Source organism: Shewanella sp. SG41-3, assembly GCF_014164545.1.
In the GTDB taxonomy this organism is placed as follows: Bacteria; Pseudomonadota; Gammaproteobacteria; order Enterobacterales; family Shewanellaceae; genus Shewanella; species Shewanella vesiculosa.
In genome coordinates this window covers 507969-565639 of the sequence record NZ_JACJFJ010000003.1, presented here as the reverse complement: position 1 = coordinate 565639, position 57671 = coordinate 507969, and the positions used below count along the sequence as shown (strand labels likewise).

Annotated in this window: 42 protein-coding genes (2 of these 42 cut by a window edge); 34 read left to right on the top strand and 8 right to left on the bottom strand. The window is 42.3% G+C overall.

Features of this window, described 5'->3' with window-relative positions:
- From aceE to H5164_RS08415, 5 genes are all read left to right on the top strand, one after another.
- Window positions 1-940, top strand: partial view of a pyruvate dehydrogenase (acetyl-transferring), homodimeric type gene (aceE, locus tag H5164_RS08435; protein ID WP_182723559.1) — the 3' portion only. The gene continues 1727 nt to the left of window position 1, outside the view; the window shows 940 of its 2667 coding nt (coding positions 1728-2667); its start codon lies off the left edge, out of view; the stop codon is at window positions 938-940.
- Window positions 941-951: 11 nt separating this feature from the next.
- Window positions 952-2949 carry a dihydrolipoyllysine-residue acetyltransferase gene (aceF, locus tag H5164_RS08430; RefSeq protein ID WP_182755597.1) on the top strand — a complete coding sequence of 666 codons (1998 nt, stop codon included), beginning with the start codon at window positions 952-954 and terminating at the stop codon, window positions 2947-2949.
- A 200-nt stretch (window positions 2950-3149) separates the two neighbouring features.
- Complete coding sequence (gene lpdA / locus H5164_RS08425; RefSeq protein ID WP_124015345.1) at window positions 3150-4583, top strand: dihydrolipoyl dehydrogenase; 1434 nt, start codon at window positions 3150-3152, stop codon at window positions 4581-4583.
- A gap of 327 nt (window positions 4584-4910) precedes the next feature.
- On the top strand, window positions 4911-9374 hold the full coding sequence (locus tag H5164_RS08420) for an EAL domain-containing protein (protein WP_182755595.1): 4464 nt from the start codon (window positions 4911-4913) through the stop codon (window positions 9372-9374).
- Between the two features lie 107 nt (window positions 9375-9481).
- Window positions 9482-11746 (top strand): patatin-like phospholipase family protein, encoded by a 2265-nt coding sequence (locus H5164_RS08415; RefSeq protein WP_182755593.1) that lies wholly within the window; start codon window positions 9482-9484, stop codon window positions 11744-11746.
- Window positions 11747-11882: 136 nt separating this feature from the next.
- Here H5164_RS08415 and hxpB read toward each other — a convergent pair whose 3' ends face one another.
- A complete protein-coding gene (hxpB, locus tag H5164_RS08410; RefSeq protein ID WP_310736178.1) occupies window positions 11883-12575 on the bottom strand; it encodes a hexitol phosphatase HxpB in 693 nt (230 codons plus the stop codon).
- 402 nt (window positions 12576-12977) lie between these two features.
- On the opposite strand from hxpB, the gene acnB reads away from it, so the two are divergent.
- Window positions 12978-15575: a bifunctional aconitate hydratase 2/2-methylisocitrate dehydratase gene (gene acnB, locus H5164_RS08405; RefSeq protein ID WP_124015341.1), complete on the top strand. Its 2598-nt coding sequence runs from the start codon at window positions 12978-12980 to the stop codon at window positions 15573-15575.
- A gap of 126 nt (window positions 15576-15701) precedes the next feature.
- Here acnB and H5164_RS08400 read toward each other — a convergent pair whose 3' ends face one another.
- The 7 genes from H5164_RS08400 to priA all read right to left on the bottom strand — a co-directional run bounded on the left by H5164_RS08400 (window position 15702) and on the right by priA (window position 24976).
- A complete protein-coding gene (locus H5164_RS08400) occupies window positions 15702-16328 on the bottom strand; it encodes a DUF5677 domain-containing protein (protein WP_182755589.1) in 627 nt (208 codons plus the stop codon).
- 1320 nt (window positions 16329-17648) lie between these two features.
- Window positions 17649-18035, bottom strand: a complete 387-nt coding sequence (locus H5164_RS08395) for a gamma-butyrobetaine hydroxylase-like domain-containing protein (RefSeq protein ID WP_124015340.1) — start codon at window positions 18033-18035, stop codon at window positions 17649-17651.
- Window positions 18036-18207: 172 nt separating this feature from the next.
- On the bottom strand, window positions 18208-19533 hold the full coding sequence (hslU, locus tag H5164_RS08390) for an HslU--HslV peptidase ATPase subunit (RefSeq protein WP_124015339.1): 1326 nt from the start codon (window positions 19531-19533) through the stop codon (window positions 18208-18210).
- A 25-nt stretch (window positions 19534-19558) separates the two neighbouring features.
- Complete coding sequence (gene hslV, locus H5164_RS08385; protein WP_124015338.1) at window positions 19559-20083, bottom strand: ATP-dependent protease subunit HslV; 525 nt, start codon at window positions 20081-20083, stop codon at window positions 19559-19561.
- A gap of 169 nt (window positions 20084-20252) precedes the next feature.
- Window positions 20253-20855 (bottom strand): SPOR domain-containing protein, encoded by a 603-nt coding sequence (locus H5164_RS08380; RefSeq protein ID WP_165870051.1) that lies wholly within the window; start codon window positions 20853-20855, stop codon window positions 20253-20255.
- Window positions 20855-22600: an arginine--tRNA ligase gene (argS, locus tag H5164_RS08375; protein WP_182755587.1), complete on the bottom strand. Its 1746-nt coding sequence runs from the start codon at window positions 22598-22600 to the stop codon at window positions 20855-20857. Before argS ends, H5164_RS08380 begins: the two co-directional genes overlap by 1 nt.
- Before the next feature lie 180 nt (window positions 22601-22780).
- Entirely contained in the window at window positions 22781-24976 is a 2196-nt protein-coding gene (gene priA / locus H5164_RS08370) for a primosomal protein N' (RefSeq protein WP_182755585.1), read from the bottom strand.
- Between the two features lie 81 nt (window positions 24977-25057).
- Here priA and H5164_RS08365 point away from each other — a divergent pair, with 81 nt between their 5' ends.
- The 28 genes from H5164_RS08365 to H5164_RS08230 all read left to right on the top strand — a co-directional run.
- The gene (locus tag H5164_RS08365; RefSeq protein ID WP_182755583.1) at window positions 25058-25849 is read left to right on the top strand and encodes a FimV/HubP family polar landmark protein; all 792 of its coding nucleotides are present in this window, start codon (window positions 25058-25060) and stop codon (window positions 25847-25849) included.
- Window positions 25850-26138: 289 nt separating this feature from the next.
- A complete protein-coding gene (locus tag H5164_RS08360) occupies window positions 26139-27389 on the top strand; it encodes a FimV/HubP family polar landmark protein (RefSeq protein ID WP_182755581.1) in 1251 nt (416 codons plus the stop codon).
- Window positions 27390-27527: 138 nt separating this feature from the next.
- Window positions 27528-27740 carry a 50S ribosomal protein L31 gene (rpmE, locus tag H5164_RS08355; protein WP_011639173.1) on the top strand — a complete coding sequence of 71 codons (213 nt, stop codon included), beginning with the start codon at window positions 27528-27530 and terminating at the stop codon, window positions 27738-27740.
- 466 nt (window positions 27741-28206) lie between these two features.
- Window positions 28207-29454: a malic enzyme-like NAD(P)-binding protein gene (locus tag H5164_RS08350; RefSeq protein ID WP_124015332.1), complete on the top strand. Its 1248-nt coding sequence runs from the start codon at window positions 28207-28209 to the stop codon at window positions 29452-29454.
- A gap of 202 nt (window positions 29455-29656) precedes the next feature.
- The gene (csrD, locus tag H5164_RS08345) at window positions 29657-31567 is read left to right on the top strand and encodes an RNase E specificity factor CsrD (protein ID WP_182755579.1); all 1911 of its coding nucleotides are present in this window, start codon (window positions 29657-29659) and stop codon (window positions 31565-31567) included.
- A gap of 318 nt (window positions 31568-31885) precedes the next feature.
- Entirely contained in the window at window positions 31886-32767 is an 882-nt protein-coding gene (locus H5164_RS08340) for a biogenesis protein MshI (protein ID WP_259396771.1), read from the top strand.
- Entirely contained in the window at window positions 32764-33384 is a 621-nt protein-coding gene (locus H5164_RS08335; protein ID WP_182755574.1) for a fimbrial assembly protein, read from the top strand. The genes H5164_RS08340 and H5164_RS08335 overlap by 4 nt, the downstream gene beginning before the upstream one ends.
- Complete coding sequence (locus tag H5164_RS08330; protein WP_182698942.1) at window positions 33381-34037, top strand: MSHA biogenesis protein MshJ; 657 nt, start codon at window positions 33381-33383, stop codon at window positions 34035-34037. The genes H5164_RS08335 and H5164_RS08330 overlap by 4 nt, the downstream gene beginning before the upstream one ends.
- A complete protein-coding gene (locus H5164_RS08325) occupies window positions 34018-34344 on the top strand; it encodes an MSHA biogenesis protein MshK (RefSeq protein ID WP_404717048.1) in 327 nt (108 codons plus the stop codon). Before H5164_RS08330 ends, H5164_RS08325 begins: the two co-directional genes overlap by 20 nt.
- A 13-nt stretch (window positions 34345-34357) precedes the next feature.
- Entirely contained in the window at window positions 34358-36040 is a 1683-nt protein-coding gene (gene mshL / locus H5164_RS08320) for a pilus (MSHA type) biogenesis protein MshL (RefSeq protein WP_182755572.1), read from the top strand.
- A gap of 47 nt (window positions 36041-36087) precedes the next feature.
- Window positions 36088-37032: an ExeA family protein gene (locus tag H5164_RS08315; RefSeq protein WP_182755570.1), complete on the top strand. Its 945-nt coding sequence runs from the start codon at window positions 36088-36090 to the stop codon at window positions 37030-37032.
- A complete protein-coding gene (locus tag H5164_RS08310; RefSeq protein WP_182755568.1) occupies window positions 37029-38402 on the top strand; it encodes a lipopolysaccharide assembly protein LapB in 1374 nt (457 codons plus the stop codon). The genes H5164_RS08315 and H5164_RS08310 overlap by 4 nt, the downstream gene beginning before the upstream one ends.
- A complete protein-coding gene (locus tag H5164_RS08305) occupies window positions 38399-40159 on the top strand; it encodes a GspE/PulE family protein (protein ID WP_124015323.1) in 1761 nt (586 codons plus the stop codon). Before H5164_RS08310 ends, H5164_RS08305 begins: the two co-directional genes overlap by 4 nt.
- Before the next feature lie 2 nt (window positions 40160-40161).
- The gene (locus H5164_RS08300; RefSeq protein WP_124015322.1) at window positions 40162-41376 is read left to right on the top strand and encodes a type II secretion system F family protein; all 1215 of its coding nucleotides are present in this window, start codon (window positions 40162-40164) and stop codon (window positions 41374-41376) included.
- 32 nt (window positions 41377-41408) lie between these two features.
- Window positions 41409-41999, top strand: coding sequence for a hypothetical protein (locus tag H5164_RS08295; RefSeq protein ID WP_124015321.1), 591 nt, complete (start codon window positions 41409-41411; stop codon window positions 41997-41999).
- Between the two features lie 109 nt (window positions 42000-42108).
- Window positions 42109-42714, top strand: a complete 606-nt coding sequence (locus H5164_RS08290) for a prepilin-type N-terminal cleavage/methylation domain-containing protein (protein ID WP_182755566.1) — start codon at window positions 42109-42111, stop codon at window positions 42712-42714.
- A 39-nt stretch (window positions 42715-42753) separates the two neighbouring features.
- Window positions 42754-43260, top strand: a complete 507-nt coding sequence (locus H5164_RS08285) for a prepilin-type N-terminal cleavage/methylation domain-containing protein (protein WP_182755564.1) — start codon at window positions 42754-42756, stop codon at window positions 43258-43260.
- 235 nt (window positions 43261-43495) lie between these two features.
- The gene (locus H5164_RS08280) at window positions 43496-43975 is read left to right on the top strand and encodes a type II secretion system protein (RefSeq protein ID WP_182755562.1); all 480 of its coding nucleotides are present in this window, start codon (window positions 43496-43498) and stop codon (window positions 43973-43975) included.
- Window positions 43965-44528 (top strand): type II secretion system protein, encoded by a 564-nt coding sequence (locus tag H5164_RS08275; protein ID WP_182755560.1) that lies wholly within the window; start codon window positions 43965-43967, stop codon window positions 44526-44528. The genes H5164_RS08280 and H5164_RS08275 overlap by 11 nt, the downstream gene beginning before the upstream one ends.
- Window positions 44528-45355 carry a PilW family protein gene (locus H5164_RS08270; RefSeq protein ID WP_182755558.1) on the top strand — a complete coding sequence of 276 codons (828 nt, stop codon included), beginning with the start codon at window positions 44528-44530 and terminating at the stop codon, window positions 45353-45355. The genes H5164_RS08275 and H5164_RS08270 overlap by 1 nt, the downstream gene beginning before the upstream one ends.
- On the top strand, window positions 45345-45800 hold the full coding sequence (locus tag H5164_RS08265) for an MSHA biogenesis protein MshP (RefSeq protein WP_182723538.1): 456 nt from the start codon (window positions 45345-45347) through the stop codon (window positions 45798-45800). The genes H5164_RS08270 and H5164_RS08265 overlap by 11 nt, the downstream gene beginning before the upstream one ends.
- A complete protein-coding gene (locus tag H5164_RS08260) occupies window positions 45790-50427 on the top strand; it encodes a DUF6701 domain-containing protein (RefSeq protein WP_220492670.1) in 4638 nt (1545 codons plus the stop codon). The genes H5164_RS08265 and H5164_RS08260 overlap by 11 nt, the downstream gene beginning before the upstream one ends.
- 192 nt (window positions 50428-50619) lie before the next feature.
- Window positions 50620-51669, top strand: coding sequence for a rod shape-determining protein (locus tag H5164_RS08255; RefSeq protein WP_011639153.1), 1050 nt, complete (start codon window positions 50620-50622; stop codon window positions 51667-51669).
- Window positions 51670-51732: 63 nt separating this feature from the next.
- A complete protein-coding gene (gene mreC / locus H5164_RS08250; protein WP_124015313.1) occupies window positions 51733-52728 on the top strand; it encodes a rod shape-determining protein MreC in 996 nt (331 codons plus the stop codon).
- Window positions 52725-53216 (top strand): rod shape-determining protein MreD, encoded by a 492-nt coding sequence (gene mreD / locus H5164_RS08245; RefSeq protein ID WP_124015312.1) that lies wholly within the window; start codon window positions 52725-52727, stop codon window positions 53214-53216. The genes mreC and mreD overlap by 4 nt, the downstream gene beginning before the upstream one ends.
- A 55-nt stretch (window positions 53217-53271) precedes the next feature.
- On the top strand, window positions 53272-53859 hold the full coding sequence (locus H5164_RS08240) for a nucleoside triphosphate pyrophosphatase (protein ID WP_182755556.1): 588 nt from the start codon (window positions 53272-53274) through the stop codon (window positions 53857-53859).
- Window positions 53860-53940: 81 nt separating this feature from the next.
- A complete protein-coding gene (gene rng / locus H5164_RS08235; RefSeq protein WP_124015310.1) occupies window positions 53941-55431 on the top strand; it encodes a ribonuclease G in 1491 nt (496 codons plus the stop codon).
- Window positions 55431-57671, top strand: the 5' portion of a protein-coding gene (locus H5164_RS08230) for a YhdP family protein (protein WP_182755554.1). It continues 2040 nt past the right edge of the window; only the first 2241 of its 4281 coding nucleotides appear in the window; its start codon is at window positions 55431-55433; its stop codon lies off the right edge, out of view. The genes rng and H5164_RS08230 overlap by 1 nt, the downstream gene beginning before the upstream one ends.

Here is a 57671-nt window from a genome sequence, read left to right as displayed (position 1 = left end):
GTCATCTTGGGTATCAGCTGCAACCAGCTACTCAGTAAACGACATGCCAACGATTCCGTTCTACATCTACTACTCTATGTTTGGTTTCCAACGTATTGGTGACATGGCATGGGCTGCTGGCGACATGCGCGCTCGTGGTTTCTTAGTCGGTGGTACTTCTGGCCGTACAACCTTGAATGGTGAAGGTTTACAGCATCAAGATGGCCACAGCCATGTATTGGCGAACACTATTCCAAACTGTATTTCTTACGATCCAACTTACGGTTATGAAATTGCCGTGGTAGTACAAGATGGTATTCGTCGTATGTATGGCGAAAATCAAGAAGATATCTTCTATTACCTAACCACAATGAACGAAAACTATGTTCAGCCAGAAATGCCAGCCGGTGCCGAAGAAGGTATTGTTAAAGGTATTTATAAGCTGGAGTCTGTTGCCGGTAGTGGTAAAGGTAAAGTACAGCTAATGGGTTGTGGCACCATTTTAGAAGAAGTTCGTAAAGCGGCTAAAGCCCTTGCGAAAGACTTTGGTGTTAGTGCTGATGTGTTCAGTGTGACGAGCTTTAACGAGCTAACGCGCGACGGCCAAACGGTTGAACGTTGGAATATGCTTCACCCAACAGCAAAACCTAAGCAAGCGTACATCAGCCAAATATTATCTGCAGATGCACCAGCCATTGCTGCTACCGATTACATGAAGATTTACGGCGAGCAATTACGTGCTTTTGTACCAACTGATTATAAAGTACTAGGTACTGATGGTTTTGGTCGCAGCGACAGCCGTGCAAACTTACGTCATCACTTTGAAGTTGATGCTAAGTTCATCGTTATTGCGGCGCTGAAGTCACTTGTTGAGCGTAATGAAATGCCTGTTGATGTGCTGACTAAAGCCATCGCTGAATATGGCATTGATGCTGACAAGATCAATCCACAGTTCGCGTAAGGGGATACAAAATGGCTGATTTAAAGGAAGTTTTGGTTCCTAATATCGATACTGATGCAGTGCAGGTTATTGAAATTTGTGCCGCAGTGGGTGATTTTCTTGAAAAAGAAGCATCAATCATTACAGTTGAAAGCGATAAGGCAACCATGGACATTCCAGCACCTTTTGCTGGTACCTTGGCAGAGTTAAAAATTGCTGTCGGTGATACCGTGTCTGAAGGCACGTTAATCGCGATGATGAGCGCAGCCGATGCTGCGCCTGCTAAAGAAGAAGCCGCTGCGCCAGCGCCAAAAGCTGAAGCGCCGGTGGCTCAAGCTGCAGCACCTGCAACAGTGACGCCAGTTGCTGCGTCAAGTGCTGGCAGTGCAGAAGTGATTGAAGTTAACGTACCTGATATTGGTGGCGACACAGATGTGTCTGTTATCGAAGTATTAGTTGCTGTTGGCGATAGCATTGATGTTGATACTGGGTTGATTACCTTAGAAACTGATAAAGCCACCATGGACGTACCTTCGCCAAAAGCGGGTGTAGTTAAAGAGATTAAAGTGGCCGTTGGCGACAAGGTATCTGAAGGTTCATTGGTGATTATGTTAGAAGTTGCTGGCTCTGCTTCTGCAGCAGCACCTTCAGCACCGGCACCACAAGCTGCTGCACCAGTTGAGCAAGCGGCTCCAGCACAAGCAGCAACTTCTGCTACGACAACTCAGGTACAAGAAATTCATGTTCCTGACATTGGCGATGCTAGTGATGTGGATATTATTGAAGTGCTAGTGTCTGTGGGTGATGACATCACTGCTGATCAAGGCTTAATTACCCTTGAAACAGATAAAGCGACCATGGAAGTGCCTGCACCTTTTGCCGGTAAATTAGTGTCGTTAACCGTTAAAGTGGGCGATAAAGTATCTCAAGGTAGCTTAATTGCCACTATTGAAACGACTAGCTCTGCGCCAGCAGCACAAGCAGCTCCAGCTCCTGCTGAGTCTGCACCTGCTGCATCAGCACCAGCACCCATGGCTGCAAGCCGCCCATCAACTCCACCTGTGCCACATCATCCGAGTGCAAGCGTGACAGCATCAACGGGTGTTGTGCATGCTTCACCTGCGGTACGTCGCTTAGCGCGTGAGTTTGGTGTAGATTTAACTAAGGTGTCTGGTACTGGTCGTAAAGCACGTATTTTGAAAGAAGACGTGCAAGCGTTTGTGAAATACGAGTTGTCACGCCCTAAAGCTACAGCATCAACATCTGTTTCGGGTGGTGCTGGTGGCTTAAACGTGATTGCTGCGCCTAAGGTTGATTTCAGTAAGTTTGGTGAAGTGGAAGAAATACCACTAAGCCGTATCCAGAAAATCTCTGGTCCTAACTTACATCGCAATTGGGTTACGATTCCACATGTTACTCAGTTTGATGAAGCTGATATCACTGATATGGAAGCATTCCGTAAGCAACAGAATGACCTTGCTGCGAAGAAAAAAGCTGATTATAAGATCACGCCATTAGTGTTCATGATGAAAGCGGTTGCCAAAGCATTAGCTGAGTTCCCTGTGTTTAACTCAAGCTTAAGTAGTGATGGTGAGTCACTTATTCAGAAGAAATACTTCCACATTGGTGTTGCCGTTGATACTCCGAACGGCTTAATGGTTCCTGTTGTTCGTGATGTTGATAAGAAAGGCATTGTTGAATTGTCGCGTGAATTAACCGACATTTCTATCCGTGCGCGTGACGGCAAGTTGAAGTCTGCTGATATGCAAGGTAGCTGTTTTACCATTTCAAGTTTAGGTGGCATTGGCGGTACGGCATTTACGCCGATTGTTAACTATCCAGACGTGGCCATTTTAGGTGTATCAAAATCTGAAATTAAACCAAAGTGGAATGGAAAAGAGTTTGAACCTAAATTAATGTTGCCTTTATCGCTTTCATACGACCATCGTGTTATTGATGGTGCTATGGCTGCACGCTTTAGTGTCACCTTGTCTGCGATACTTTCAGACATTCGTACATTGATTTTATAAGCATAAAGGTCGCTCATATGAGCGACCTTTTTATTGTGATCGGTTTCAAACAAATTGATTTGAGTATAAAATGCGCCCATCCCAATTTTTTAGTTCGCAATTGAAAGGAAATTGGACGTGAAACGTAAGTTTCAAGCTGGCGACATCGACATTTGGGCCGATCCGTCTTTCACACGGAATGAACAAGATTAGAGGAAATCATGAGTAACGAAATCAAAACTCAAGTAGTCGTACTAGGAGCAGGCCCAGCAGGTTATTCTGCGGCGTTTCGTGCTGCTGACTTAGGCTTAGACACCATAATTGTTGAGCGTTTCAGTACCCTTGGTGGTGTGTGTCTAAACGTTGGTTGTATTCCTTCAAAAGCACTATTGCACGTAGCAAAAGTCATTGAAGAAGCCAAAATTGTTGCTGACCATGGTGTGGTTTTTGGTGAGCCAAAGATTGATTTAGACAAATTACGTAGCTTTAAAAATAAAGTCATTAGCCAATTAACAGGCGGTTTAGGCGGAATGTCTAAAATGCGTAAAGTTGATGTGGTTAATGGTTTTGGTAAATTTACCGGCCCTAACAGCTTAGAAGTGACTGCTGAAGATGGTACTGTGACTGTTGTTCAGTTTGAACAAGCCATTATTGCAGCGGGTTCACGTCCAATTAAATTACCGTTTATTCCACATGAAGACCCACGTATTTGGGACTCAACTGACGCACTTGAACTGAAAGAAGTGCCTGGTAAGTTGCTTGTTATGGGTGGTGGTATTATTGGTCTAGAAATGGGTACTGTGTATTCATCTTTAGGCAGCGAAATTGACGTGGTTGAAATGTTCGATCAAGTTATTCCTGCTGCAGATAAAGACGTAGTTCGCGTTTTCACTAAGCAAATTAAGAAGAAGTTTAACCTTATTCTTGAAACTAAAGTGACCGCAGTTGACGCGAAAGATGATGGTATCTACGTGACAATGGAAGGCAAGAATGCGCCGACAGAACCTGTACGTTACGATGCTGTTTTAGTCGCAATTGGTCGTTCACCTAATGGTAAGTCTTTAGCTGCTGAAAAAGCAGGTGTGAATGTTGATGAACGTGGCTTTATTAACGTTGATAAGCAGTTACGTACTAACGTACCGCATATTTATGCTATCGGCGATATCGTTGGTCAACCTATGTTGGCTCATAAAGGTGTGCATGAAGGTCATGTTGCTGCGGAAGTGATTTCGGGCATGAAGCACTACTTCGACCCTAAAGTGATCCCATCAATTGCTTATACTAATCCTGAAGTAGCATGGGTCGGTCTAACTGAGAAAGAAGCGAAAGAGCAAGGTATTGCTTACGAAACTGCGACTTTCCCTTGGGCTGCAAGTGGCCGTGCAATCGCTTCAGATTGCAGTGAAGGTATGACTAAGCTAATTTTCGACAAAGAGACTCATCGCGTGATCGGTGGTGCTATTGTTGGATCTAACGGCGGTGAATTATTAGGTGAAATTGGCCTAGCAATTGAAATGGGTTGTGATGCTGAAGATATCGCATTAACGATTCATGCTCACCCAACATTGCATGAGTCTGTAGGCTTAGCAGCTGAAATGTATGAAGGTTCAATTACTGACTTACCTAACCCTAAAGCGGTTAAGAAAAAGAAGTAATCTAAACTGATACTGAACAGCACAAGGCACTCCTCTTTAGGGGTGCTTTTTTTTACCTGTAATTTGATTTTTTAAGCTAGCATTAGCGGAGCATATTACTTTTTTTAAACATATAATTATAAAAAAGTAATATTGTTTATAAAGCGTTGTCAAAATGTGTTAAAAATAATGCATAGATGTACATGTCATTATTTCCTCTCAATGTAGAAAGTTATACTGTTTCTTTTATCTACAGCGTGACTAAACAAGAATATCAGTTTGTATCGGTTTAGGGGACGCTATAACGATGAGTATCAATATTATCTTTTTGAGGTATAGGCTTAATTTATGATCAGAGCGGTAATTTTTGGGGCTGTTAGTCTGATTCTGTGTTCGTTAGCCGCTGCATCTGTGAGTGCCGCAGATATTGTTCAGCGAGTCTTTAATGCGCAAGATGGTTTAGCTAATGCCACGATTCAAGATATTAGCTTTGACCATTATGGATTTGTTTGGCTGGCGACTCAGCAAGGTCTGTACCGGGTGAGTAACAGTAAAGTTCGACGCATCGATAAAGTCGGTTTTGATTCAGTTCTGGATGACGAGTTCATTTCTACTGTGGTTAACTCTGGTCAAGATCATTTACTGGTTGGCACCAATTCATCGTTATATTTATACAGTATTTTAGATAATCACTTTAGTTTGATCCTTAGGCCTGAAGATAATGATGCAACCAATATCAATAACAGTATTCACGTTGCGGCCACTCAGCGTCAGCTTGATGGGCGCTTACTCATATTGGCCTTTTCAGGGCAGGTTTATTATTTTGATGACATCACTCAGCAACTTTCCTTATCCCCAAGCCATACATTAGATCGCAATTTGCCTTGGCGAAATGCGCTTGAGTTACATAATACTAATTATTTGTTTTCGACTAATCATGAGGTACAGCTTCATCATGCCGATGGGACTTTCATTGGGCAATTTCCATGGTCTGATAAAAATGGCACCATTAATAAGTTGTTTCAAGATAAACAACAACGAGTATGGATGTTGACATCAAAAGGAGTCTTTAAGCTTAATATTGAATCGCTTACAGTACAGGCTGTAGCAGAGATCCCTTATTATGTTGAGCAAATGGAGCAAGATCTTAACGGTGATTTATGGATTTCAAGTCGAGCAGGATTGATTTTTTGGAGTCAAGAAAACAATAAGTTAATTATATACCGTGACGAACTTAAGCAACGTGCAAATATAGATTACATCCATGATATGGCAGTCGATGCCGATGGTTTGTTATGGATTGGTGGCTCTGGAGATGGTCTTGCGGTCATTGCCGGTAAGCCTAGTTTTTTAATTGATGATTATTCTAAAAAGCCGCCTTATCAGCTTGATAATGAAATGGTGTGGTCGATATACAGTGAGGGTGACACTGTCTGGTTAGGTACTGATGGTGGTTTGTCAGTAGTGAATACCCATGACCAAACATCAATTATGCTGATCCCTAAGGGTTTTGAACTTAATGACAGTATTTATAAAATTAGTTCCCTAGATGAGCAGCACCTTGTTTTAGCGACGACCAGCGGCTTATATGTGGTCAATAAATTAACTAATATTAGTTCTCGCTTTGCTGATTGGAGTGGTGGCAAAACGTCGCTGGTTGATCGCGTAATCATTAATATTTATCGTGATAAATTGTTTAGTGATGTCATTTGGTTTGCGACTACGAAAGGCTTGTATTATTGGCAAGATGGTAAAGATGATCTGACGCTACAAGAGCTCAATGACGGTCAGCAATCACTGACTAATGCTCGCTATAGTGCCCTATTAAGAGATACTGAACATCATCTATGGTTAGCTGGAAATAAACATTTTGGCTATTTAACCACAGAGGGTGAATATGTTTCTAAATTAAATCTATTTGCCAATTTTACTATTCTTCCAACGATTACCAGTGTTATGCAAGTGGCGCCAAGTGTGCTCTGGTTTGGTTCATCCCAACAAGGTATTTATCAATACAATACGCAAACTAATAAGATAATCTCACTGGATCAACAGTGGAAAATAGATTGTAAAGTGGTGTACTTTTTACAGGATACTGCAACCGATCATATTGTTGGCTGTGCCAGTGCCATTATTAAGATAAATAAGGCGACAGGTAAAGTCAGTTCGTTTAGTCATAAAGACGGTTTTATTTCCGATGAATTTAATGAGTCGGCAAAATTTTATGATCCTGCTAAAGGCTTTTTTGTCGGTACCCCTGATGGCGCTATGCTCATCGATCTTGATAAGTTAGCGCCGCGAACGGTCAATGATAAGGCGATACTTGAATCTGTATCTGTATTTTATGACGATAAAACAGCGGTTTATCTTATTCCAAGCCAGTTATCGCAAGTTGAACCAGGTGCGAGCCTAATTAGCTTCCAAATAGCCATACTGGATTACCTTGACGATAAACCCATGACCATCCAATATCGTTTGGTTGAGAATGGCTCCGATGCGGGAAATTATGTGTTACTGGAAGGGCAGTCACAAATTAATATTACCGGTTTAAGTGCTGGGGAATATGTGCTTGAACTCTTGTATAAAAAAAATGGTGTGTGGACGAGTGAGCCATTTCAATATCGATTTACGGTAAAGCAGTTTTGGTGGCGATCACAACAATTTAAAGGTGCATTAATACTGATCATATTGCTAACTGGATTGGCCATATTGATCTTTAGGCAGCGACAGGTTAGCCGCTTTAAACAAATGAATACTGCATTACTGCAAAGTGATGATCGCTTACGCCAGGCTCTAAAAGGTAGCGATTCAGATTTATGGCAATGGCATGAGCATACTCGAATGTTTTCATTAGACAATCGCGGTGGTGTACTGGGACCTGAGCCTCATATCGACATAAAGCTAGAAGACATTCCCATTCATCAAGATGATATTGAGCAGATTTCCAAAGCCTGGAATGAGTTGATCACATGTGCAACAGACGTGATTGACATCGAGTATCGCTATCACAATCAATATGATCAGCAATGGCATTGGCTGCGAATTAAAGGTCGTGCCACTGATGTCGATCACAGTGGTGGAAAGTTAATACATGTTGCTGGTATGTATACCGATATTACCCAACAAAGAGCGCTTGAAAGTGAGGTCAATTTATTAGCTCAAGCGTTTGAAAATACCTCAGAGGGTATGCTGATCTTAGATAGCGATAAGCACATCAAAATTAGCAATGCTGCGGCCAATTTAATTCTTGCAGCTCAAAAGAGCGATTTAGTCGGAAAACCGTTTGCCAAATTAGTGTTTGAGACGCTAGAACCTTTCGACATGGATGATGTGTTTGACAAGGAGGGCTTTTGGACTGGAGAGTGTGAGTTTAATTGTAACGATGGTAGCCGATGTCCGGTATGGATAAATATCTCGACAATGTTCAACGTGAGCGGCTCTGCATTACATTATGTGGTGGTATTTTCAGATATCACTGAGCGCAAACATAACGAACTCCATCTGCGCCGTTTAGCCAACAATGACATGTTAACTGGCTTAGCGAATCGGGCGATGTTTTCTCGCCGTCTGGGACAAGTCATAGAAACAGCAAAGCAGCATCATGAAAACTTAGCACTGTTATTTTTAGATTTGGACAGATTTAAACATGTGAATGACTCTTATGGCCACAGTATGGGTGATGCCTTATTGGTTGAAGCCGCAAGTCGGTTACAGTCTTGCTTGTCTGAAGAACATTTGTTGTGTCGTTTTGGTGGCGATGAATTTGTTATTTTGCTGCGTGATGCCAAAGACGTCGATACCATCAACCACATAGCCAAACAACTGTTACAACAAATAGAAATGCCATTTAAATTATACGGTCGGGAATTTTTCATTTCGACTAGTATAGGCATCAGTATGTGGTCTGATGATGACCAAACCCCCGAAACCTTGATTAAAAATGCTGATTTAGCCATGTATCACGCTAAAGAAGAGGGACGAGGTAATTTTCAATATTATTCCGCGGAGCGAAATGCTGAAGCCTTATACCATTTACGCTTAGAAGCTGATTTACATCAAGCGATACTTTGCAATGAGTTTGAGCTGTATTATCAGCCGCAGATTGATGTGAATAAGCATAATAGTATTGTCGGCGTTGAAGCCTTGATCCGTTGGAAACACCCAAAAGATGGCATGATCCGGCCTGATGTGTTTATTGGGATAGCCGAATCTTGTGGCCTCATCGTGGAAATTGATCGCTGGGTGCTCACTCAAGCTTGTCTCGACGGCGCGAGCTGGCATCAGCAGTACCAAAGTAAAATAAAAGTGTCGGTTAACGTGTCGGCAATGCATTTTAGGCAGCCAGACTTTATCGACTTTTTAACTGCGACATTACATAAAACTGGCATGCCTGCAAAATATTTGTCGGTAGAAATTACTGAAGGTGTATTGATGAAAGAAGTCGATATTGCCAGCCAACATTTACTCGCGTTAAAGCAGTTAGGCATTGATGTTGCGATCGATGATTTTGGCACCGGTTATTCTTCGCTCGCGTATTTGCGTTCATTCCAAGTCAATATTCTGAAAATTGATCGCTCATTTTTAATCCATATTGACACCCATCAAGCTGACCAAGCTATTGTAAGCAGTGTGATTGAATTAGCACGAAATCTCTCGCTTGAAGTCATTGCTGAAGGTGTTGAAACCGCTGAGCAACTTGCACAAGTTGCTCAACGAGGCTGCCATATTATTCAGGGCTATTATTTTGCCAAGCCGATGCCCAAAGCTGATCTTGAACAAGATATTAAGCGACAAATGAGCATTGAACACTAATGGGTTCTCTGTGATACCACTATCATTCTATAGCGGCTATCCATTTGTATGGCTATTGGTTAAATGTTGTTAGAATGCGTTGTTTTTACTTACTTTCGGAATGATTTATGCAATCAACCTTACGCCTTAACTTATTAATATGGTTTTTGGCTAGCAGTATGTGCCTTTGCCTGGCGGTGCAACCTGCCTATGCAGCAAAAAAAGCGCCTAAAGAAAGGCCCACAATTGGCTTAGTGCTCAGTGGTGGCGGAGCCAAGGGCGCTGCACATATTGGTGTGTTGAAAGTACTTGAAAAATATCATATTCCTGTTGATTACATTGCGGGTACCAGTATTGGTGCCTATGTTGCTGGCATGTATGCATTAGGCTATAACGCCGACCAAATTGAAAAAATTATGCTCAGTGGAGAATGGTCTAAAGGCTACTCAGACACTATTCCGCGCGATAAATTAAGCTACCGTGATAAACAGCAACGTGATCAGTTTAATATTCCACTCACAGTGGGCTATAACAATAACAGTTTAACTTCTCCTAGTGGTTTGTTACGTGGCCAAAGTATGTCGCAATTATTGCGCCACTCGACGGGTTTAGTTGAGCAGTTTGGTGATTTTGATGAACTTGCGATTCCCTATCGAGCAGTGGCGACGGATTTAGCCACCAGTGAAGCCGTGGTGTTATCTAGCGGCAGTGTTGTGCAAGCAATGCAAGCATCGGCAACGGTACCTGGTGCATTGCAACCAGCATTGATTAATGGCCGCTTATTAGTTGATGGTGGCATTGCCAATAATATGCCGATTGATGTGGTCAAAGCCATGGGTGCAGACATCATCATAGCTGTTGATATCGGTTCGCCATTAACTAAGCAAGAAAACTTAGACAGCACCATTGCTGTATTAGAGCAGCTATCAACTATGTTGACTCAAGCTAGCACTGCACGACAAAAAACCTTGCTGACATCGAGCGATATCTTAATTCGTCCTGCCATTGATAATTTAAGTACCACTGATTTTTCAATTATGCCATTGGCACTTAAATTAGGTGAAGATGCCGCTAAGTTAGAATTAGTAAAGTTACAACCTCTTGGCATTAGTGAACAAGATTACTTAGCCTATCAAGCAAGTAAATTACAACAAAGTTTACTGTGGAACGACCCGCTTAAAAAACCCATTTATAAAATTGCTTTTGATAATCAATCAAAAGTCAGTGAGAAATTACTGCGTGAGCGTTTAGGGATCTCTGAAGGTATTATTCTGAGTAAAGAGGAACTCGATTCTGCTCTAAATCGGGTGTACTCACTGAATAAATTTGAGCGTGTTGATGCTGAGTTTGAAGATGTTGATCAAGGGCGAATACTGACCATTACCACTAAGGCCAAATCATGGGGACCAAACTATTTTCAAGCGGGATTTAATTGGGAAGATGATTTCACCTTAGATTCGGCGATTACCTTAAGTTTGGCGTATACCATGACTGACTTAACTGAAAATGGTGGTGAGTGGCGTAACGAATTAGAACTTGGCTTTAAAAAGCGCGTGGCGACTGAGTTTTATCAACCCTTAGATCGTGATCAAACATTTTACAGCTTAGCGAGATTTCAATATGAAATGAAAAACTGGGATCTATACGATCAAGATATCCGTTATTTTCAACTCGAGAATAAAGTCGCACAAATTGTATTAGGTATTGGTTATAACTTTAATTCTGATGGCATTATGGAATTTGGTGTTATCGCCGAAGATGGCCGTGTTACCAGTGAATTTGGCTTGGTTGATTCAATTAATTTCCATTCAACCGGCGGCTATTTTAAGGTTGCCTACGATAATCTCAACAGCATTAGTTTCCCAACAGAAGGCAATAGACTGACCTTTACCAGCTATTTAAGAGATGAGTCATATAAAGGCTTAAGCAATGTCAGTAATACTGACAGCGATGATTTAGCCTGGCAATTTGAGGCCGATTGGAAAGGCGCATTAAAGCTCGGTAATCATGCCATTGTGGGTAAAATGGAATTGGCAACCACCCAGAATGATGGCGACTTTACTTTGCATGTTGCCGATTTAGGAGGTTTCTTAAACTTATCTGGTTTCCGCAAAGATACCTTGGTCGGCGCCCATAAAGTCTTTGGTGCTGTGATTTACCAATACGATCTTGGCCGCGATGTGCTGATCACCGATTTGCCTTTGTACTTAGGCACTAGCCTTGAAGCTGGTAATGCATGGTTTAATCGTGATGATGTCGATTTAGGTGATTTGATTTTCGGTAGTAGTTTGTATTTAGGTACCGATACCGATTGGGGACCCGCGGCATTAGGTTTCGGTTTTAATGACAGTGGCCAGTCTGCATTTTATTTATTTGTCGGCAAAAACTTTTAGGCAGTTATTATTCAATCTAAGCCAAAAACTTAGAGGCTAGAGGCTAGAGGCTATACAAGCTAACAGCCTAGAAGCTAGGACACTGCAGATGCTATTAAATCTTAGCAGTGTCCCTAGTAGCGCAGCGACCTATAACCTAGCAGGACGTAGTCCGCTCTAGCAGCGCAGCGACCTTGTTAAGTAATGCGGGTAATAATCCTGCGTGCGCCAATTGATGATGCGCAATAACCCATTTGGTTTGCGTCGCAGTGTGAGGCGCAGGAATTGCCACCGTTTGCATACTGGCAGCACGGGCAGCAATTAAGCCATTAAATGAATCTTCAATCGCAATACATTGGCTTGGTGCTATGCCCAAGCCTTTAGCACAATTCAAATATACCTCGGGATGAGGCTTACCATAGTCTAAATTTTCAGCCGACTCTATAGCATCAAAATAATGACTTATGGCGAGTTTATGCAGCACTGCTTCGATAATTAATGACGATGAAGAGGTGGCTAAACCTATTTTAAGCCCTAAACGTTTGCACGCATCTAGCGACTCAATCACACCTAACATGGGGTGACCATGTGCGTTTATTTGGCTTACTACTTCATTAACTATGGTATTCGCCGTCGCTGTATTGTCGTAATTTGGCCATGGAAAACGTTGGTGCCAATAGCTAACAACATGATCAATGCGCAAGCCTGTGGTTTGCTCCACGTCTTCAAGGCTGAGGTTAAGCCCAAAACTATTCAGCACAGTTTGCTCAGCTAACTGCCAAGCGGGTTCGGAATCAATTAAAATTCCATCCATATCAAAAATAACGGCTTTTATTTGAGTAGACACAATTCAGACTCCATAAACAGCATAACCTTAAGCGCTAATTATTGCTTTGATGCTGTTATGGCGCAATCAAAATAGACTTTTTAAAAAATATTTCATTTAAAAAACAAGATATCTTTTTGTATATAGTTTAATCAGCGGGTACCGCATAAGCTAATGTATTTAAATATTTTTTTAGCTGTTTCAAACTATTGTCTAATTTTAATTTATTGAACTTGGGTTTAAATTGATTTTTAGGTTGATAAATCGCATTGATTTCATACCTCTGGTAGTGTGAGCTGATTCATACTTTTATAAAGCTGTAGTATACTGGTGGTCGGATTTCAAGCCCGAACCAGTGGAATTATCAGCGTAATCATAATGACGCTGAGTTTCGCCGTTAGGCGTCAAACAAAGAGGAATGTTGCCGTGCTAGAAGCATATCGTAAACACGTCGCAGAACGTGCTGCAGAGGGTGTAGTCCCTAAGCCATTAGATGCACAACAAGTGGCTGAACTGGTTAAGTTAATTGAAACACCTCCAGCAGGTGAAGAGGCATTCGTCCTCGACTTGCTCGAAAATCGTATTCCACCAGGAGTAGATGAAGCCGCTTATGTTAAAGCCGCTTTCCTTGATGCAGTCGCTAAAGGCACTGTGTCATCTCCTATTTTAAGCGCAGAACACGCTGTTAAACTGCTTGGCACTATGCAAGGCGGTTACAATATTGAGCCGTTAATTGACCAACTAGATAATGCAGCATTAGCACCTCTATCGGTTACCGCACTTTCAAATACATTGTTGATGTTTGATTCATACCACGATGTTGTTGAAAAAATGCAAGCGGGTAATGATTTTGCTAAGCAGGTTGTTGAGGCTTGGGCTAATGCAGATTGGTTCTTAAACCGTCCAAAAATGGCTGACAAAGTCACCTTAACAGTGTTTAAAGTGTCTGGTGAAACCAACACTGATGATTTGTCTCCTGCGCCAGATGCATGGTCTCGTCCAGATATTCCACTACACGCATTAGCAATGCTAAAAAATGCCCGTGACGGTATTGTGCCTGATCAATCAGGTGTAGTGGGTCCAATCAAAGAAATCGAAGCGTTAAAAGGTAAAGGTCATCCTTTAGTTTACGTTGGTGATGTGGTTGGTACGGGTTCTTCACGTAAATCTGCCACTAACTCAGTGTTATGGTTTATGGGTGATGATATTCCTTATGTGCCTAACAAGCGTGCTGGTGGCTTCTGTTTAGGTAACAAAATTGCGCCAATTTTCTTCAACACTATGGAAGATGCGGGTGCATTACCGATCGAACTAAACGTTGATCAAATGGATACTGGTGATGTGATCGATATCTACCCTTATGAAGGTGTAGTTAAGCGTCACGGCACTGATGAAGTTATCTCTACATTTGAGCTTAAAACCGAAGTATTGTTAGATGAAGTTCGTGCTGGTGGTCGTATTCCGTTGATCATTGGTCGCGGCCTTACTGACCGTGCGCGTGAAACCTTAGGACTTGAAGCATCAAAAGTGTTTGTTCGTCCACAAGACATCGCCGCTTCTAACAATGGCTATACTTTAGCTCAGAAAATGGTTGGTAAAGCATGTGGCGTATCAGGCGTTCGTCCTGGCCAATACTGCGAACCTAAGATGACCTCTGTCGGTTCACAAGACACTACCGGTCCTATGACACGTGATGAGTTAAAAGACTTAGCATGTTTAGGCTTTAGTGCTGATTTAACCATGCAGTCATTCTGTCACACTGCCGCTTATCCAAAGCCAGTTGATGTTACCACTCACCACACACTCCCAGATTTCATTATGAACCGTGGTGGTGTTGCTTTACGTCCAGGTGACGGGGTTATTCACTCTTGGTTAAACCGTATGTTGTTACCCGATACCGTAGGTACTGGTGGTGATTCACATACTCGTTTCCCTATTGGTATTTCGTTCCCAGCAGGTTCTGGTCTAGTAGCATTTGCTGCAGCAACAGGTGTTATGCCTCTTGATATGCCTGAATCAGTGCTAGTTCGCTTTAAAGGCGAAATGCAACCTGGCATTACCTTACGTGATTTAGTCCACGCTATCCCACTAAAAGCAATTGAAATGGGTCTGCTAACGGTTGAGAAGAAAGGCAAAATCAACGCTTTCTCTGGCCGCGTATTAGAAATTGAAGGTCTTGAAAAACTTAAAGTTGAACAAGCATTCGAATTATCTGATGCATCTGCTGAGCGTTCAGCGGCAGGTTGTAGCATTAAGCTAGACAAAGAGCCAATCATTGAATATCTAACCTCTAACATCGTAATGTTAAAGTGGATGATTGCAGAAGGTTATGGCGATCGTCGTACGATTGAACGTCGTATTACTGCGATGCAAGAATGGATTGCTAACCCACAGTTGATGGAAGCAGATAAAGATGCAGAATATGCTGAAATTATCGAAATCAACCTAAACGACATCAAAGAGCCAATCCTTTGTGCACCAAACGATCCTGATGATGCAGTATTATTATCAAGCGTTGCACAAACTAAGATTGACGAAGTGTTTGTGGGTTCTTGTATGACTAACATCGGCCACTTCCGTGCTACCGGTAAGATGTTAGAAAAGTTTGCTACCACGCTACCAACTCGTTTATGGATTGCACCACCGACTAAGATGGACCGCGATCAATTAACGGAAGAAGGTTACTACTCAATTTTCGGTCGTGTTGGTGCTCGCATCGAGATCCCTGGTTGTTCTCTATGTATGGGTAACCAAGCACGTGTTGCAGAAGGTGCGACTGTCGTATCAACGTCTACACGTAACTTCCCTAACCGTTTAGGTACTGGCGCAAACGTATACTTAGCATCTGCTGAGTTAGCAGCAGTAGCCGCGTTATTGGGTCGCCTACCTTCAGTTGAAGAGTATCAAGAATACGCCAAAGAATTAGATGCAACAGCAGCTGATACTTACCGTTACTTGAACTTCGACCAAATCGATTCTTACACTAAGAAAGCCGACAGCGTGATTTTCCAAGCCGCAGTTTAAGCTTAAACTAGTTAACAATTGATCAAAAATGCCAGCAGAAATGCTGGCATTTTTATTTGGATGGCAGAATTTTTTTTATTATTGAATAGACTTATACCATTAGACATCTAATAAAAGTAATACTGATTAATATTGGGAATTATTTTCAATATTTAAAGCAAACTCTGTGAGTTTAATACTAAAGTGAATTACAATTTTATGGACTATTTTTAAGTAATTATTTTCCTTACTTATTTCGTTATACAAGTTAATTTTTAATGATGAAGGATGAATTAGTTTTGAGCAAAGCTTATAAACAGCCAGATAATCATTTAGATAACCATACTTATCTGCTAGATTTCTGACTTGAAATGGGCTTTTCGATTCATAATTGCTTTCTTCGAGAGCCTTGTCCTTAAGCTGCTGCATATTTTCTAGTATAGAAGTATCAAGTCCATTAGATTGAAATAAAGTAACAAAGCCTTTGTTAATGTCTGTAGAATCTTTGTGTGACTGTCCAACCCAGCAGTTTAACGCTTCTTCATCTTCATAAATATGTCGTAAAATTAAGTATAGTTCGAATATATTTCGTGTATGTAAACTACATGCGGTTAGGTCGTCAATTTTACTGATTAGATCATCAAGTTCTACAGCGGAAGCTCTCAATATTGAATAGAATGCTTGATTGAAAGTTGTGTGTTGATAGGGCTTGGTTTTATTTGCTAAGGCATTTATCTGATTTAAGCATAAATTCAAGTTATCTAAATTAGTCAATTTATCCCTTTAAAATGTCGAATACTGTAGTGAATAATAATTATAGTGCATTATTTTTTATATTAAGTAGATAATAATTTTGTATATATTATCAGGTCTTATTAAGCAACCCTGCGGAAAGTTAACATTAAAGCCGCTCCAAACGACTTATTAATTACATTAATATAAGTTCAAAACTTCATTTTAACTAATTGCCTGCCGCAGGCTATCGTGCAGATAATCCAGCGAGACGCCGCAAGCACTTCCATGTGGGCTTAACCAAAACATCCATGTTTTGGATACTCGCTGACTCATCTGCACCTGAAATTTTTATCTCTTCGATTTAGCTCTATTTGTGACGATGGCTAAAAAGCAAAAGCAAAAGCAAAAGCAAAAGCAAAGGCTGGATCCCCGATAAAAGATCTCGGGGATGACGGTTTGAGTGTGGTGATTCAATTCACCTAAATAAAGCGGACTTTATTACAAATAACGTTAAATCGAAGAGATGGAATATCGGGTGTAAGCGCGGCTGTGACCGTCCATGACATGGACGTCATGGCCGAGTTTACAGGGATGTACTTGTAACGTGTCACAGAAGTGCTTGCACTAAGGCCTGCGGCAGGCAATTGATAACAGTCATGGTATGAACTACAGCAAGTTTTCCAATACGAAAGATAAATGGATATTAGTCGCTGACTTATCTGTACCTGTAGTTTTTATTTCTTCGGTTTGGAATTGTTGGAAACGACATTTAAGGGCCAAAACTAAAGCTGGATCTCCGATGACATATCTCGGTGGTGACGATTTGAGTGTGGTTATTCAATTCACCTAAATAAAGCGGACTTTATTACAAATAAGGTTAAATCGAAGAGATAGAATATCGGGTGTAAGCGCGGCTGTGACCGTCCATGACATGGACGTCATGGCCGAGCTTACAGGGATTTTTTGTATATAAAAAGCGCGGCGTGTCACAGAAGTGCTTGCACTAAGGCCTGCGGCAGGCAATTGATAACAGTCATGGTATTAATTAAAACAAGCTTTCTAATACCAAAAAGGTAAGGGTTCGTTTGTTTTCGGGTAAACATTATCAAGGATGTACATTGCAACGTGTTGCAGAGGTGTTTGCGCTAAACGTCACTCGCACACATCGATAATTTGGGTTTATTATCACCCAATGTGAAACCTTGTGATGTTGCTCCGGATGGGCGAAGCGCCACGACGTTAGTGGCCGCAGGTCATATCTTAAAAAGTTTTTGGCCCGCGCAGGGTGGAACCTTGCGATGTTAATTCAAACGAAGTTTGAAAAAGCTGGTGTGGCCGAAGGCCATTGTAAAACAAAGTCTATGAATACTTAATATTCATCGAAATCAGAGGTTCTCGTGAGCCATTCTCTGCCCGCAATCTGGCAAGATATTGCTGCCATAGCTCAGTTTGATTACTGCATAAGTTATGCAGTACCTGCCAAGAATATAAGCCGGTATCGTGGCCATCATCAAAGATGATTTTAACTGCATAATGACCAACTGGTTCGAGCGCTTTGATATTAACGGCTTTCTTATGGGTAACCAATATTGGATTACCATGGCGCTGCACTTCTGCAGATGGCGAGAATACCCGTAACATTTCACAGCTGATATTGTAGGTTTGGCCGTTATCGAACGTCACTTCGAGTAACTTAGATTGGCGCTTAAGTTTAATGCCAGTGACAGTAGGCGTTGATTGGGTCATGGGAATACCTATAAAAAAAGGATTAACGCTAAATCGCAGATTATCATCATACGCGACTTTGCTGTTAATCCTATTGTTGAAACGTGCATTCGTGATGTTTATTCATATAGAAAAGGTCACGAGCCTCCCATCTGTCATAATCAAATGGGAGGACGCTTGATTCAAATAATGATTATAAAATGAAGCGACTTAAGTCTTCATCTTGTACTAAGGTATCAAGATGGTCATTGACATAGTCAGCATCAATTACAAACGTGGAACCTGATTTTTCAGAAGCATCATAGGAGATATCTTCCATCAGCTTTTCCATCACAGTATGTAAACGGCGAGCACCAATATTTTCAGTACGCTCGTTCACTTGCCATGCGGCTTCAGCAATACGTTCAATACCTGACTCAGTAAACTCTATGGTGACACCTTCAGTGTTCATGAGGGCAATACTTTGCTCAGTAAGTGACGCAAATGGCTCGGTTAAAATACGTTTAAAATCGGCGGCAGTTAGGGCATCTAACTCAACTCGAATCGGTAAACGGCCTTGAAGCTCTGGAATGAGATCAGAGGGTTTAGACATCTGGAATGCACCAGAGGCAATAAACAAAATATGGTCGGTTTTGACCATGCCGTGCTTAGTCGACACAGTACAACCTTCAACTAATGGCAGTAAGTCACGTTGCACACCTTCACGAGACACATCAGGGCCTGAGCTTTCGCCGCGTTTACAAATTTTGTCGATTTCGTCTAAAAACACAATGCCATTTTGCTCAACCAGCTCTATCGCTTGCTCTTTCAAGTCTTCTTGATTGACCAGCTTAGCGGCTTCATCTTCAACGAGCTGCTTGTAAGCATCTTTAATTTTAAGCTTTTTGCGCTTAGAGGTGCTTTGACCAAGATTTTGAAATAACCCTTGTAACTGGTTGGTCATCTCTTCCATGCCTGGAGGCGCCATAATCTCAACACCTACTTGAGGTGCCGCTATGTCGATTTCAATTTCTTTGTCGTCTAATAAGCCTTCACGCAGCTTTTTACGGAAAACCTGACGGGTGCTCGAGTCATCTTTTTTGTCGGTATCCCAGTCATCTTTCGGCTTAGGCAATAACGCATCTAAAATGCGTTCTTCGGCGAGCTCTTCGGCACGATAACGGCATTTTTTCATCTGCTGTTCGCGAGTCATTTTAACGGCAGAATCGGTCAAATCACGGATGATTTGTTCCACTTCTTTACCGACATAACCGACTTCAGTAAATTTTGTTGCTTCAACTTTGATGAACGGCGCGTTAGCCAATTTGGCTAAACGACGGGCAATTTCTGTTTTACCCACACCGGTTGGGCCGATCATTAAAATATTCTTTGGCGTGACTTCATGGCGCAATGCAGGCTCAAGCTGCATCCGGCGCCAGCGATTTCGCAGTGCAACGGCTACCGAGCGTTTGGCATTTTGTTGGCCAATAATGTGTGCATCTAGTTCGTGAACAATTTCACGTGGAGTCATTTCAGACATAACTGTTCCTTTATTAACGCTCGAATTAGTAGTCTAACTTTTCGATAGTTTTGAATTGGTTGGTGAATACACAAATGTCACCTGCAATTGTTAGTGATTTCTCTGCAATATCTTCTGCACTTAACTCGGTATTTTGCAGTAGTGCTAAGGCCGATGCATGGGCATAGTTGCCACCAGAACCGATAGCAATAAGATCGTACTCAGGTTGTACCACATCACCGTTACCGGTAATAATGAGTGATTCTTGAGCATCGGCTACCACTAGCATAGCTTCGAGTTTACGTAGCATTTTGTCGGTGCGCCAATCTTTGGCTAATTCGACAGCAGACTTTAATAAATGGCCTTGATGCATTTCGAGCTTAGCTTCAAAGCGCTCAAAAAGAGTAAATGCATCGGCAGTACCGCCAGCAAAACCAGCTAGTACTTTATTGTGGTATAGGCGGCGCACTTTACGGGCATTGCCTTTCATCACGGTATTGCCTAGAGACACTTGGCCATCACCAGCGATGACGACTTGATTATTGCGGCGAACGGATACGATAGTAGTCACGGTAAATCCTCTTCCTAATACATCAACGGCTCATTAGGGTGAATGCAATTGTTGATTGTTAAAATGGATATGGGGCCAAAATGCTAAATATCAAGCGATGGTTAACAAAAAGCCCTGTTCGAATGAACAGGGCTAATATGAGATAAATGTTATCAGCAGACTTGTGGTGTTATTCCCATAACCAAATAATGCAGCCATTTAAACCTGCGCTTTGCATCTTATGCCGGTTATGTTCTGCCTCGCGTTTGTTTGGATAAGGCCCTAACACTACTCGATACCATATTCCGTTGGTGCCTTCACTACGACGAACTTGTGCTTCAGCACCTTGGAAGGCGATTCTGGCTTTCATTTCATTTGCTTGCGATTCTTGTCTAAACGATCCGCATTGCATTTGATAGATACCACTTGAAACCACTCCAGACTGAGGCAAGTCAATTTCAACTTGCTTGTTTTCAAGCTCCTCCAGATAAGTCCATTCTTCTTGTGGCTTAGGTGGTAATGCATTTGGATCTTTCTTAACCACTTTTTTAGGTGCATCTGCGGCGACGGCCTGTACGGTTTTCTTTTTCGGTTGCTGAACCGGCTCACTTGTTACTGGTGAGTCAGAGCTACCATTAATCGACCATAAAAAGTAACCAAAGCCGCTCAATAATGTGAGTATCACAAACACAGCAAAATAAGGAAAAGAGCGTTTAGGTGCTTTTTTTCGTTGTGGCGCGCGGGCTTTTGCGCCCGCCCGAGGTTTGCGATTTGCGTAGTCACGACTCATGATTACATCCGCTCTAGGGTTTCAATGCCAAGTAGTGACAAGCCCGTTTTTAAGGTCTTTGCGGTTAATTGCGACAACAATAAACGGCTTTGTTTTTCGGCTTCAGTTTCGGCAGCCAATACTGGACAAGCTTCATAAAAACTCGAAAATTCGCTAGCAAGCTCATAAAGATATCCACATAGTACATGTGGTAAGCCTTTGTCTGTCATGCGAGTTAATACTTCACCAAACTGGGCTAATTTAGTGCCTAAGTCTTTTTCTTTTTCATGTTCGAGCACAATCTTAGCTTGGCTAAGGTCAATATCTGCCGCACGCTTGAAAATACCGGCAACACGTGTGTAGGCATATAATAGATAAGGTGCAGTATTGCCTTCAAAACTGAGCATTTGCTCAAAGCTGAAAATATAATCGCTGGTTCTGTTTTTAGATAGGTCTGCATACTTAACCGAGCTGATCCCAACTACGCGAGCAATTTCAGTAAGGGTCGCTTCATCCATATCTGGGTTTTTGCTACGAACAAGTTCAAGTGCTCGCACATCGGCTTCATCAAGTAAATCAACTAATTTAACTACACCACCAGAACGAGTTTTAAAAGGGCGTCCATCTGCACCGTTCATGGTGCCAAAGCCTGTGTGCTCTAGTGACATTTCTGGGTGTACAAATTTAGCTAATTTGGCGAGACTAAACACTTGCTGAAAATGCAGTGCTTGGCGTAAGTCGACAAAGTACAACGCGCGATCGGCTTTTAGTACGTTTGAACGATAACGCATGGCAGCAAGGTCTGAAGTTGCATATAAATAGCCACCATCAGCTTTTTGGATGATAACAGGAAGAGGTTCACCCTCTTTGGTACGAAATGCTTCTTGGAACACCACTTTAGCGCCATTACTTTCGTCCAACAAACCTTGAGCATCAAGATCGCTAACCACTTGAGCAAGGTCGGCATTATAGGCGCTTTCGCCATGCACATCGGCGCGGGTTAAGCTAACCCCTAAACGTTTATAAACATCATGGCAGTGGCTTAATGAAATATCGTTAAATTCGCGCCATAATTTATTACAGTATTCGTCACCAGATTGTAAAGCGACCACGAGTTGACGAGCACGAGTGGCAAATTCAGTCGACTCATCAAAACGGACTTTAGCTGCGCGATAAAAACTTTCTAAGTCAGACAATTCCATTTTGGCTTGTTCGCCATTGGCTGCGCGTAATTCTTCCATTAGTGCCAGTAGCATACCAAACTGAGTTCCCCAGTCGCCTACGTGGTTTTGACGGATCACCTTATGGCCTAAAAACTCAAGCGCGCGCACTACGCTGTCACCAATAATGGTTGAACGTAAGTGACCGACGTGCATTTCTTTGGCTAAGTTTGGCGAAGAATAATCAACAACGATCGTTTGCTTAGGCGGTAATATCACGCCTAGGTGGTCATTGTTTAGCGCTTGTTGTAGCTGATTAGCTAATGCATTGTCATCAATAAAGAAATTAATAAACCCTGGACCAGCAATTTCTACTTTGGCCACATAAGATGAAGCAGGCAAGGTATCAATGATCAGCTGCGCTAACTCACGAGGGTTCTTTTTAGCTACTTTGGTTAGCATCATTGCCAGGTTAGTCGCTAAGTCACCATGACTTTTATCTTTAGTGCGATCGACCTGAATGCGGGCTTGAAAATCAGCCGGCACAATCCCTTGCTGTTTGAAGGATTCGATGGTTTGTTCTAGTAAAGATTCAATATGTGATTTCATGGGCTTTTGCTTGCACTAATTCGTTAAATGAATGACATGACGGAACCGCATATTTTAGCCGTTTATAGGGGGTGATTGCTATCTGCTTTAACGGAAATATTGGTTTTTTTATGTTGATTATGAACCTAAGTGAAGTTTATCACTGGTATAAGGTCGGTTTACTTCCCGTACAGCAGGCGATTACATCAAATCCTGTGGGTCACGATCGATACTCCAGCGACAACGTTTACTTTCTGGTATTTGTTCAATAAGCGCTAAAACCCGTTCAAATTCGGTTTGTAAACGCTGCCGACTTTTGGCTTGCAGTATTAATTGGCGGCGGTATTTGCCTGCTTTACGATCAAGCGGTGCCGGAATTGGACCAATAATTTCAAAGTCTTTATCTTGGGGGAGTAGTTCGCTAGTGCGTGTTAAAAAAGCATCAGCATCTTCAGCTAAATGTGCTTCAGCGCGAATTAATACCATGTGCCATGCCGGTGGTAATAATGCTTGTTGACGTTCTTTTAGCTGACTACGAGCAAACTCACCATAACCGCGTTTCAACAGGTCGCGCAAAATTGGGTTATCACTTTGATGGGTTTGCAGGAGTACTTTACCGGGTTTATCAGCGCGGCCAGCACGGCCCGATACTTGGGTGTATAGCTGGCCAAATCGTTCTGGTGCGCGAAAGTCTGCACTAAACAGGGCGCCATCAACATCAAGTAAACCCACTAAGGTGACATCAGGAAAGTGATGACCTTTTGCCAGCATTTGTGTGCCAACGAGGATTTTATATTTACCCATGTGTATGCCTTGCAACTGCTGTTCAAGTGAACCTTTACGCCGCGTGGTGTCGCGGTCTATTCGCACTACAGGATATTTGGGAAACAGTTTTACGATTTCTTGTTCCAGTTGCTCGGTACCTAAACCATGGCCCATTAGCATAGTGCTGCCGCATTGGTGGCATTGGCGCGGAATAGCGTATTGATTACCGCAATGATGACAACATATTTCGTTTAAGCCCTGATGGACGGTAAAAAAGGCATCACAGCGATCACATTCATGTAAATGGCCACATTCATGACACAGTAACGCGGGCGCAAAACCACGGCGGTTTAAAAATAGCAGCACCTGATTACCCGCATCAAGGTGCATGCGCATTTCGTTAATTAATGATGCTGACATCCCCGCTTTTAGGGGTTGCGAAGTAATATCAATAATACCTTGTTTCACTTTTTGCGCTGCGCCAGCGCGCTCACTTAATTCAAGGTGATGATAGCGTCCGGATAAGGCATTTTGTAAGGTTTCTAATGATGGCGTTGCTGAACCTAAAACCACCTGAATATCTTCAAGGTGTCCCCGCATTACGGCTAAATCTCGGGCGTGGTAGCGCACACCTTCTTGTTGTTTAAAGCTACTGTCATGCTCTTCATCAAGAATAATTAACCCAGGAAAAGCCATGGGAGTAAAGAGTGCTGAGCGAGTGCCAATAATAATTGCCGCTTCACCGACACGAGCCTGACGCCAAGCTTCTAAGCGTTGATTATCGGTTAGGCCCGAATGGATCACAGCGACATTGACTTCGAAACGACGTTTGAAGCGATTAATGGTTTGCGGGGTTAAGCCTATTTCAGGCACAAGAATGAGCGCTTGTTTACCTTGTTGTAAAATAGTCTCAAGCAAGGCTAAGTAAACTTCAGTTTTGCCTGAGCCAGTAATCCCTTCTAATAAAGTGCAATGAAAACCTTGCTGTTGAGTGAGTACCGATACTGCGACAGCTTGCTGTTTGTTAAGCTTGTGGGGTGATTCATTCATGATCAGTTGTTGACGCCAACTTAAATCATGGCAGAGCACTTTTTCTTGCCGTTCAATCCAGTGTTTTTGTTCTAATGCTTTTAATGCCGCCTTGCTTAATTGTTGAGTGGTGAACTCATCATGGCTGATGGGATTTGCCAGCAATAACTCGTGCAGTTTTTTCTGTGCCGGAGCGCGTGTTAATACGCTAGGATCAGCATTGCGTCCTTGCGGGCTTAAATGATATTCAACCACGGCTTGTGGCGTTGCTTCTAAGCCTTTTCTCAATGCCACTGGCAGCGCTTGACTGAGCATTTGCCCTTGAGTGGTAAAGTAATATCGGGCGGCCCACAGGGTTAATTTATATAGCGAATCAGGTAGCAATGGGGCATCATCTAACACAGCTGTAACAGATTTTATTTGATGGGGTGCCAAGTCACAGCTGTCTGTAATTGCAGTTATTAAGCCAATGAGTTGTTGAGAGCCAAACGGTACTTTGACCCTAAGTCCTATTTGTAATCCCGCTTGCTGCTGGTCTTTTACGCGGTAACTAAAGTTTCTGCGTAATGGGACGGGTAAGGCAACTTCAACAAACACGGGCATAAGGTTTCATCATTTTCAATTCTGTAGTGGATTGCGGATCAGTTTACCTCTAAGTGTCATCAAAGAGATAGGGCAACATATATGCGTAAAGGACTTATTGAGGCTATTATCCTAGGGTTTGGATTATTGAGCTATATTGCTACAGCAATGGCTCAGGTTAATCATGTCAGTATTAATAGTCGTCAATTTGAAGTAAATCATTTACCGCAATTAAAAGTTAATGTGGTGGCACAAAATGATGATGTGTCGCGATTAGGATTTTATATCCGCCAGTTAGAGAATAACAAGGTTGAGCAGCAAAAGTTAACGGTGCAAGCCATTAATCGCTTTTTACTTCAACTTAATGGTAGCGAGATAATCAGTGACTCAAATGCGCAGTTGATTATTACTGAAGCCACTTCGACAGGAGCGGTCACCTTGGCTGTTGTGGCTATTTTTGATGCGCCATATTCGCTCAATGGTGCAAAGATAGCGGTCAACAGTGAACATCGGCCAATACCTGACGCTAATCTGCCAGTAATGGGTACTTCCAAACATCAGCAAGTTGATCATCGCGTGGCTCAAGTGCCATCGGTGCCATCATCAACTATTGTATCGACTCAACAAGTTAACTGTTTGCTTGAACGTGATAATAGTGACACCTTATGGCGAATAGCTAATCGTTATAAACAACAGTGGAATACGAGCGTTTACGGTGCGATGTTAGCTATATTTGAGGCGAATTTATTGGCATTCTCTAAGCAAAAAATCCACTTGTTACTTAAAGATGTGCCATTGAATTGCCCATCAACAATGATTTTGGCGCAATATGATAATAAAGCGGTCGACAAAAAAGTATTCGAGGCGATTGAGGCAAAACATGCCAATCAATAAGTTTGATGCTGATCATCTGTGATAAAAACGCTTATGTAGTCGAGTATTTGCTCTTTCTGTCAGTAATTAGTTGCAGCAGATTATGTTAGTTTATATAGTTGCACATGTTAATATTTGTGATGTTAGGCATTTTAAAAATTAAAAAAGTAAACAATAATAATAAATTACAGCGTGATAAACGTAGCATTAACACTTTAACAATCAGTGTATAAATGCACAAAGTATCATGATTTTTACAGCATAACTGTATGCTGTATGGAAGCGGTTTATAATCGAAAGGATTGTATTGATGAAACGCGTTAAGATGCTAACTATATTAGCATTACTTGCATTTAACAGTATTTCAACTGTGATCGCTGAAGTCAGTCATATCAGTATTGATACCATTCCATTTGAAAGTGGCCAAACACCTAAATTAACCGTGAATGTTATAACTGATCATCATGATTTATCGCGGCTGACGTTTTACTTACGCCAAATTTATAAAGACAATATCGTGCTAGAAAAGCTCGATGTTGAGCGACGTGATAATGATGTTTTTGTATTAACAGGCACTGAAAAAGTTCGCGATCAAGATGCGGCATTAATTGTATCGGAATTTCGTAATGCTAAATGGCTGCAATATTCCCCTGTAGCTTTATTTTCTCAATCTGTTGCCCAGAGTAAACACCAGCCGGTAGCCATTAAAACGATGAAGTCGTCTGCGACATTATCGACATTAAAACCTACGCCAATAAGTCACCAGAGCAGCGTTACACCTCAAGTCGCGACAACGCAAAAAAATCTGAGTGATTGCCAGATTAATCAGTTAGCGAGTGATACCTTATGGAAAATAGCGGTGCGCTATCGTAAGCAATGGAATTCAAATATCTACGGCGCAATGCTTGCCCTTTATGAAACCAATCCATCTGCATTCTACCAAGATAAAATTAGCCAATTAAAAGTCGGGAGCGCATTACGTTGCCCATCAGTAGAGATGCTATCGCGCTACCAAAATGTTGCTGCAGATAAAGTAACATTTGATAATGTAGTGGCCAGCCAAGGCGATAAGTCTCAACAAGTATCAGCTTCAGATTTGCCTGTTACTGCATCCATGGAAACGCCGCAAGCAACACAGATCGATGATTCGCTTAATGCCGACAGTAAAGAATTAGAGAGTAAGCAACTGCTGGCTGCCATTCATGAAACACAAACGCTGCCTCAGCCAATTCTGGTTAATGTCGAAACCAAGATGACACTAGCTGAAACCGATCGGCAAAGTCCTGCACTGAATAAGTCCTGCTTACTTGATAAATTGCCTCAAGATACCTTATGGCGGGTTGCTGATCGTTATTACCGACAATGGCAAATCAGCGTATTTGGTGCGATGCTGGCGATTTATGATGCCAACCCCAATGCGTTTGCTAATCAGAAAATATACTTACTGATGTCTGATAGCCGTTTAAAGTGCCCATCTGAGGAGATTGTGCAGCAATATCAAAATTCATCTAATGCCCAAGCTACTTATGATGAGCTAGTGTTGTCGCACAAGTCTTCCTAGTACTGTGTAGAAATTCTACTTGTTTGTGTACCTGAGACCCTGTATTATTCCGCGCCTAAAACATATTGTTATTAACTGCATGTGGTGCTCAACTTCGGGTTGGGAGAGCGACATGGCCTTCAATTTAAGGTACTCCAAATGAAAACAGGTATACACCCAAATTACGCTGAAATTACTGCAACTTGTACTTGTGGTAACATCATCAAAGTGAACTCAACTGCAGGTAAAAACCTACACTTGGACGTATGTGGTGCATGTCACCCATTCTACACTGGTACTCAGAAAGTTGTTGATACTGGTGGTCGTATTGACAAGTTCAACAAGCGTTTCGGTATGCTTGGTAAAAAGTAATTGCATTGCAATTGACTTGAAAAAGGCGCCTTCGGCGCCTTTTTTATTTTCTACAACTAGCATAATTCCATTTCTTAACCTGAGTTATCCTAAAATAGTGTTGTGCTGAGGCGGAAACTAATTTTTTAGTAGTAAACAATGTAAAAAAGCATAAACAGCGCTTTATTGTTATTTAGACAAAATAAACTGCAAATATCGTCGTCTTTATCCGTTTATTATCGTAAATCTTGTTATTTTCCTACACTTTTAACTTATTGATTTATATATATTCATATTCAATTAGTTAGATTAATAAAACCTAGCCTCTATTCTTGCTCACAACACCTCCTATCATTGAGTTTTTGATTTATATCGTTTCAGTATTAGCGTATTGTTATTAAAATTTTAGAGGGTTAGCAAGGTGCTAATTGATGGGCTCCTTACATCATCCTCTCCGTCATATATAGCGTATTTCAGGATGTATACAATGTCAGATATTCGTCAACAAGCTCTGGATTATCATGAATTTCCAGTACCAGGAAAAACGGCTATTTGCCTAACTAAACCTGCTCAATCAAGTCACGATCTTGCTTTAGCATACAGTCCCGGTGTTGCAGAGCCTGTTAGAGAGATCGCTTCTAATCCTGAAAATGCTTATCGATATACCAATAAAGGTAATACCGTTGCGGTTATAACCAACGGCACTGCTATTTTAGGGCTAGGGAATTTAGGTCCATTGGCGTCAAAACCTGTGATGGAAGGCAAATCATTACTATTTAAACGTTTTGCGAATATTGATTCGGTTGATATTGAAGTGAAACATCGCACCACTGAAGACTTTATCAATACTGTTGAGTCGATTGCCGATACGTTTGGTGGCATTAATTTAGAAGACATCAAGGCGCCTGAATGTTTTGAAATTGAACAAGAGCTGATTAAGCGCTGTAATATTCCAGTGTTTCATGATGATCAACATGGCACCGCTATTGTTACGGCTGCAGGTATGTTGAATGCCCTCGAAATTCAGGGCAAAAAAATTGACGATGCTATCTTTGTTTGTTTAGGTGCCGGTGCTGCTGCCATTGCGTGTATGACAATGATCGTTAAATGTGGTGCATTACGTGAAAATGTTTATATGCTCGACAGACAAGGTGTTATCCATACCCGCCGTGAAGATTTAAATGAATATAAAGCCTTATTTGCCAATAATACCGATAAACGCACCCTGCAGGATGTAATAAAAGATGCCGATGTATTTTTAGGGTTATCGGGGGCGGATTTATTAACCGCGGATGATATTGCGTTAATGGCACCTAATCCGGTGATTTTTGCCTGTTCAAATCCTGATCCTGAAATTAAACCTGAATTAGCTCATAACATTCGTAAAGACCTCATTATGGGCACGGGTCGAAGTGACTATCCAAATCAAGTCAATAACGTATTGTGCTTCCCATTTATCTTTAGAGGTGCACTTGATGTGCGCGCTGCGGTCATTAACGATGAGATGAAGTTAGCGGCTGTTTATGCTATCGCAAACCTCGCGAAAGAGCCGGTTCCAGCAGAGGTATTGGCTGCTTATCCCAATGTGTCATCGTTGAGCTTTGGTGCTCAATATGTGCTGCCAAAACCAATGGACCCAAGATTATTGCCGCTGGTTGCTCGAGCAGTATCGCAAGCTGCGATTGATTCTGGTGTGGCTAAAATCACCACATTACCGACAGAATATAAGGTATAAGCTGCTCGGGACTGGGTATCTGATGCTGCTCTGAGTCTGAATGAATTCATCACATGATTAACGTAAGGGGCTTGGCCCCTTTTTTTTTAGCTATCATACCCGTATAAGTAAAAACGATTAGTGAACTTGTTGGCACAATGGTTATACTGGATGAAAATTAACTTGTTAATAAAATAAGTAAATCCAGCAGGATAGCGGATAAATGAAGCTTACCAAGATTCTTACCAAAAAACTGACTAGCTTTTGGCTGCTTTCATTGGCTGCGGTGGCCTTTGTGTTTTTACTGTGCGCGGTAATGGGTTTTACTCAGTTAACCTATACTTTTCAGCAGCAGAAGGTGGCTGAATTAGAGACCATGTTAGTTGCTGACTACCAACAACATGGCAATAAACAATTTTCTACTTGGTTACCCCCTTTACTGACTGCTTATAAGGCGGTTGATTTTTCCTTGTCGCATAACAGTCAATTAATTTATCAATTTCATCATGAGCAAGCCTCTGCATCTAAAAGTAGTTTAACTCTTTATAAAAGCTCGCTAAGTAAAGGGCAGTTACTCATGACGATGACTTTACCGCCACCATTTTCGTTACGTAATTTTGGCTGGCATGAGCTCGTTATTCTGCTTATTGGTTTTACTAGCATCGGTTTTTTTGTCCGCTTTGGCTACGGTTGGTATTCCAGAGAGCTAGATGGGATAGAGCAACTCGCCCAGCGCAGTAAGCTCATTCTCGATGGTCATTTAAAACAAGCTGCCGATGTACCTACTAACGGTAAGCCTCGAATGATTAATCGTGCCATCAGTAAATTACTTGCAGAACTCGATGATGCTCATAAAGAACGCGGCCGTTTAGATCAATTTATCCGTAAAGATACTTTTTTAGACAAACAAACCCAAATTGGTAATCCTATATTTTTTCAAAACCGTCTTGATGGATTAAGTCACCACCAGAAAATGGTTGCCCATGGTGTATTGATGCTCATAGAGTTTGATGATGTTGATTTAGTGGAAGACCAATTCGGTGAAGGTGGCGTTAAGGCCATGCTTTCATTGACTACAGAAGCCATTACAGCGGTATTAATGCAATATGAAGACAGTATTTTTGCGCGGCGTAGCTACTCACAATTAGCCATTGTTGTACCACAGTTATCTTTGCTTGAAGCCGATCAGTTAGCGCAGCGAATACTCAAAACCTGCATCGCATTGCCTTTTTATGGCATTGGTAATCCTGATAATTTCTTTCATCTAGGATGTGCTTTTTTTAAAGCTGGCGATCTACAGTTACAGCTTGTTGAAGAAGCTGAGATGGCCCTCCGAGCGGCACAACTTCAACGAGTTAATAACTGGTTCATGTACGATAAAGGTGCACTCGATGAGCAAATCGCCAAAGGCTCTGTTCGATGGCGCAGTTTTATTGAAAATGCATTGGTATCAAAACGATTTTTCACCTTACAACAAGCCATTGTAGATAGTGATAATCAAATTATGCACTATGAGATTTTTAGTCGTGCCCGAGATTTACAGGGTAATGATGTGCGCGCCACTTTGTTTATTCCAATGGCTAATAAATGTGGATTGATGCCGCAGATTGAGCGACAAGTATTGGAACAAGTACTTTTTAGGCTAATGTCTGACAATACATCAAGCTACAGTATCAACTTGAGTCTTGATAGTTTGACCAGTAGAGCATTTGTTCGCTGGTTACAATCGACTTTATTAGAGCATCGCCCCTTAGCCGCGCGACTGATTTTTGAGGTGTCTGAAGACATTATTGTTAAAAATCAGGAAAATATCTCACTGGTTAAGACTCTGGATATGCTGAGGAAAATGGGCGCTAAATTGGCTGTAGATAATGTTGGACAATCTGTTGTCGGGACTCACTATATTCAGGAGTACCATTTTGATTTAGTGAAATTACATCGCTCTATTGTACGCCGAGTCCATCAACGTTCCGAGAATCAATTATTCATCCGCAGCCTAATTGGCGGCCTTTATCGAGCCGAAGTGAAAGTGATTGCTGAAGGCGTTGAATGTTTCGAAGAATGGCAAACGTTAAAAATTCTCGGTGTAAGTGCTGCACAAGGCGAGTTTTTAGAGCAAAGATCTGAAGTTTAGGTGTTAAAATGCTATGTTTGCTGTAATTGATTGGCCTTATACCTTGTTTATCAAAAGATTACTCTCTATCTTAAACGCATATACACTTTGTTAATATATGGCTTGGTTGTTATTTAGTTGTTGTTTTTACGTTATTATAGCTTGATTTTTTATCGATGTGACTGGTGACACTGGCAATCAAAGTTAAGCAGATTGCCTTAACGTTAGATGCTTAAATAGTAGAGTCATCGTGTCGTTTTTTGATGACATGTCTCTAATACCAATTCTATGAATGAGTGATGTTACACACTTAATATGTTAGCGAATATGGGCAACGCAATGAACAATGGTTTTTTGAGTAAACTCGCCTTTTGGCAAACATCACAGTTGATGGGTAGTGTAGGCGTATTTATCGCCGATAATTCATTGTGGGCTTGTAAACTCCAACAAGGCCAATTAGCACCTATTATTAGCCAGTTTTCAGTACCAAAAAATAATTGGTCTCAAGCCTTTGAAGCACTAAAAAGCCAGTTTGGTCGAGTTCGAGTGCAATTAGTGCTGTCACATCAGTATTATCAATTGTTACAAGCTGAAAAACCGAATGTTGAGCCAGATGAAGTGACTCAAGCGTTGATCTGGTCTGTGAAAGATATGGTGTCAGAACCTGTGGCCAATATCCATTTAGATTATTTTGAGTCTAGTTTTATTGTCAGTTCAAAAGTGAATGTCGTGGTCAGCAGTCGACAGTTTCTAGCTCAATTGGCCAGTGCTTGTGATGCCAATGGATTAGACATTGCCGGTATCAGCATTGAAGAGTTGGCATTAAGCCATGTTTTAGTTAACGACAATATGGCCCACATGCTGGTGGCTCATTTACCTGAGCAAGAATTGTTGTTATTAATTGTTAAAGCTGGCGAAGTATTGATGCAACGTCGCGTCAGAGGCTTTAATCATCTGAATGAAGCAACCTTAGAAGAGTTGAAACATGGCTTAGCCGATAATCTCAGTTTGGAGATCCAACGGTCTATGGATTATTTTGAAAGCCAATTACGTCAGGCACCTGTGGGATCCATTAGCATATTGGCAGATGGTGACAATTCATCATTAGCTAATCTCGTTGGTGCTAACTTTAATCAAAAAGTGCTTGCCGTTGCCCACGACGGCGTATCGAAATTACTCGCTCAGTTAGCGTTACAGGAATTAACGCGAGGTGAAGTGTGATAAAAACCGCGGTTAATTTATATAGCACTGATCTACTGCCTAAAAAACAAAAGCTAACCTTTGCAAGAATGATGTTGGCTTTGGGCTTATTCTCAGGATGCTGTGCACTACTTTATGCAATTGGTCTGTGGCATAGCCATGATTTGCAAACCTTAAGTGAGCAGGTAAGCAGAGAGAGAAATAGTTTAAATGATCAAAAGACTCAGCTAGAACTACAAATCGCTGCTCGTCAGCCTGATGCGAACTTAGTTGCAAAGGTCGAGCTTGAACAACAGCGCTTAGATCTTAAAAAACTGTTAAAAGATGAGCTAAGTCAGCGCAATACTCTGATTAGTCAAGGTTACTCACCAATGTTAACCGACTTGGCAGCAGTGGCGGATGCCAATGTATGGTTGAGCCATATTACCATTGAACAACAAGATACTGATGTTCAGCGCATTGAGTTTGAAGGTTATGGGCGTAATCCACAGAGCATTCCACTGTGGATAGATAAACTAAAAACCACTTCAACGCTTAAGGGGTATGCGTTTTCAGCGATGACAATGGATCGCGGCGAAGCACAACCACTGGCGTTTAAATTAATCAGCCAGCCCATTGCTAAGGAGCTCGCACAATGAAGCAGCAATGGCTTGTATGGTCGTCAAAATTTAATGAGTTAAGTCAACGTGAGCGTACATTGATTATGTTCGCTTTATTTGTTGTGGTCGGCATGCTGTTGTTTATGCCATTAGAGTCGGTTTGGAAGCAGCAGCAAAGCTTGCAAACTCAGCTTAAAGGATTAGCACAAGAAAATTCAATTTCCTTACAACAAGTGGCTCTCTATGAAGAGCGTTTACAACTTGACCCTAATCAAGATTATCATCAACGGCTAAAGTTGATTACTGAACAAATGCAATTAGTTGATGCTGATCTTACTGAGCAAATGGTTGATATGGTTCCTGCGGACTACATGCCAACAGTATTAGCTAATCTGCTGGGTAATGTTAAAGGTGTATCGCTGATTTCATTTGCTTCCATAGCGCCTAAAGCCTTATTACAAGTGGGCGATGGCAGTAAAGTTAACCTTTACAGCCACGGTATTAAGCTGACGTTACAAGGCGACTACTTCGCGATTTTAGCGTTTATTAAAGCCGTTGAAAGTATGCCTGATAAATTGTACTGGAAACGTTTAGATTATCGTGTTGAATCTCATCCAGATGCGTTAGTTGAATTAGAACTTTACACACTGAGTGTGAATAAGGACTTTATCAGTGTTGCAAAACAAGATTAATGCCATGGCGTATGCATCCTGCCTAATGATGCTATTAATGTCAGCGGCGAATGCACAAACATTACGTGATCCGACCCTACCGGGTCAGGGGTTTGTGGCTGCGATAACCAAAACCGATAATCAATCTTTAGTGTTAAACAGTATTGTCAGCGGCCAGAATACCTATGCGGTGATTAATAACATCATTCTGTCGGTGGGTGACACAGTTAGTGGCAGTGGCTTACGAGTATCAAAGATTAATAAAGACTACGTCACCTTGTCAGATGGACGAAAACTTCAACTATTTAAGTCGATAACAGAGCGATAGGATAAGAATAAAAATGAATGTGATTAAATACGTTACTCCTCTGATGTCGCTGTGCTTAGTTGCTTGTCAAACGACGGATAGACCTGACCCACAAACCGCAAAAGCAGCCTTGAATGAGTCAAGACAACAAGCTGAAGCGGGTCAAACTATTATGCCACCCCCAGCGGCAATGCCTGAAGATGTTCAGCGTGAGCTTAATGGCGATAATACACTGGGCCAAGCGGCAAGAGCCCTTCCCGCTGAGCGTCGTATTGACGTATCAGCAAACGAAGTTGATGCCAGAGTATTTTTCCCCAGCTTAGTCAAAGACACCCCATTAAGTGTGGCGGTTCATCCGGATGTGCAAGGCAACATTTCATTATCATTAAAAGCGGTCACCTTGGCAGAGGTTATTCAAGTCGTTGAAGATATTTACGGTTATGAAGTTAAGCGTGAAGGGCGTATTTTACGTGTTTATCCCGCGGGAATGAGAACCGAAACCTTTCCCTTAAATTATATCTATATGCAGCGTGAAGGTTTGTCATTAACCTCCGTCAGCTCAGGGCGCATTTCAGATCAAAACAATAATTCAAGCAATGGCAGCAATGGCAGTAACAATAGTAATAGCAGCAGTAACAGTAGTAATAGTTCAAATAGTAATAGTGGCAATGGTAATGCTAATAGCAGTGATAATACCAATGGTACTTTTATTCGCTCAACCACTAAGACGGATTTCTGGGGTGAATTACAAGCCACATTAATGTCTATAATGGGTGAAACTGGTGGCGGGCGACAAGTTGTAGTCACTCCTCAAGCCGGTCTGGTTACCGTTCGAGCTTTTCCTGATGAGTTACGACAAATTCGAAGTTTCTTACAAATAGCAGAAAGCCATCTGCAGCGCCAAGTCATTTTAGAAGCAAAAATTATTGAAGTAACTTTATCGGATGGTTATCAGCAAGGGATCCAGTGGGAGAATGTCTTAGGTCACGCTGGTAATACCAACATTAACTTTAGTACTTCAGCAGGACAGGGGCTAAGTAATGCGATTACGTCTGCCATTGGCGGAGTAACATCGATTAATTTCACTGGAAGTGATTTTAGTTCCATCATTAACTTGCTCGATACTCAAGGTGATGTAGATGTGCTGTCAAGTCCTCGAGTCACCGCATCGAATAACCAAAAAGCAGTGATTAAAGTCGGTAATGATGAATACTTTGTCACGGACGTTTCATCCACCACAGTGGCAGGTACTACTCCGGTGACCACGCCACAAGTTGAACTTACGCCATTTTTCTCTGGTATTGCTTTGGATGTGACCCCGCAGATTGATGAAGATGGCAATGTCATACTGCATGTTCATCCTTCGGTGATTGATGTGACCTCACAAACCAAAGAGATTAAAATCAGTGATTCAACCTTGGAGTTGCCATTAGCGCAAAGTGAGATCCGCGAATCGGATACCGTTATCCGCGCAGCATCTGGTGATGTGGTCGTGATTGGTGGGTTAATGAAGAGTGAGAATATTGAAACTGTGTCTAAAGTACCATTTTTAGGTGATATTCCTTTTCTGGGTGAAGCATTCACCAGCCGTAGTAAATCTAAAAAGAAAACTGAATTGATTATTATGTTAAAACCAACCGTGGTCGGTGGTGACACATGGAAGGACGAGTTAAAGCGCTCACAAGATTTGATTGAGCGTTGGTATCCTTCAAAGTAGTGATCGTTCTCGTTTGGCTTAACATTAACAAGGGATAGCCGGTAATTATGTATTTGCAGCATTTTGGCTTAAGTCAGTTGCCCTTTACGCTGACCCCTAATACCGGTTTCTTTTTTGGGTTAGCGCCGCATGTGGAAGCGTTGCAAGTGCTGCAAACAGCATTAGAAACAGGTGAGGGTTTTATCAAGGTCACTGGAGAAGTGGGTACAGGTAAAACCTTAGTGTGTCGTAAATTGTTGAACGATTTGCCCGCTCAATACCATTGTGCATATTTACCCAATCCTTATTTAAATCCAAAGGAGTTACGTTGGGCTGTGGCAGCTGAACTTGGTTTGTCTTTGCCAAATAAAGTCGATCAACAACAACTGACAAGACTTATCCATGAGCGTTTGTTAGCGTTAAATCATCAAGGATTTCATGTGGTATTGGTGTTGGATGAGGCGCAATCGTTACCGGATGAAAGTATTGAAGCCTTAAGGTTATTTACTAATTTAGAAACCGAAAATCGTAAGTTATTGCAAGTGGTGCTGTTTGGTCAGCCTGAATTAGATCAACGTTTAGCGCAACCTAAGTTTAGGCAGTTACGACAACGTATTACCTTTAGCTATGGTTTACGTCCGTTAACATGGGACGAAATACACGCTTATATTCGATATCGGCTAGCGATTGCGGGTTACCAAGGGCCAGAATTATTTACTGCCGCGGATATTAAGCGTATTGCCCGAGCTGCTCGTGGCATTCCGCGTTTGGTGAATATTTTGGCACATAAAAGTTTATTGCTATGTTACGGCCAAGGTGAAAAAAAGGTCCGAACTCGGCATTGTTTGGCTGCGATAACCGATACGGAAGATATTAATTTACAACATAAAGTGAGTGTATCTCGGCTCAACATCTTGCTTGTTGTGCTCCTTGCTGCAGTGGTGTTGGTTATTGGGTTAAATAGTGACAGTTGTTGTGGTGAATGGGTGACACAAATAAGTGAGATTAAATGAGCGTTATTATCAATATGCTGAAAGATTTAGAACAGCGTCAGCAGCCTGAAACCGATAATCCTTCGACACAAGCTGTGGGTGAATTTGTGCGTCCTCAAATTCAATATCAAACTGTTGCTAAATCACGTTCACCGCTTATTAGTCTCATTGTTGTTGCAGTACTATTGATACCTACTTTGTGGTTTGGTGTGTCAATGTATCGCCAAGCCAATATGCAAATCGCAAATCAACCTAAAGCAATCAGTGACGCTGCTAGCACAGACACTGAATCGTTAACGCTAAGCCAAGCACTTAATCATAACGACCTTGTGACTGAACCCTCTGAGTTAGCCTTAAATGCCAGCTCGACAATGACGCCTAAATCTATTGAAGCGTCAAGGCAGCCCGTCAGCGCCGATACGACTCAAGACAATATGCCTGTTACAAATGAAACATCCTTAACCGATTTGACTCAAGTGGACATAGCATCAAAGGGTGACGCTGAGCAGATTGATACGTCTTCACCCTCGGCACAACAAGCTAGCGAGCGAGAGCCTGAAACGGTCAATAGTCACACCGTAGTCGCCGCCACAGTTGCTAGCAAAACCGCAGCCGATAAGGTCAGTGTATCCAGCGCGAATGAGCCGATACCTGATCAAATTGCATCCAACCAGACGGCACAGAACAATCCTGTATTGAATAATGCTGACAGCGCTAATGCCATCACTGCAACTCAATCATCTGGCTCGTCTGAAGCAGCCGCTGTTGAGAAAAAACCTGTGCAGATGTCGGTAAAAGAGGTCGTTATTAGTAAGGCACAAATGGCACAGTTGCAATACCGTAAAGGAATGGATGCCGAGCAGGCACGGCGACTTGATGATGCAGCAGGTTACTATTTAGAAGCGATCATTTTACAACCGAACTTACACAAAGCGCGTATCCAATTGGTTGAAATTTATTATGCGCAAAATAATATGACTACTGCGATGGGATTACTCGAAAGTGGCATCAGTATGTTTCCGCAACAATGGGAGTTTTATGTGATTTTGTCGCGGATTCAAACCGAAATTAAAGCTTATGATGCTGCATTAGCGACATTAGCGATGATCCCCGATAATTCAACGTGGGCTCGAGATAAATGGATAGCGCAAACCGATTTGGCCCAAACGTCGAAGAACTTTACCTTAGCAGAAGCGGCTTATCGTAACTTATTGGTATCCGAATCGACTCAATCTCGCTGGTGGATGGGGTTAGCTTATGCGCTCGACTCACAAAAAAAATACTCACAAGCCGCTCAGGCTTATCGTTCAGCATTAAGCTATGAAGGGTTATCGACTTCAGCCATGACATTTATTGAAAAGCGTTTAGATCAGCTAGGAGAAAACCGATGAAGCCTAAGTTAAAGATGCGGTTAGGAGATCTTCTTGTTCAAGAGCTGATTATTACTGATGTACAGCTACAACAAGCATTAGCGGAGCAGCGCAATTCAGGTAAAAAGCTTGGTCGTACACTGATTGATTTAAACAGTATTACTGAAGATCAGTTACTTAAGTTTTTATCTCAACAACTTAATTTACCGTATTTGGATATTAGTCGTCGCCCAATTGCTGCCGATGTGGTCAATATTCTTCCTGAAGTACAAGCTAGGCGTTATCGTGCCTTAGTGGTAGAAAGTCATGCTGATCATGTGTTAGTGGCCATGAGCGATCCAGCCGACTTACAGGCTATCGATAATATTGAAGTGTTGGTTGCGCCTAAACAGTTAATGATTGCCGTAGCACCAGAACAACAATTACTCGATGCATTTGATAACCTCTACCGCCGCACCGGACAAATCGCCGAAATAGCCGGTAAGCTCGATGAAGAATATGCCGCTGATGACATGTTCGATTTGGCTAATTTAACCCAAAGTGATAGTGATAACGAAACCACAGTGGTCAAGTTATTACAGTCTATTTTCGAAGATGCGGTGCAAATGCGTGCGTCAGATATTCACATTGAACCCGGCGATAAAGTCTTGCGCATCCGCCAACGTATTGATGGTCAATTGCATGAAAACACCTTAAGCGAAGTTAATATTGCATCGGCCCTGGTATTACGACTGAAACTGATGGCTGGGTTAGATATTTCAGAGAAACGTATGCCACAAGATGGTCGTTTTCATATGGAAATCAAAGGTCATAAAATCGACGTGCGGATGTCGACCATGCCAATTTATCACGGCGAATCAGTGGTGATGCGTTTATTAGATCAAACAACTGGACTGCGCACCTTAGATGAAACTGGCATGCCACCGCATATTGTGGCGCGAATTCGTAAACAGATTAAACGCCCTCACGGTATGTTGTTAGTGACCGGGCCAACGGGTAGCGGTAAAACCACCACTTTATACGGTATTTTAAGTGAGCTTAATACTGCTGACAGAAAGATTATCACCGTAGAAGATCCGGTGGAATATCAATTACCACGCATTAACCAAGTTCAAGTTAACCATAAGATTGGTTTAAATTTTTCCAATGTGCTGCGTACCACTCTTCGCCAAGATCCCGACATTATCATGGTGGGCGAAATGCGTGACCAAGAAACCGTTGAAATTGGTCTTCGAGGCGCATTAACTGGTCACTTTGTGTTATCGACCTTGCATACCAATGATGCGGTGACCAGTGCGTTACGATTACTCGATATGGGTGCGGCCAGCTATTTGGTGGCGAGTGCACTGCGCGTTATTATTGCTCAGCGTCTTGTTAGGCGTGTTTGTCATAATTGCGCCATTGATTATCAGCCTTCCGCCGCTGAGCGCAGTTGGCTTAGTAGTGTGACTAAAAAAGATATTAGCAGCGCGACATTTAAAGTAGGCCGTGGTTGTCAAACCTGTAATGGTTCGGGGTATCGTGGCCGAATTGGTATTTTTGAAATACTTGAGCTTGATGACAACATGATTGACGCCATGCGTACTGGTAATCCTCAAGATTTTGCTCGTGCAGCGCTGCGCAGTCCTAATTTTATCCCACTGGCACATTCTGCGATGGAGTATTTATTCCTTGGTACGACAACACTCGAAGAAGTATCAAAACTGGTTGAAGATGTTAGTGAGTCGACAGTGCCGTTGTCGGAAGATTTGGTTAGTCAACAAGATATTGGGTTGTAACAATGCCAATATATCAATATCGAGGTCGTAACTCACAAGGGCTGGCTGTTAGTGCACAGCTTGAATCTGCTAATGAAAGTGCCGCTGCCGACGCTTTACTCTCTCGTGGAATTATTCCACTGGAATTACGTGAAGTAAAAAATAAGCAATCATTTTCAATGAGCTTATTTCGCAGTAAAGTGTCATTAGAAGAGTTACAAATTTTTAGTCGACAAATGTACTCATTAACTCGTTCGGGTATTCCCATTTTAAGAGCTATTGCTGGCTTATCTGAAACCACTCATTCCGATCGAATGAAAACAGCCTTAGATGATATTTCAGTTCAGCTTACTTCAGGTCGACCACTTTCTTCGGCAATGAATCTTCATCCAGATATATTTGATTCATTGTTTGTGTCGATGATCCATGTTGGTGAAAATACCGGTAAGTTAGAAGATGCCTTTATCCAGCTATCTGGCTATATCGAGCGTGAGCAAGAAACACGTCGACGGATTAAAGCGGCAATGCGTTATCCCATGTTTGTGTTAATTGCCATTACCATCGCAATGATTATTCTCAATATTATGGTTATCCCTAAATTTGCCGATATGTTCTCTCGTTTCGGCGCAGAGTTGCCATGGGCGACAAAAATATTAATTGGTACGTCTAATCTGTTTGTTAATTTCTGGCCTCATATGATAGTGCTGTTAATTGCTGTGGTAGTGGCGATTCGGTATTGGCATCATTCAGAAAAGGGTGAGAAGCAATGGGATTTATGGAAACTGCATATTCCTGTGGTGGGTTCCATTATTGAGCGCTCAACGTTATCGCGTTATTGTCGCTGTTTTTCGATGATGCTCAGTGCTGGTGTGCCTATGACTCAAGCATTAAGTTTGGTTGCTGATGCGGTCGATAATGCTTATATGCATGATAAAATTGTCTCGATGCGCCATGGTATTGAATCAGGCGAGTCAATGCTCAGGGTATCTAATAGCAGTCAATTATTTACTCCGTTAGTATTGCAAATGGTGGCGGTGGGCGAAGAGACGGGGCAAATCGATCAACTATTAAATGACGCTGCTGATTTTTATGAAGGTGAGGTCGATTATGATTTAAAAAATCTGACGGCTAAATTAGAACCTATTCTTATTGCGTTTGTCGCTGGCATTGTCTTGATACTGGCACTGGGTATTTATCTGCCTATGTGGGATATGCTTAATGTGGTCAAAGGCGGTTAGCACATAATGCAAGTTATTCATTGGGTACTGGCATGTTGAGCCAACAAAAAGCAGATGATGACCTCATTAAAGTGTATGGGCGAGTCATTGCTATTGTGGTGGTGTTAGTACTGTTGAGTATTGTTGGCATACGTTCTTTTAATTCCACCTCCAATATAGGTGGCCGAGGTTTAGAGTTTGAACATAATCGTTTTTTAAATGTCTTAGCTATGGTGCGCAGTCAATGGTTAGCTTCTGGCAGGCCACACCGGATGCAATTATCTTGGCATAACAAGGTGCCTAATGTGACACCAAGTAAGGTCGCAGATGACAATCTTGATTCAGACTCTCAAGCTGACACTATTAGAAATGATAAGATTAACGACGATTTTGATGCCGATTTAGTCGGTACCGATAATTGGGTGTCTTTATCTAACCAAGGTTGGCCAATTATTGATACCAATGATGTACAAGGTTGTGCACAGTTGTGGGCGCAGTTATTGGCCAATAATGTTCAAGAGCTCAATATTGCGGTAGATTATCAGTCTGATGATCATGTGTGTCGCTACTATTCAAATAACAAAGCCAGTTTGAGTTATCAGCTCCAGACGGGTAGAGTCATTTTTTTGATGAGTGACAGATAAAATTTGTATCATCCATGTTAAAATTTAAATAAGCTGCTAATATCAGTGAAGTTATCGCTGAACCAGTATGTTTCCCTGTTGTAGGCACTATAGAGAAGAGTAAGATATTATGAAATTGAAACAACAAGGTTTTTCATTGATCGAGTTGGTCATTGTTATTGTTATTCTCGGTTTATTGGCTGCAACGGCAATTCCGCGTTTTTTGAATGTCACCGATGATGCTGAAGACGCCAGTGTCGATGGTGTTGCTGGCGGTTTAGCCACAGCGGTGAGTTTTGTGCGTGCACAATGGGAAGTTGATGGTCGCCGGAATAGTAATGTGATTTTAGACGGGACGAATGTGTCGTTAGATGCACGGTTTGGTTTTCCTACCGGGACCACCAACACAGATGCTACAGCCATGACAAATGAAGCATGTCAGGAAGTATTTAATGCAGTGTTGCAAAACGCACCTAGAAATGTGCTTTTTAACCAAGATGCTCGTCAACAACGTTACACTGTAAGAATGCAAAATGGTGTCGGTGGCTCATCTACGAGTATTGATGGCCAAGTCGTTGCAGGGCTTGATTTATGCGTTTATCATCAAGTTGCGACGTTAGCGCTTAATCAAACATCGGGAGTCGCAACACCCACTCCAGATTTAGATACCGTCGGTGCAAACGGAATTACATACAATGCCGGTACGGGTCAGGTCGTATCATTTACTAACAACTAATTTGATTTACTTATTTATTTTCTATAGAGGTTATTTAATATGCAAAAACAACAAGGTTTTACATTAATCGAATTAGTGGTTGTGATCATTATTCTCGGTATTTTAGCGGTAACAGCAGCGCCTAAGTTTATAAATCTTCAAGGTGATGCTCGTGTGTCTGCGTTACAAGGTTTAAAAGCGGCAATTCAAGGTGCAAACACCTTAGTTTATTCAAAAGCAGCATTAGCTGGTAAAGAACAAGCGACTGGGGCCACAGTGACTTTAACTGGCTCCTCAACGGCTACTCCAGCGACTAATATTGATGTAACAACTGATTATGGTTATTTGACCACAGCATTAGTTAATTTTCAAAATGCAATTGATTTAAGCGTTTCTGCCGGGACAGACCCTAACGCGACTGGCATTACTACTGATTGGGTTTTTGATGTTGCAACTGGGAAATTTTGGCAAGCAGGTGCACCATCAACTTGTACTTTCACTTATACCTCAGCTACAGCAACGGCTCTTCCTGTGTACAGTGCAATGCCTGCAGCATCAGATTGTTAATGAGTGTTAAGAGAGAAAACCTGCTTAGGCAGGTTTTTTTTTGAATATTTTGAGTTAAAAAAGAGATTAATTGACTCACTTGGTTTTTCTGTAAAACGGTACAAGGTAATAAATAAACAGACAGTATTGGCTGTATTTGCCATACTAGATAAACTAGTATAAGCCTCTGACACTACTACGGTTTAATGCTGTTAAGTGTCGAAGTGTTCAACGGATACAATGAGGACATCACTCTGTGAGTCAACAACGCAACATTCAGCTGGGGTTTACCTTGGTTGAATTGGTTACCACCATGATTGTGATTGGTATTATTGCCGTGACTGTGTTGCCACGTCTGTTGTCTGACTCTTCTTATAGCGCCTACAGTTTACGTAATGAATTTATCAGTGAATTACGTCAAGTCCAGCTTAAAGCAATGCAAAATACCGATCAGTGTTATCAAATTGATGTGACAGCAAGCGGGTATACTTTGCGCCATTTTAGCGGAAGAACCGCTAGCTTATGCACAAACCAAGTTCGCATAGAGCAATCACAAACCTTCAGCGGTGGTGCCTATATCGCGTTAGCCAGTAATGCGAGTCAGGCTTTTTCAATCACCTTTGACGAGCAGGGCCGTATGGTATCTCCAGCGTGTTCAGGTAATTGCTTTAATGCTGTTGCAGATGAAACATTAGCTATTGCGGTTGAGTCAGAGGGGTATATTTATGCTCAGTAAGTCGCAATTGTGTCAACATGATCAACATCAACAACGCTTGCAACTATCTCGACGTCAGCGTGGCTTTACCCTGATTGAACTCGTTATCGGTATGATAGTGATTGGCATCGCGATTGTAATGATCACTAGCATGTTGTTCCCTCAAGCAGATAGAGCTGCGACGACATTACAAAGAGTGCGCTCTGCTGAGTTTGCGCATTCGGTTATGAATGAGATTTGGGGCAAGCGTTATGATCAAAAGACCAATCCTAATGGTGGTGTTCCGGCGTGCAATGCTCCTACTGGGGAAGTTTGTACCGCGGCCAGTTCCCTAGGCCCTGATGGTGAAGATCGCGACGATTTCAACGATGTTGATGATTATGATGGGTTAGATCAAACACAAAACATGCTCAACTCAAGCCAAACCTATGCCCAAGCTTATCCCAATTATCGCTTGAACGTGTCAGTAGCCTATCTTGACTCGTCAACGCAGGCGCAAAAATTAATTACTGTAGACGTTACAACCCCTGCTGGTGAAGTGATCACTTACCAAGCGGTAAGGGGTAACTACTAATGCAGCAGTATCGCCATCCAAAAATAGCGGGATTTACCTTAATTGAAATGGTTACGGTTATTTTAATTTTAGGGATTATTGTGGTTGGAATAAGCAGTTTTGTTGTTTTTGGTACTCGCATTTTTGTTGAATCAAGCGCAGTTGATCAGGTACTCAGTCAAAGCCGTTTTGGCATTGAACGGATGACCCGCGATATTCGCCGCGCAGTTCCCAATAGTATGCGAGTGCTAACAGCGACTGATGGCGGTTATCAATGCCTGGAATTATTACCTATTAGTGCCAGTACATCGTATATTGATGCGCCGTTTTTCCCGCAATCAGTGCAAAATACGTTAACCGCGATTAAAAGTGTTCGTTCAATTAATGCTGCTCAATCAGTGCTGATTTACCCTTTAACCGCTAGCGAGGTTTATAACCCTCAAGGATTAACAGCAAAGCGTTTTCTGGTGCAAAGTGTGGCTGAAAGCGGAGATCTCCTGACGATTACCTTAACCCAAAGTATTCGCTTTACCGAAGCGTCGCCATTAAAACGCTTGTATGTTGCTCAGAGCCCACTCAGTTACTGTTTTATTAACACCGCGGGTAATGTTGATTTACGCTTATACCAACAATATGGCTATAAGGCTGTGCAGCCCTCTCCAGCGGATATGGGGAATGGCGTCTTGATGGCACAAAATATTACTAATACTTTAACCATTAATCCGGCAATCATTTTAACGCCAGCAACATTAGTGACTAATGCTATAGTGCATTTACAGCCTAGATTTAGGGTGAATGGCGAAACATTTCAATATCAACATCAAGTGCAGGTGATGAATGTACCCTAAACTGAAATTGCCGCAACATTCTCAACAAGGCAGTGCATTAATCATTGGTATTTTTGTGCTGACAGTGATGTTTTTACTGGCGGCGAGTTTAATCCGCATTGTTAGCGATGCCGATGAGTCGGTTAATATGGAAGTCTGGGGGACTCGAGCTTTATTTAGTGCCAATAGTGGCGCTGATGCTGCTCTGTCTCAGTTGTTCCCCCTTAGTGGTGTTAATGGAAGTTGTAGCAATGTGAGTTCAACTTGGTCGCCGCCAACAGGAGGAAATGGATTTCATAACTGTACTGTGTTGGTTAACTGTAATGCTACAACTGTTGCCAGTATCACTCAGTATCGGATTAACAGTTTAGCGGTATGCGAGACAGGTAACTGTGCTGGTAACTCAGATAGCTCAACATGTTTGCGAGTGAGTCGCCAAGTAGAGGTAGAAGCCCGTGGTAATTAACCCTTTTATGTTAATGATATCGAGTTTAGTTAGCAGGTTAGCTTTTTTTCTATGGCTAACTACTGCCATTTTCATGCCTTTGTCTGTGGCGCAGGCTGATTGGAGCACAACCTTTAAAGAAGGGGTTAACAATATTGATAGCAGTGGCACCATTAGTTTGAATACGGCCACGATTATTAATGCACCTAATAACAGTAAGTTACCCACCTACAATTATATTCAGGGAGGGGATTCTAGATTTAATTCTTGTATTAGCAGTAATGGTACTGCAAAAGTGTGTAGCAAGGGCCAGTATGTGGCTGAATTACCCAGTGGCCGCATTGATTTTGCCCAGTGCCAATCAACCAGTAGTGTTGATGTAGGTCCTCCCGTTTATGGTCAAGAAACCATTAGCCTTGCTGAGGGTGAATACCGCAATGTGTCAGTTGCTAATGGTGGCGATAAAAAGGTTGTTTTTACCACTGAGAATGGTAAATATAAAATTAAAAACCTGACCGCTAGCTCAGGCACTATAGAGTTTTCTGCAGGGCAATATTGGATCGAATCAATGAACATTAATAATGGTGTTCAATTGATATTTCCGCCGTCAGGTCGGGTGAGTTTTTTTATTAAAAACGATTATGTTCAAAAAAATCTGACCTTGGCCAGTTCGGCAGATAAATTGCTTTTTTACAATTATGGTAAATTTGAGATTGAAGGCGGTGCTAGCTTAAATGCATATGTCGTATCCGAAAATACCGTCACAATTAATGGTTCTGCTAAAATTCAAGGTGCTGTGACAGGTAAAGATATTATCTTAAATGGCAGTTCATCGGTGACATTTTCTGCTAATGCGGATCAAATTGATCTGGTTCCAGATTGTAGTATTAAGATTCAGACTATCACGCCATTTCATATTCAATATGGCAAGTCCGCAGCGAGTTCCGGTAGTACATCCAAAAGTGTGGTGTTTGATTCAGCATTTCAAAGCGGCGTAATGCCGCTAGTTTTTGTGATGCCGACTGTGTCAGAAAATAACCCTGTTGCCAACGATGGTCCTCAAAGCGTGTTTTTATCTTCAATCAGTGCAAGCGGTTTTACTTGGGAGCGAAAATGGCCTTCAGGTAATAGAGTGTCAGCGGCAGAGATGCCTGAAGTACACTGGATTGCAGTTACGCCCGGTCAATTTGATTTAAATAACGGTAGCCAATTAATCGCTGGTTCAGTGTTGCAGAATAAGGCCTTGGTCGGCTCGAACAATCAATATATCAGCGTATCTTTACCCAGTACTCAAGATGTGGTGCTTAACCAACTACAAACCCAAAATAATAACTGCTGGTTAACCAGCACGTCGCAATTTACTTCAAGTGGTATCGAATTAGCGATGGATACTTCTGAAGTGCGCAATAATTCGGGGCAATGTGAGCCGAGTAAATTAAATGCCAATAATTTACAATATGAAAAAATTGCCTACTTATCAGTAACGTCTGGCAGTGGCCCGCTAGTGCTGGAAGGTAAAAATGTCAATTATCATTTTGGTCTTTCGACCACCTTTAAGACAAATGTGAACAATACCCAAGACGTCAATTTTCAATGTACTAATTTACTCACACCATTAAATGGTTTTACTAGTGTGCCAACATTGGTAGCCAGTAAAAACAGTCGTTTGGGTGGTGATGGTGGTTGGTTAAGACGCTGTAAATTGACCAGTAACTCAGTCAGTATGGTTAATGATGAAGATACCTTTAGTGATAGTGACCGTAGTCACGTGTGGGAAAACTATAGTTTTATTGCCATAGAAAAACTCGCCCCTGTCCGCCAGTGTTTTACTGATAATTTTGAACGGGCAAGCTTAGGCAGTGACTGGGTTGTGGCTCAAAGTTCGGGTAACTTTATCCCTTCAATAGTTAACGGCCGCTTACGACAAACTGAAGCGAGAACTAACCAAGCAACATCGACAACTTATCAGCGTTTATTTCCTGCGGTTAATAATAAAGTCGAAATTGAGTTTGATCATTATGCCTATGGTGGTAACGGTGCCGACGGTATTGCTTTTGTATTATCCGATGCTGCTATTACCCCGCAGCCTGGCTCTGCTGGTGGTCCAATGGGATATGGTGCACGTTCTAATGTGAATGGTTTTGCTGGTGGCTGGCTAGGTTTCGGGATTGACGAGTACGGTAACTTTTCTGCTGAAGGTGGTCCTAGCGGTCCAGGCCGACGTCCACAATCGGTATCGATTCGAGGTTCAGGTTCTGGTACTTCTGGTTATCCTTATTTACGCGGAACTTGTAGTAATGGCACCACTAATACCGGTAGTTGCTTATCTCCGAAAGTGGATAACAATAATGTTTCACCTGCGCATCGGTACCGTATTACTGTTGACTCATTACTCCCTAATCAATCAATCGTTAAGGTTGAACGCAATAGTGGTAGCGGTTTTGTTGAAATTATTCCCGCATTTAATGCTGCCGGCATCTCTACACAAGCTGCGATACCTGAAAACTTTTTATTGTCGTTAACGGGGTCAACTGGCGGATCTACTAACAATCATGAAATTGATAATGTTGAGATTTGTGCGCTCAACTCCAGCCCTATTGGAGTACAAATTGATCATTTTGAGTATTCCTATTCTGGTCAAGGGATCACTTGTGCACCCAAAACATTATCTATTAAAGCCTGTGCTAACGCAGATTGCAGTGCGACTGTGCCTGATACTGTCACTGCGACGCTCAGCCCTGCAACAGTGACAGGCGTTGGCGGTTGGGTTGGAGGCAATGTGGTAACGTTTACTGGGGGGCAAAAATCAGATTTACAGCTAAGACATAATACTCCCGGCACTGTGACTTTAGGTGTCACCGGGTCTACGCCAAGCACTAAAGCATTCAGTAAAACCTTGTGCCGTGTTAATGGCAGTGTCGCAAGCGAGGCTAACTGTAATTTAGTTTTTGCCGATAGCGGTTTTATTTTTGAGGTACCGGATAAGTTGGCCAACAAACCAACAGGTAATATTTCTATTAGTGCAGTGAAAAAATCGGATAGTACTCTGCAATGTATCCCAACGTTTGCTAGCATCACCAAAAACGTCGGTTTTTGGAGTACCTATATTGAGCCGACGACTCCAATTAGTGGTCAATCAGTAACAGTGAATAATACCGTGGTAGGTAAGCAGAGTAGCGCCGCCACCACGCTTGCGTTGGCATTTGATGCACAAGGAAAAGCCAATATTAACGTCAACTATCCAGATGCAGGAAAAATGCAGCTAGATGCAAAGTATACTGGCACAGGTGATGAACAAGGCTTGGTAATGGTTGGTTCCGATCCGTTTGTTAGCTTTCCGGTAGGTTTATGCGTTACCCCCAAAGAGAGTGTTGCAGAGTGTTCTGCAAGTATTAGTAGTACGTGTAATCGATATAAAAAAGCTGGCGAGCCATTTGAGTTAATTATTCAAGGTAAAGCATGGCAAGCGGATGGTGATACAAACTACTGCGATAATATAAATACCCCTAATTATGTCCATAACAATATAGCATTAGGCAATCAAATTATTTCACCATCGGATGGTGTGCTAGGTGCTGTAGGTACGACGGCATATAATCATGTTGCGCAAACCACGAGCAGTAATACCGTGTCGCAGACAGTGACGGAAGTGGGCGTGTTTAAGTTTACCGCTGATCCACCGAGCGAATATTTAGGCTCAAGCTTTTATAATATTCCACAGGCGGCATCGCCTAATATAGGGCGCTTTGTACCCGACCGCTTTGTTGTGAGTAGCTCAAGTGTGCTGCCATCTTGCGGCAGTTTTAGCTATATGGATCAACCTTTTGCTCTCGCCTTAACCTTAGATGCAGTCAATACTGGCACTTATGTCACTCAGAACTATCAAGGCGCCTTTGCTAAAGCGAGTGCAAGCTTAGTAGGTGAAGATGCCAATAATGGCATTGATTTAAGCAGCCGATTAAGTGCTTTACCGGTTAATGCTGGCTCTTGGGTTTTGGGTCAAGCAAACGTAGGGTTATCTTATCAAGCTAATTTTAATCGTACAGTGGCCCCAGGTGTGGATGGCCCATTTAGTCAATTAGCTATCGGTGTACAAGCCTTTGATAACGATGGTAGTGTGTCGTTTATTGCATCAGCTGATATGCGCGCCGACAGCAGTGGTATTTGCGCCGACAGCAACAACTGCAACGCCAAACGATTATCGACGCAAGACTTACGCCACGGCAGAGTTGTAATGGATAATACTTATGGTCCTGAAAATGAAGTATTAGACATGCCAACCTATACCCAATATTGGAATGGCAGTAGCTGGGTAATGAATACTGGCGATAGCTGTACTCAAGTTATCGTTCCGCTTGACGGCAGTGAAATATACGCGCCATTATTAGCGTCTGATCAGGTCGTGACTCGTACCAATAATGGCGCATTAGTTAACAACGGCCAGTCAAGCTTGTTATGGCAAAACAAAGGTTCTACAGCATATCGAGGTCAGGTGACTGCCCCGTTAAAAGTAGAGCCATGGCTTCAGTGGTATTGGAATTGGGACCAAACAAGTCCGGCCCAGCTTTATGACCCAAGAGCAAGTGCCTTCTTTGGTCGTTACCGAGGCCATGATAGGATCATTTATTGGCGTGAGGTGGGGCAATAATATGCATGAAAAAGCATCAAATTTGGGCTTTTTTGATTTAAAACTGCGCGGATGTTGATTTTTTAACAGCTTTTACAAAAAAAAACGCTAGATTAGCAATTGTTAACCTGTTCGGTATTGTAGAATGGGGGTGTCATTGATAAAGTTAGCTGATTTTTCTTCTTCTGACTCAACAGAATACAGGCCTGATACATGTTCAAAAAGTTGCGCGGCATTTTTTCTAACGACCTATCGATCGATTTAGGTACGGCAAACACTCTTATTTATGTTCGCGATGAAGGTATCGTGTTGAACGAACCCTCAGTGGTTGCCATTCGTGGCGAACGCAATAGCAATGGGCCAAAGTCAGTTGCTGCAGTTGGCAGAGAAGCAAAACAAATGCTAGGCCGAACGCCTGGTAATATTCAAGCTATTCGGCCGATGAAAGACGGCGTAATTGCTGATTTCTATGTGACTGAAAAAATGCTTCAGCACTTTATTAAGCAAGTGCATAACAACAGTTTCTTTCGTCCTAGTCCTCGTGTTCTGGTGTGTGTGCCAGTGGGCGCGACTCAAGTTGAACGCCGCGCCATCCGCGAGTCCGCTATGGGTGCAGGTGCTCGTGAAGTGTACTTAATCGAAGAGCCTATGGCAGCAGCAATTGGCGCTGGTTTGCCGGTATCTGAAGCGACAGGTTCAATGGTTGTTGATATCGGTGGCGGTACTACCGAAGTGGCGATTATTTCGTTAAACGGTGTAGTGTATTCTTCATCGGTACGTATTGGTGGTGACAAGTTTGACGATGCGATTATTAATTATGTTCGCCGTAATTACGGTAGCTTAATTGGTGAAGCAACGGCTGAGCGTATCAAGCATACCATAGGCACAGCATACCCAGGTGACGAAGTGCTTGAGATTGAAGTGCGTGGTCGTAACCTTGCTGAAGGTGTACCAAGAAGCTTCACCTTAAACAGCAATGAAATTTTAGAAGCATTACAAGAGCCATTATCTGGTATTGTCAGTGCGGTAATGGTTGCCCTTGAGCAATCACCACCAGAACTGGCCTCAGACATCTCTGAGCGTGGCATGGTATTGACTGGTGGTGGTGCATTACTACGTGACTTAGACCGTTTATTAATGCAAGAGACAGGTATCCCGGTGATGGTTGCCGACGACCCATTAACCTGCGTTGCTCGTGGTGGCGGTAAAGCCCTTGAAATGATTGATATGCACGGTGGTGATTTGTTCTCTGAAGAGAACTAATTATCATCTGCTGAGCGGCTTTGTTAATGGCATTTTATGGGTTAACAGAGTTGCGAACACTTTATGAAACCAATTTTCGTTCGTGGCGTCTCTAGTCAATTCCGACTGACACTGGCAATTATTTTGTCGGTGGCATTACTGATGACTAATTACCGTCTTGACCCTGTTCGCCAGTCTTTATCCTCATTATTAAGCCCACTGCAGTTTTTGGCCAATGTGCCAGGTATGATGCTCGACTGGTCTGCCGAAGCCTTTGCCACGCGTAATATGCTCGAACTGCAAAACAAAGAACTCTTACGCCAACAACTGGTGATGTCAGAACGTTTACAGCGTTTTGAACATGTCCGCCAAGAAAATGAGCGTTTACGCGCATTACTTGGTTCTCCTGTGCACATGGATTCTCGTAAAATGGTCGCTGAAGTCATGGAAGTTGCCAGCGATCCTTTTCGGCAGTTTGTAGTGTTAAATCATGGTTTACAGAACGGCGTTTATGTCGGTCAGCCAGTGGTGGATGCCAAAGGCGTTGTAGGGCAGGTGACTGAAGTGAGTGAGTTTACTAGCCGCGTGTTGATGGTGTCAGATAGCACTCATGGTATTCCGGTGCGTGTTACTCGTAACGATGTGCGGGCAATTGCCAACGGTACCGGTGATATTGACCAAATTGAATTACGCAATGTGGCTAAAAGTACTGACATTATTGTGGGTGATTTATTGGTAACGTCAGGTTTGGGAAATCGTTTTCCTGAGGGATATCCCGTCGCTCGTGTTATCAGTGTATCGCGTGATGATGGTCAGAGTTATGCGGTTATTAATGCCCAGCCCTTAGCTGCGCTTGATCGTATTCGGTATGTTTTGCTTATTTGGCCTGATGAAACCAAACCTTTTACGTTGCCTGCTGAGGTCCAAGGGCTGATGAACGAGGCGGCTGATAATGCTGCAACGAATGGTGAAACGGAAACCATACCTAACCAGACTAGTGATAATGCATCGTCATCTCAAGTTGGTACTCCGCCTTCACAAACAACGACTTCACCAACAGTAAGCGAGGAAAACCAATGAGCGCGCACATTGCTAATGGTCGCTTAGTGGTATGGCTGACTTTATTTATTGGTATGATGTTTCAGATCATGCCGCTACCGGAAGTGGTCGAAGCATGGCGACCAGACTGGCTCCTTATGGTCATGATGTATTGGGCGATGGCGTTACCGCATCGTTACAGTATTCTCACTGCGTGGTTGTTAGGGGTCATGCTTGATGTGTTATTGGGGGCCCATTTAGGCATCCGTTCACTCGCATTGTCGTTAGTGATTTATATTGTCGTGTTGTTGTCTCAACAGTTACGTAACTATCCTCGCTGGCAACAATCATTACTCCTAGCATGTTTTATCTGTATTTATCATTTGGTGATATTTTGGATTCAGTTTGTTGTTGTCGGTGCAACACCATTTGATGTTGAGATGTTTTTACCCGCTATTTCGAGTTTATTTATTTGGTGGTGGGTGTTCTGGGTTCTGCGTAACATGCGCCGCCATTACAAAGTACGTTAATCAATCTGATAACGTAAGAATTGTTTTAATGTACACTAATAAGAGTAACTAACCGATGGCATGGGTACTGGCTTCAACATCACCAAGAAGAAAAGAATTACTGGCGCAAGCTGGCTTTAGTCAGGCAGATTTCTCATTTCAACTAGTCGCACCCGATATCGATGAAACACCCTGGTTAACTGAAACGCCACAACAATATGTGTGCCGTTTAGCCGTTGAAAAAGCCCAAGCGGGTTTAGCCCTAAGTGGCCATATTATCGCCCCAAAAGTACTCGGTTCAGATACAATAGTGGTATTGAACGATCAAATCCTCGGTAAGCCAATAGACCAAGATGATGCCAAGCGTATGTTGACATTATTATCTGGTAAAACTCATGAAGTGATGACCGCGGTGGCCTTAACAGATGGTGAGCAAACCTTTAGCCGCCTGTGTCGAACCCTAGTCAGCTTTTGTGACTTATCTGCTGCCGACATAGACGCTTATGTGGCATCGGGCGAACCAATGGATAAAGCTGGCGCATATGGCATACAAGCTTTGGGTGGCTGTTTTGTTCAATCAATTAGTGGCAGTTATTCAGCCGTCGTTGGTTTACCGCTTGTAGAAACGCGTGAATTATTAGCCTGCATGATGCAGCAAACTTAACTTTTGCTTTAATCGGTCATCTACGGTGGTGCAACTGCTGTCAACATTACGATTGGAGCATGACCCAGATACTGGTGGCCTATGAACATAAAAACTCAACGTAAAAAAGGCACAGAATTACTCATTAATGTCACGCCAACAGAAGCGCGTGTAGCATTAGTCGAGCATGGTGTTTTACAAGAAGTGCATATTGAACGTCGCATGAAGCGAGGTTTGGTCGGCAATATCTATAAAGGTAAAATCAGCCGTGTACTTCCAGGCATGCAAGCCGCATTTGTTGATATTGGCTTAGACAAAGCCGCCTTTTTACATGCTTCCGATATTGTTCCGCATACTGAATGTGTTGCCGATGTTGAAAAAGGTAACTTTGTGGTGCGCGATATTGCCGAGCTTGTTCGTCAGGGCCAAGACATTATGGTGCAAGTGGTCAAAGACCCGCTTGGCACTAAAGGCGCCCGCCTCACTACCGACATTACTTTACCTTCCCGCTATTTAGTTTTTATGCCTGGTTCTAGCCATGTTGGCGTATCGCAACGCATTGAACTGGAAGAAGAGCGCCAACGCCTCAAAAATATTACCCTTCCTTATGTTGATGATGATGGCGGTTTTATTATTCGCACAGCCGCTGAAAATATTGGTGAAGATGAGCTGGCTCAAGATGCAGCATTTTTGCGCCGAGTGTGGGCCAAAGTCAGCGAACGTCGCAAGCGGAAAGGGGTAATATTACTCTATCAAGACTTAGCGTTACCGGTACGGATTATTCGTGACTTTGTGGGAACAGAGCTTGATCATATTCAAGTTGACTCACGCCGTACATATGCTGAACTTCAACAGTTTGTGCAAGAGTTTATGCCTGAGATTGCTAACAAAATTGAGCATTATGCCGGCCCAGCGCCTATTTTTGAATTGTATGATGTTGAAAATGAAGTTCAACGCGCTTTAGGTCGCAAAGTTGAACTCAAATCGGGTGGATATTTAATTATTGATCAAACCGAAGCTATGACCACAGTCGACATTAATACCGGTGCATTTGTTGGTCATCGTAATTTAGAAGAAACCATATTTAATACTAACCTTGAAGCCACTCAAGCGATTGCAAGACAGCTGCGATTACGTAATTTGGGTGGGATTATCATTATCGATTTTATTGATATGTTAAGTAAGGAACACCAAGCACGGGTGTTAGAAAGTTTAAATGCGGCCTTGGCGTTAGATAGAGTCAAAACCAGCGTGAGTGGGTTTTCTGGCTTGGGTTTAGTTGAAATGACCCGTAAACGTACCCGTGAAAGTTTAGAGCATGTGGTATGCGGTGAGTGTCCATCTTGTAAAGGCACTGGCACCATGAAAACGATTGAAACTGTGTCATATGAGATTTTTCGCGAAATTATTCGATTAGATCGAGCTTATAAAGCCGATGAGTTTTTATTGTATTGCTCACCGGCTGTGTACATGAGTTTTAGCGGCGATGAATCACATTTGTTGGCAGAATTAGAAGTCTACATTGGTAAACGTATTCGTTTGCAAAATGAACCGTTATACATTCAAAGTAAATATGATGTGGTGATGATGTAGTGTCGACAACTCGTACGGGAACGATCAACAGAGTATTTTGGCAGATTTTGGCTATTACACTGGTGCTTTTTGCATTGGCGGTGAGCCTTATTCGTGGTTTATTGCCTCATATTCCTGAAGTCCGTACTGAGTTAATTGATTATCTTGATAGTGAGTACCAACTGCATGTGCAGATGGATAAACTCAGTGCTGAATGGCAAGCATTTGGGCCTGCATTGACCATTAACAATTTAGTCCTACCGCCACAGGATAATCTGCCAATTACAGTTGTCAGCAACAATGTGCATATCAAACTCGATTTTTGGCAGTCGCTACTAACCTTGAGCCCGCAGGTTGAAACCGTTGTATTTGATGGTCTTAAGGTGGCGCTCAATCTCGATCAGTTAACTGCTACTGACGATAATACCAAGCCTAGCGATAAAGCCACTCTTGACTGGTTATATGCCCTGTTATTGGAGCAATTAGGTCATTTTTCAATAACCGATGCCTCCCTGCAACTGGTGAGTAAACAGCATGATTATCGGCCGATTTTTATCGATAATTTATTATGGCAAAACAGCACTAATCGTCACCAAGCACAAGGCATCATCTATGTTGATCCACAGCAGTCAAAGCAAGAACAGTTAACGTTACGTATTGATCTTAGCGGTGATGGTTATCAAGCGGATACTATAGCTGGTCAACTTTACGTGGCCGCAGACTCATTAGACTTAGGCAAATGGGCCTCTAGACAACATAACGCGCAAACAGACGCCGATAATATTGAGTTTCAAGGGGTCATAAATCTTGATGCATGGATGACGTTCGCGCATCGTCAAATTGAAGATGGCATACTGGTTTTTAAACCGAGCTGGTTACAATGGCAAGATGCGGACAGCCAGCAAAAGTTTGCAATCAATTCAGGTTCATTGCAATGGATCCCACAACCTGATGGTTGGCGAATCGACAGTCACAATTTAGATTTATCCACCAATGATCAAACTTGGCCATTACTCACCTTGGCTATTGGCAGTGGTGATGGTGATTTTTTTGGATATGCGAATCAAATTATCCCGACCTTGCTTAAGCCTATGTTGCCGTTAGTGCCAGGTTTAGGCATGCAGCAAGTACGCAGTTGGCAGCAGCTTAATCCTCAAGGAAAAATTGGCCCTATTCGGCTGTATAAACAGGCAGAAAAAGCCCTTATTGCTAAAGTTGAAGCACAACAATTACAATGGCAGCCCTATGAGTCTATACCTGGTATCAGCCCTTTCGATGCCCAATTAACTTGGGCAAATAATCAACTTGAATTTAGCTTACCTGAGCAAAAATACCAGCTCGATTTTAGCGATAATTTTAGTCAGCCAATAACACTTAATAGCAGTGCCGTCATGGGCCGATATGATGTTGGCCAGCAGCGCTTGACCGTGGCTAATATTGAATTGAGCAATAGCGATCTTACTCTGCAAGCGGGCCTTAATCTTGAGTTTGCTGAACAGACTCATATGGGATTAGCTGCTCACGTGACCATTAATGATGTGGCTCATCTTGGGCGATATTTTCCATTAATGGCGATGAGTCCAAACTTAATTAGCTACCTTAATGACGGCTTAGTCGCTGGGCAAGTGAATGATGCGCAGTTAGTCTGGCATGGGGATTTAGGTGGCTACCCCTATCAAGATAGCAGCGGAGTCTTTCAAGCCGCTTTTACTCTTAATAATGGCAATTTTAAGTTCCAACCTGATTGGCCTGCTGTGAGCGATCTTACATTATCAGCCTTGTTTGAAAATGCGATGATGGATTTGCATATTGATCAGGGCAAACTTGATGACGTTACGGTAGACGGCGCGCGAGTGTCTATTCCACATTTGGGGGAAGCGTCGTTGTTGAAGGTTGAAGCCGATATTAATACTGATGCTCAAGCTGCAACCAAAGTAATTAATGCTTCACCGTTACATGATTCTGTCGGGTCTACGTTAGACGTAGTGCAAATCCAACAACACATTAATACTCGATTGGATCTGGCGATTCCCTTATATGAAGGGGGTGAGCAACTCATTAAAGGTCAAGTCACATTTAATAATAACCCAGTGTTTATTGATACCCCCGGTTTAGATTTACAGGGGGTGACAGGGCAAGTGAGTTTTGTTAATCAAGTAATTGAAAGCAAAAATATTAAGGCTCGATTATTTCAACAGCCTCTCACGTTTAGCTTGAGTACCGGTAAGCGCAACAACAATATTGCATTAAATGTTGCGCTG

What these genes read in the sequence shown, in the direction of transcription:
- H5164_RS08255 (WP_011639153.1), top strand. Translation starts at nt 50,620, where the DNA reads ATGTTCAAAAAGTTGCGCGGCATTTTTTCTAACGACCTATCGATCGAT.
- priA (WP_182755585.1), bottom strand. Translation starts at nt 24,976, where the DNA reads ATGCCCGTGTTTGTTGAAGTTGCCTTACCCGTCCCATTACGCAGAAAC.
- H5164_RS08340 (WP_259396771.1), top strand. Translation starts at nt 31,886, where the DNA reads ATGAACAATGGTTTTTTGAGTAAACTCGCCTTTTGGCAAACATCACAG.
- H5164_RS08330 (WP_182698942.1), top strand. Translation starts at nt 33,381, where the DNA reads ATGAAGCAGCAATGGCTTGTATGGTCGTCAAAATTTAATGAGTTAAGT.
- H5164_RS08350 (WP_124015332.1), top strand. Translation starts at nt 28,207, where the DNA reads ATGTCAGATATTCGTCAACAAGCTCTGGATTATCATGAATTTCCAGTA.
- H5164_RS08315 (WP_182755570.1), top strand. Translation starts at nt 36,088, where the DNA reads ATGTATTTGCAGCATTTTGGCTTAAGTCAGTTGCCCTTTACGCTGACC.
- H5164_RS08305 (WP_124015323.1), top strand. Translation starts at nt 38,399, where the DNA reads ATGAAGCCTAAGTTAAAGATGCGGTTAGGAGATCTTCTTGTTCAAGAG.
- H5164_RS08275 (WP_182755560.1), top strand. Translation starts at nt 43,965, where the DNA reads ATGCTCAGTAAGTCGCAATTGTGTCAACATGATCAACATCAACAACGC.
- aceF (WP_182755597.1), top strand. Translation starts at nt 952, where the DNA reads ATGGCTGATTTAAAGGAAGTTTTGGTTCCTAATATCGATACTGATGCA.
- H5164_RS08270 (WP_182755558.1), top strand. Translation starts at nt 44,528, where the DNA reads ATGCAGCAGTATCGCCATCCAAAAATAGCGGGATTTACCTTAATTGAA.
- H5164_RS08360 (WP_182755581.1), top strand. Translation starts at nt 26,139, where the DNA reads ATGAAACGCGTTAAGATGCTAACTATATTAGCATTACTTGCATTTAAC.
- H5164_RS08415 (WP_182755593.1), top strand. Translation starts at nt 9,482, where the DNA reads ATGCAATCAACCTTACGCCTTAACTTATTAATATGGTTTTTGGCTAGC.
- H5164_RS08295 (WP_124015321.1), top strand. Translation starts at nt 41,409, where the DNA reads ATGTTGAGCCAACAAAAAGCAGATGATGACCTCATTAAAGTGTATGGG.
- mreD (WP_124015312.1), top strand. Translation starts at nt 52,725, where the DNA reads ATGAGCGCGCACATTGCTAATGGTCGCTTAGTGGTATGGCTGACTTTA.
- argS (WP_182755587.1), bottom strand. Translation starts at nt 22,600, where the DNA reads ATGAAATCACATATTGAATCTTTACTAGAACAAACCATCGAATCCTTC.
- H5164_RS08310 (WP_182755568.1), top strand. Translation starts at nt 37,029, where the DNA reads ATGAGCGTTATTATCAATATGCTGAAAGATTTAGAACAGCGTCAGCAG.
- rng (WP_124015310.1), top strand. Translation starts at nt 53,941, where the DNA reads ATGAACATAAAAACTCAACGTAAAAAAGGCACAGAATTACTCATTAAT.
- lpdA (WP_124015345.1), top strand. Translation starts at nt 3,150, where the DNA reads ATGAGTAACGAAATCAAAACTCAAGTAGTCGTACTAGGAGCAGGCCCA.
- mshL (WP_182755572.1), top strand. Translation starts at nt 34,358, where the DNA reads ATGAATGTGATTAAATACGTTACTCCTCTGATGTCGCTGTGCTTAGTT.
- csrD (WP_182755579.1), top strand. Translation starts at nt 29,657, where the DNA reads ATGAAGCTTACCAAGATTCTTACCAAAAAACTGACTAGCTTTTGGCTG.
- H5164_RS08240 (WP_182755556.1), top strand. Translation starts at nt 53,272, where the DNA reads ATGGCATGGGTACTGGCTTCAACATCACCAAGAAGAAAAGAATTACTG.
- H5164_RS08420 (WP_182755595.1), top strand. Translation starts at nt 4,911, where the DNA reads ATGATCAGAGCGGTAATTTTTGGGGCTGTTAGTCTGATTCTGTGTTCG.
- rpmE (WP_011639173.1), top strand. Translation starts at nt 27,528, where the DNA reads ATGAAAACAGGTATACACCCAAATTACGCTGAAATTACTGCAACTTGT.
- mreC (WP_124015313.1), top strand. Translation starts at nt 51,733, where the DNA reads ATGAAACCAATTTTCGTTCGTGGCGTCTCTAGTCAATTCCGACTGACA.
- H5164_RS08395 (WP_124015340.1), bottom strand. Translation starts at nt 18,035, where the DNA reads ATGACCCAATCAACGCCTACTGTCACTGGCATTAAACTTAAGCGCCAA.
- H5164_RS08285 (WP_182755564.1), top strand. Translation starts at nt 42,754, where the DNA reads ATGCAAAAACAACAAGGTTTTACATTAATCGAATTAGTGGTTGTGATC.
- H5164_RS08300 (WP_124015322.1), top strand. Translation starts at nt 40,162, where the DNA reads ATGCCAATATATCAATATCGAGGTCGTAACTCACAAGGGCTGGCTGTT.
- hslU (WP_124015339.1), bottom strand. Translation starts at nt 19,533, where the DNA reads ATGTCTGAAATGACTCCACGTGAAATTGTTCACGAACTAGATGCACAC.
- H5164_RS08265 (WP_182723538.1), top strand. Translation starts at nt 45,345, where the DNA reads ATGTACCCTAAACTGAAATTGCCGCAACATTCTCAACAAGGCAGTGCA.
- H5164_RS08365 (WP_182755583.1), top strand. Translation starts at nt 25,058, where the DNA reads ATGCGTAAAGGACTTATTGAGGCTATTATCCTAGGGTTTGGATTATTG.
- H5164_RS08290 (WP_182755566.1), top strand. Translation starts at nt 42,109, where the DNA reads ATGAAATTGAAACAACAAGGTTTTTCATTGATCGAGTTGGTCATTGTT.